This window comes from Photobacterium sp. Ph5 (assembly GCF_022129445.1).
In the GTDB taxonomy this organism is placed as follows: domain Bacteria; phylum Pseudomonadota; class Gammaproteobacteria; order Enterobacterales; family Vibrionaceae; genus Photobacterium.
Map to the genome: position 1 here is coordinate 1 of NZ_JADQAQ010000004.1, position 57,671 is coordinate 57,671.

A 57,671-nucleotide genomic window follows, 5' to 3' on the forward strand; every position below is an offset into this window, starting at 1 on the left:
GTAGACATATGGTTCACCTCTTTGAAAGCCTACCCTAAGCCTAACGGCTTAGGATAAGGCGGACCATATAATTAAGCCCAGTAACAATGTACTGGGCGATAAGAGGGTTTTGTAAAATTTTAGCCAGCGATCGTCAGTGCATCCGCACTATCATGACTGTTTTTGTCTGTGTTTTCTTTTTTATTATTTGCGAGAAATGTGCGCAATTGTTGCCATAAACTGCCTAGCTTTTCATGCCAATAACGTTCTGTTTGGTTTAAAAACTGTGAACTTGGCGCATAGCGTACCCAAGGCTGTTTGATCTTGTTTGTCGCTAAAAAGTTAGTTGGCGCTGGAATTGGCTCCAGTCCTGCTTGATGAAATTCATACAAGGCACGTGACATATGACTAGCAGATGTTACAAGCACTAAGTTTTTATCGCCCACAACGGAAGCTGCTTGATGGGCTTCTTCCCAAGTATCTTTAGCCGTTTCTAATAACAGAATGTCTGATTTACTCACACCTAATGCTAGGGCAACTTTAGCCATCATACGAGCATGACTGATATTGGTGCCGCCGCCGTAACCAGATAGGATCATTTTAGATCCTGGATACATCCGATAAATACGAATACCTTCAGTTAAACGCATTAACGCAGTTCGTGAAAGTTCAGAGGTCATTGGAAAAGTTTTGTCGATCACATGGCCATTTCCTAGCACCATAATAAAGTCGATAGGTTTAGATGAGCCGACAAAAGCAGGGTGTTGTTGCTCTAATGGGCGCAATAAACTCGTCGAAACTGGCTGGAAAGAGACAGCAAAAAGACCTAAAAAAGAGAACGCAATAATTCCCGAAGCCAGTTTTTTCTTACGTGTAAACCATAAAACCAATAATCCTATAACCCCGATGATTAGCAGTGCGGGGAGGGGCATTAGTAGTGTTGCGATTAATTTTTTTAATTCAAACATGAAATGTAGTCCGAAATTTCAGCAGTTGAGCTTGAAAAAGCATCACAAGCCTTTATTCCTTTACTGCTTGTGAGAAAATAAGTCACTTTTTAGATTCGCTATCATAACGTAAAGCAGCCGTGATCAAAGACCGAAATTTTGATGATTTAGCGCAAAAGTTCGCTGAAAACATATATGGCACTGCAAAAGGGCAAATTCGACAAACTGTCGTTTGGCAAGATATTGAACAAATTCTTACCGCGCTTAACAGTGTATCACCTCTTACTGTGTTAGATGCAGGGGGAGGTATTGGGCAATTGTCACAAAAAATTGCATCGCTTGGACATCAAGTAACGTTATGTGATCTTTCTAGCGAAATGTTGACACTAGCTCAACAAGAAATTGCTAAAAACGGTTTGCTTGAGCAATATCGTCTAGTGCATTGTCCAGTACAGGAAATTGGTGAGTTCATACCTGAACCTGTCGATTTAGTATTATTTCATGCAGTAATGGAATGGTTAGCTGAACCAATCGAGGTACTTACTGGTCTATTACAAAATGTGAAACCTGGCGGTGCAATATCCGTGATGTTTTATAACTATAACGGTTTACTATTTAAAAACTTAATTTGTGGCAATTTGACTCACATTGAGCAAGGCATGCCACATCGTAAGCGTTTTAAATTACAGCCGCAGCAAGGGATAAAACCAGAAGATGTTTATCAGTGCCTAACCGATGAAGGGTTTGAAATTATGGGAAAAACAGGGGTTCGTACCTTCCATGATTATATGCAAACTTTCCGTGTAGGTGACTACAGTTTTGAACAGGTTCTTGAGATGGAGCAGAAGCTTTGCCGTCAAGAGCCGTTTTTGTCGTTGGGGCGTTATATTCATGTGTATGCCCGTAAGCCTTTTGCTGAAGAAACGCACATCACAACGACAAACTCCAATAACAGCAATAAGGACAAGGGATGAGTGAAGTTACCCAGACGGTTCCTGAGTTGGTTAGCTGGGTAAAGCAAAACGACTTTGCTTTAAACCTACCAACGGAACGGCTGGCGTTCTTGTTAGCCATTGCCGTTTTAAGCGGTGATCGCTTTGATGAAGAATTAGGGGAAGGAGAACTGGTTGATGCATTTCGCATTGTAAGTGACATGTTCGGCCAGTCGAAAGAAACCCTAGCATTTCGCGCCAACAACGCCATAAATGAACTGGTGAGACAGCGATTAATTTCTCGTTTTACCAGTGAAGTAACCGATGGTGCTAGTATTTATCGTTTAAGTCCATTAGCGCTGGGCATAACGGATTATTATGTTCGTCAACGAGAATTCTCAACACTCAAGCTATCCATCCAGTTAGCGATGGTGGCTGACGAAATCAATAAGGCAGCAACGGCGGCACAAGAAGACGGTGATGAAAAACACTGGCGTCAAAATGTCCATGCCGTATTGAAATACTCAGTAGCTGAAATATTCGATCGAATCGATTTAAACCAGCGCACCATGGATGAGCAACAACAGCAAGTGAAAGTCGATATTGCTGAATTGCTAAACCAAGATTGGCGTGCAGCAATCAGTAGTTGTGAGCAGTTACTTGATGAAACTTCATCAACATTAAAAGAGTTGCAAGATACGCTACAAGCGGCTGGCGATCAGTTACAAACGCAGTTACTTACGATTCAAGAAACGACCCAAGGTCGTAACGATTTAGATTATGTTGATGGGATGGTTTATATCCTACAAGCAAAACTGGATCGTATTATCAGTTGGGGTCAGCAAGCGATTGATTTATGGATTGGCTACGATCGTCATGTACATAAGTTTATTCGTACCGCGATTGATATGGACAAAAACCGTGCATTTAGTCAGCGTTTACGCCAGTCGGTTACTGATTATTTTGATGCGCCATGGTTATTGACCTATGCCGATGCCGAACGTTTATTAGACATGCGTGATGAAGCATTAGTGCTTCGTGATGATGAAGTAACCGGCATTGTTCCTGCTGAGATGGAATTTGAAGAGCTCGACTTAGTCAATGATATATTGGCAGAAAAAGTTGCAGCAATGCTAAAAGCGCATAAAGCGACAGGCGCACCCATCAACTTAAGCGCACTGCTTAAAGATTATTTGGCTCAACACCCATTTGCCCAGCATTTTGATTTGGCAAGAATCGTGATTGATCAAGCAGTAAGAATGGGATACTCAGAGGCTGACTTCAATGCAATTCAGCCGGATTGGGAAGCGATTAACGAATACGGAGCCAAGGTACAAGCTCATGTCATTGACAAATATTGAAGAATTCATGCCGGAAAATTTAGCAAAAGCAATTGCTAATCCACTTTTCCCTGCACTGGATAACGCGCTCCGTTCAGGTCGCCATATTTCTAGTGAAGATTTAGATAACCATGCCTTTTTGATCGAATTTGAACAAGAACTCGGCATGTTTTACAAGCGTTATAATGCAGAATTAGTCCGTGCGCCAGAAGGCTTTTTATACCTTCGTCCACGTTCAACCTCATTTATTGGTCGTTCTGTATTATCAGAAATCGACATGCTGGTGGGTAAAGTGTTGTGTTTCCTTTATCTAAGCCCAGAGCGTTTAGCGCACGAAGGTATTTTTACCAACCAAGAGTTGTTTGACGAATTAGTGACATTAGCGGATGAACAAAAGCTAATGAAATTAGTGACTAACCGCGCAACAGGTTCAGATCTTGATCGTGAAAAACTGTTCGATAAAGTGAAAACATCATTGCGTCGTTTACGTCGTATAGGGATGTTAATTCCAATTGGTGATCACGGTAAATTTCGTATTAGTGAAGCGGTATTCCGTTTTGGTGCCGATGTACGAACGGGTGATGATATGCGTGAAGCGCAGCTACGCTTGATCCGTGACGGTGAAGCTGTCGTGCATCATCAAGAACCAAGCCAATCAAGTTTGCTCGACGATATCGAACAAGACAGTCAAGAATCACTTGAAAATGCAGATGCACAACAAGTGGAACAGGAGAGTAGTATTTAATGGAACGCGGTAAGTATCAATCGCTCACCATGGTCAACTGGAACGGCTTCTTTGCCCGTACATTTGATATTGATAATTTGGTGACAACGCTTTCAGGTGGTAACGGTGCGGGTAAGTCAACTACCATGGCTGCTTTCATTACCACGCTAATTCCTGACCAAAGCCTTCTTCATTTCCGAAATACAACGGAAGCGGGTAGCTCGAACGCTTCTCGCGATAAAGGTCTGCACGGTAAATTAAAGCCGGGTGCCTGTTATGCTGCGCTTGATGTAGTTAACTCAAAGAAACAACGTATTATTTTTGCAGTAAAACTACAGCAAGTTGCAGGTCGTGATAAGAAAGTCGACATTAAACCTTTCTTAATTCAAGGTTTGCCTTCACACATCAAACCAACCGATGTGTTAATTGAAACGCTATCTGAAAATCAAGCCCGTGTTCGCCAATTAAATGATGTGAAAGACATTGTTTCCGAACACGAAGGTGTACAATTTAAAGCATTTAACTCGGTTACTGATTACCACGTTCAAATGTTTGAAATGGGTGTGTTACCGAAGAAATTACGTAACAGCCAAGATCGTTCTAAGTTTTATCGCTTAATTGAAGCGTCGCTATACGGCGGTATCTCAAGTGCGATCACACGTTCATTACGTGATTACTTATTACCGCATAACACAGGTGTTAAAAAAGCCTTCCAAGATATGGAAGCGGCACTGCGTGAAAACCGTTCGACATTAGAAGCGATCAAACTAACTCAGCGTGACCGTGACTTATTTAAGCATTTGATCTCAGAAGCCACTAACTATGTTGCTGCCGATTACATGCGTCATGCTAACGAGCGTCAGAAGAAGCTAGAGCAAACATTAAGCTTACGTGGTGAGCTGATGGGTTCACGCCAAACCTTAATCGATCAGCAGTCTACGTTAAATAACATGACTGCTGAGCTGGGTGAGTTGACCGAACAAGAAGGCGCATTAGAGCAAGATCATCAAGCAGCATCGGATCACCTACAGCTAGTACAAACAGCAGTACGTCAAGCTGAGAAAATCGAGCGTTATAAAGAAGATCTTGAAGAGCTAACTGAGCGTCTTGAAGAGCAGGTCATGGTGGTTGAAGAAGCGGCAGAGCAACTTGCGATTGCCGAAGAACAATCACAGCTAACGGAAGAAGAAGTTGATAGCTTAAAAACTCAGTTAGCCGATTACCAACAAGCATTAGATATGCAGCAAACCCGTGCATTGCAGTACCAACAAGCGGTACAGGCATTAGAAAAAGCGCGTGATTTGTCTGGCGATCATCAAATGTTACCTGATCAAGCGCCACCGTATCTTGCACAGCTAAAACAACAGCAAGATACTCAAACAACAGCGTTATTAGCCCTTAAACACAAACTGGATATGTCGTCAGCGGCGGCGCAACAGTTTGATAAAGGCTTAGCAATCATTACCACCATTGCTGGTGCCGTTGATCGCGCAAACGCAAGTAATAAAGCCCGTGAATTGATTGATCACGGTCGTCAACTTCGTGCGATTTCAGATCGTGGTGAGCAGCTAAAATCGCAATACCGTGATTTAGAGCGTAGCGTTCGTAGCCAACGTCAAGCGCTTGAATTAGCTGAAACGTATACCAAGAAATTCGCTACCACATTAGATAGCGAATTAGCGTTAGTTGAAGAGCAAGCGCGCCATGAAGCAACGCTTGAAAGCCTAGAGCAAGATCAAGCAACGCTGGTTGAGCAACGTAACGACATGCGCCATGACGAGCAACGCTTAGTTTCTCGTATCGCAACATTAGAATCGCAAGCACCAACATGGATTGCAGCTTCTGATGCGCTTGAAAAATTAGCAGAGCAAGCCAATGCCGAGCTTTCAAGCAGCCAAGCGGTAATGGATGCAATGCAGCTAACGTTGGATAACGAGCGTGAAGCTTCTCGTCAACGTGATGAATTAGCTGCACGTAAGAAGCAGCTTGATGCTGATATTGAACGTTTAGCACAGCCTGGTGGTAGTGATGATTCACGTTTACGTGGGTTAGCCGATACCCTTGGCGGTACGCTATTATCTGAAGTTTATGACGATATCACTATTGATGATGCGCCATATTTCAGTGCGATGTATGGCCCTGCACGACATGCGATTATTGTCCCTGATCTTAACGGTATTAAAGAAAAATTAGTCTCGTTAGATGATTGCCCAGATGATCTTTATATCATCGAAGGTGATGCGGATTCATTCGATGACAGTGGCTTTGATGTTGATGAACTAGAAGATGCGGTTTGTGTTCATTTAAACGATCGCCAACTGCGTTATTCACGTTTCCCTGAAATGCCATTATTTGGTCGTGCAGCACGTGAACAGCGTTTAGAGTTCTTACGTGATGAGAAAGATCAAGTTGTAGAAGATCACGCGAAGGCATCGTTTGATTCACAAAAACTTCAGCGTTTGTACCAAAGCTTCAATAGTTTTGTAGCAACGCACATGTCTGTGGCATTTAACCCAGATCCAGAAGTAGAATTAAAGCAAGCTCGTGATCAGCGTAACCAAATTGCACGTCAGTTATCTGAATCACAAGCGCAAGAACAACAGCAGCGTAGCCAGTTAGCCGCCGCTCGTGAAGGTCTTGCATTACTGGGTAAATTAAACCCAGTGGTAACACTGCTTGAAGATGACACGCTAAGCGCACGTTTTGAAGAAGTTGAACAACAACTTTCACAAATGGATGAAGCACGTAACTACCTTGACCGCCATGGAAAAGCGTTAGCCGAGCTTGAAACGTTAGTGTCTGCACTGGATGCTGATCCAGAGCAATTCGATGCGCTACAAGCTGATTACGAAGCGGCGGATCAGAAGCTACAAGAGCTGAAGACGCTGATCTTCGCAGTCGCTGATTTAGCCGAACGTCGTCATTACTTTAGCTATGCCGATGCGGTAGAGCTACTGAGTAAGAGTTCAGAGCTAAACGAGCAGCTTAAAGCGAAACTGGCAACTGCAGAACAAGCTCGTGGTCGTAGTCGCGAAAGCTTAAAACAAGCGCGCGCACAAGCGAACCAGTACAACCAGTTAATGGCGTCACTGAAGAGCTCACACCAAGCGAAAATGGAAACGGTTCAAGAGTTTGAACGTGAACTGCAAGAGCTAGGTGTACGTGCAGATGTTGAAGCAGAAGAGCGTGCACGTATTCGTCGTGATGAACTCAATGAGCGTTTACACAGTTCACGTAGTCGCCGTAGCCAGTTAGAAAAGTCAACCACCTCTATCGAACTTGAAATGAAGTCGTTAGTGAAGCGTTTACGTAAAGTGGGTAAAGATTATCAAGACTTCCGTAAGTTAGTGGTTAACGCGAAAGCGGGTTGGTGCGCAGTATTACGTTTAGCACGTGAAAGCGATGTTGAACGTCGTTTACACCGTCGTGAAATGGCGTACATGTCGGCAGATGAACTACGTTCACTATCGGATAAAGCGCTAGGTTCACTGCGTCTTGCGGTTGCGGATAACGAAGATTTACGTGATGCGTTACGTGCGTCAGAAGATGTGACGCGTCCTGAACGTAAAGTTCTATTCTACATCGCAGTGTACCAGCATCTACGTGAGCGTATTCGTCACGATATTATTCGTACCGATGATCCGGTTGAAGCTATCGAAGAAATGGAAGCAGAGCTAGGTCGCTTAACTGAAGAGCTAACGGCTCGTGAACAACGTTTAGCGATCAGTTCAGATTCTGTTGCGAATATTATTCGTAAAACAATCCAGCGTGAGCAAAACCGTATTCGTATGCTAAACCAAGGCTTACAAAGTATTGGTTTTGGTCAGGTAAATGGTGTGCGTCTAAACGTTAAAGTGCGTGATACGCATGAATCACTACTTGCAGGACTGGTTGAGAATAAAGATCAGCATAGCGATCTATTCGGTAATAACCGTTTATCATTCTCTGAAGCGATTGCGAAGTTGTTTCAGCGTTTGAATCCACATATCGATATGGGTCAACGTTCACCGCAGATCTTGGGTGAAGAGCTGTTAGATTACCGTAATTACCTAGAATTAAGCATTGAAGTTAACCGTGGTACTGATGGTTGGCTACAAGCGGAATCAGGTGCGCTATCAACGGGTGAAGCGATTGGTACAGGTCAGGCAATTCTGTTAATGGTTGTTCAGAGCTGGGAAGAAGAATCTCGCCGCTTACGTGGTAAAGATATTATTCCTTGTCGACTATTGTTCTTGGATGAAGCGGCACGACTTGATGGTAAATCAATCGCAACATTGTTTGAGTTATGTGAACGCTTAGACATGCAGTTACTGATTGCGGCACCTGAAAATATCAGTCCTGAAAAGGGTACAACTTACAAACTGGTACGTAAGATTTTCAAAGATCGTGAACACGTACACGTGGTGGGTTTACGTGGCTTTGGAAATTCACCAAAGATTGCAGATCCAATCCAAACGGTATTAGATATCGACACGGTAGAATAATTCTCAGTTAAATATTGTAAAAAAGGCCAGCAGAGATGCTGGCCTTTTTTTATACCTAAAATAAGTGCTTAGATAAAAAATCAGGATTTATAAGGTAAGCGAAAATGTGATCCTAGTGGCTTTTTAATAACCTTATTAATGCAAGGTATAACTATTGTCTATAATTCATTTTAAGCACTGGAAAAAGCCTATTAAGAATAATAAGGCTTACTAATAAGTGAGAGAGCAATAATGTTAAGTGAAGAAATGGATGATAAAGAAAAAGGTCGTTATGAATGGCGAACATTTCTATTCATCATTGTTTTACTGTTTCCTATTTTATCTGTGATGTTTGTTAGCGGATATGGTTTTTTTATTTGGGCGCTGCAAGTGTTTTTCCTCGGCCCTCCGGGTCATGGTTAAGCACTCGTCAACATTAAATAAAAAACGGGTAGGTAAATAATGAAGTCGTCCTTAAAAAAAGTTTGGATAACGCTGTGGCGTCCAGCAACCAAAATAAGCCTTGGCGTCCTCGCGTTAGGTGGTTTTGTTGCTGGGGTTATATTTTGGGGGGGATTTAATACCGCTCTTGAAATGACCAACACAGAAAAATTTTGTATCAGTTGCCACTCCATGAGTGACACTGTGTATCCTGAGCTGCAAGAAACCGTTCACTGGTCAAATCACTCAGGTGTCCGTGCTACTTGTCCTGATTGTCATGTTCCCCATAATTGGACGGATAAAATTGCTCGAAAAATGCAGGCGAGTAAAGAAGTCTTTGGCGCGATTGCTGGCACCATTGATACGCCTGCAAAATTTGAGGCAAAAAGACTGGAATTAGCCCAGCATGAGTGGAAACGCTTTGCAGCGAATGGATCGTTGGAATGTAAAAGTTGCCACAATTATGACAGCATGAAATGGGATGAAATGTCACCACGTGCACAGGCACAAATGAAACAAGCAGCAGCGAAAGACCAAAGCTGTCTTGATTGCCACAAAGGTATTGCCCACCATTTACCTGCCAATATGGCCTCGTCAGGCGGGATTGTGTCTGAATTATCCGCCGCATCGCAAAGCACCGATTATTCAAAAGGTGACACATATTACAGCGTACAGTTTTTACCTCTTTATGAAGATGAAGCTAAAACCAAAGATGGTGGTTCTTTAGAGCCTGCATCTGCGGTGAAAGTGGTAGCGATTAAAAACGACATGCTGCAAATTGAACTAAGCGGTTGGCGTAAAGAGAAAGGCTTTGGTCGGGTTATTAATCAAGATTTCGGGATGAATATACCGACAGCCGCATTAAGTAAAAATGCCGCGCAAAGTGCTGATATTGTAAAAGGTTTCGAGCAAAAAGAAGATGACACCACAGGGCTAAAATGGCAACAAGTAACCGCAACATTATGGGTTGAGAAAAAGAACTTTGTTAGTGATATCAGTACTGTTTGGACTGCCGCTAAATCGGCATACAACACCAACTGTAGCGTATGTCATACCCAGCCAGCAGAAAACCATTTTGACGCAAATACTTGGCCTGGCATGTTTAACGGTATGCTTGCATTTGTGAATTTTGATACAGATAGCGAAGCTATTGTTTTGAAATATTTACAAAACCATTCGTCAGACTTTTCTAAAGCTGAACATTAATCAAACTAAAGGTTGCTAAACATACACATCATGTTCAGCAACCTTTTTACGTTTTAATCGTGAGGAATTTTTTATGTCACTGAGTAGACGTAAATTTTTGCAAGGCTTAGCAACTACGAGTGCAGCTTCTGTTATTGGTCCCGGATTGCTGATGCAAGCGGCTAGAGCTGCTGAAGAAGTAACAAAATCAACAGAGCCGCCGGGTATTTGGAAAGTTACAGGTTCACATTGGGGGGCATTCCGAGCGCGTATTTATAATGGCCAAGTCGCAGAAATTAAACCCTTTGAATTAGATAAGCACCCAACCGATATGCTAAACGGTATTAAAGGGATAATTTATAGTCCTTCAAGAATTCGTTATCCCATGGTTCGGTTAGATTGGCTTAAGAAAAACAAATACAGTGGTGAAACACGAGGTAACAATCGTTTTGTTCGAGTAACGTGGGATGAAGCGTTAGATCTCTTCTACCAAGAATTACAACGAATCCAAAAAGATTATGGTCCTTGGGCACTTCATGCGGGGCAAACAGGCTGGCGTGAAACAGGGCAGTTCCAAAGCTGTACCTCACACATGCAACGTGCGGTAGGTATGCATGGTAACTTTATTAAAAAAGTTGGGGATTATTCGACGGGGGCTGGGCAAACTATCTTACCTTATGTACTCGGTTCAACCGAGGTATATGCGCAAGCAACAACATGGACAACAATCCTAAAAGAGACCAAAACCTTAATATGGTGGTCTAACGATCCTATCAAAAATAGCCAAATTGGTTGGCAGTGTGAAACGCACGGCTCTTATGGTTATTATGCCCAATTAAAAGACAAAGTCGCAAAGGGCGAGATCACGATGATATCCGTCGATCCTGTGGTGTCGAAAAGCCAAAAATATTTCGGCTGTGAACACCAATATGTGAACCCCCAGACTGATGTTCCTTTCATGCTAGGAATTGCCCATACCTTGTACAAAGAGAACCTTTACGATAAACAATTTTTAGAAACTTATACTTTAGGGTTTGACGAATTTTTGCCGTATTTACTTGGTACAGGTAAAGATAAAATCGAGAAAACTCCTGAATGGGCAGAAAAAATTTGTGGCGTTAAAGCCGATGATATTCGTAAATTTGCTCGTCACTTAGTAAAAGATCGCACCATGATAATGTTTGGCTGGGCAGTACAGCGTCAGCAACATGGCGAACAGCCGTATTGGATGGGAGCTGTGTTGGCATCCATGCTTGGGCAAATTGGGTTACCCGGTGGTGGGGTTTCTTATTCTCATTTCTATAGTGGTGTTGGATTGCCATTTAGTACTGCAGCAGGGCCGGGTGGTTTTCCACGAAATGTCGATGAAGGGCAAGAGCCAGTTTGGAATAATAATGATTTCAAAGGTTATAGCGCCGTTATTCCTGTTGCTCGGTGGATTGATGCCATTATGGAGCCGGGGAAAAAGATCAAATATAACGGCGGTAATGTCGTATTACCTGATATTAAAATGATGGTATTTAGCGGTTGTAATCCATGGAATCACCATCAACAACGTAACCGAATGAAAGAAGCGTTCAGAAAATTACAAACCGTAGTGAATATTGATTATACATGGACGCCAACCTGTCGTTTCTCCGATATCGTATTGCCAGCATGTACGCAGTTTGAACGTAATGATCTTGACCAATACGGCACATATTCTACTTCTGGCGTGTTGGCGATGCATAAATTGGTTGATCCTTTATACCAATCAAAAACCGATTTTCAGATCTTTACTGAACTTACCGAGCGGTTTGGAAAAAGTAAGCAATATACTCGCGGCATGACAGAAATGCAGTGGATACAAGAGCTGTATAATAATTGTCGTGATGCAAACAAAGATAAAAACCCGATGCCAGAATTTAACGAGTTTTGGAAAAATGGCATCGTCGAATTTAAAACTGACCAAACCTACGTAAGTCACGAAGCGTTCCGAAATGATCCTGAAATCAACTCACTGGGTACACCGTCAGGATTTATAGAAATTTATAGCCGAAAAATAGCGCGCTATAATTATGAACACTGCCAAGGTCACCCAATGTGGTTTGAAAAAGAAGAGCGCTCTCATGGCGGACCGAAATCGAAGCAATTTCCATTTTGGTTGCAATCTTGTCACCCGAATAAACGCTTACACTCACAAATGTGTGATTCAGAAGAGTTCCGTAATACCTATGCGGTAAAAGATCATGAACCCGTTTATATCAATCCGGATGATGCTAAGAAAAAAGGCATTAAAGACGGTGATATTGTACGAGTGTTTAATGATCGCGGTCAGCTATTAGCAGGGGCGGTATTATCGGAAGATTACCCTACAGGCGTAATAAGAATTTATGAAGGGGCATGGTTTGGGCCGTTGAATAACGATATTGGTGCGATTGATACCTATGGCGATCCTAATACCGTCACCATTGATATTCCAACTTCACAGTTAGCGCAAGCAACCAGTGCCAATACTGTTGTTGTCGATATTGAAAAATTTACTGGCGAAGTGCCGCCTGTTACTTCATTCAGTGGACCTATTTATGTCAGTTAATTCAAAGCTGTTGTTGTGATAAATAAACAATTGCTGTGACATCAAGCAAACAATAAAGAGCCAGTAATCTGGCTCTTTATTTTTTTGGATATAATAAAATAAACAAAAGCAGTAAAAGACAGTGAGCCGAGATTGGATAGTTCAGAATACCCAGAGCAAGATGAATTTTCAGGTGTAAAGAAAGCGAAAGTGCCAGTATATGGAGTGGGAGATAGTACCTTACAAGCTGCTGGTGGCGAGCAAGGAGTAAAGCAATTAGTCGATGCCTTTTATTACTACATGGATACCTTGCCGGTTGCTGCCAAAGTACGTGCTATGCATAACCCTGATTTAACTGAATCTAAAGCCAAATTAACCACATTTTTAGTGGGCTGGATGGGTGGCCCTTCTCGTTACGCAGAAATGTATGGCTCAATTAATATACCGAGTGCGCACCGGCATTTAGAGATAGGTTTAGCAGAAAAAGATGCTTGGTTATTGTGTATGCAAAAAGCGTTAGACGATCAACCTTATGAAGAAACCTTCAAACGCTACGTCATGGTACAGCTTTCCTTTCCCGCAGAAATGTGCCGTAACAGAAGATAATCGCTGAGCAATCACGTATTATATTGACAACCTATTCCAACTTGGAATAGGTTGTCGTCTTGTTTTTCGCTATTGCATTTTTATTCATAACGTTAATATCACGTTATTAAATAATAACTTACAATGTGAGTTGCAATGGAATTAACGTTAGAGATCTTTGTACTACTGTTTTTTGTCGCAGGATTAGCCGGCTTTATTGATGCTATTGCTGGTGGAGGTGGGTTATTAACCGTTCCTGCATTATTGTCGGTGGGTATTCCGCCAGCACAAGTGCTTGCCACTAATAAATTACAAAGCTCATTTGGTAGTTTTTCGGCATCACTGTACTTTGTCCGTAATGGATTAGTGAAACTTAAAGACATGCGTTTAGCCATTGCCTGTACCTTTACAGGCTCAGCGATTGGCGCGTTGTTAGTTCAACATATTGATGCAGGTATATTAACCAGTCTTATTCCTCTCTTATTAATATTTGTATCACTGTATTTTCTTTTTAGTCCGAATATCGGTAAACCGCAGGGCGATCCAAAACTCTCAGAAGCGATGTTTGCTTTTTCTGTGGGGACATCCATTGGTTTTTATGATGGTTTCTTTGGCCCAGGAACGGGCTCATTATTTACTATCTGTTTTGTTGCGATTGCCAAGTTTGGTCTAGTTGAGGCAACGGCGAGAACCAAAATATTAAACTTCACTTCCAATATCGCTGCACTTACATTTTTTATTATCGCGGGGCTACCTATTTGGAAATTGGGTTTAATTATGGCTGTTGGTGGATTTATTGGTGCGCGGTTAGGTGCACACATTGTGATTAACAAAGGGCAAAAGTTTATTCGCCCAATGGTTATTATTATGTCGATGGTTATGGCGATAAAATTATTGTGGGATCAACATCCACAGTGGTTTCAATCTATTTTTTAACCTAATAGGTAAATGAATGCTACACGGTGTAAATATTTAGTGTGGTGTTAAAATAAAAGGAGAAAATAGAATGATAAAAGTAATGAATAGATGGGGTGTTCAATGTTAAAAGTGAATATTTAACCATCAGCATTCCAAATAGGTTTAAGCATTGTAAGAGAATGTTTCATTTCATGCGTATAGGATATTAATTTCATTTTAATTGAAGTATATTTATGCAACTAAGTCATTGATATTTTAACTCTAACGCTGGCAATAATTTATTTATGAATAACAAAATGAAAGTAAGAATAACGCACTCTAGTTTTGCTATATTACTCGCTTTATTTCTGCTCTTAATTGTTGTTGAATTGTTCTTTTTTAATAATGAAAATAAACATGACATATTAGTTAAAAAAGATAATATTGCTATTAGTCAAAACATCACAGCAACGATTAATGAACAAATTAATAGTATGGTTGCTAGTCTTAAAGCATTAAGTTATTCATTAAACATTCAAAATGGAGCTAATACGGAAGGATTTGACGTAATAGCTAAAAAAATCATTGCCGATAACGATATTATTTCTGAGCTTCAATATGCGCCTTTGGGTATTATTACAGATATTTATCCTAATCGGATTAAGCATACAGCGATAGGGCACGATCTTACCCATATTGATGAGCGTAAAAAAGGCGTATTACTGTCTATTGAAAATAGAAGTGTGGGCTTAATTGGCCCTGTAAAGCTAATTCAAAATGGTAAGCTGGCGTTTATTTTACGCTTGCCATTATTTAATGAAAAAAATGAGTTTACAGGCTTTGTTAACGCGATAAGTTATCTTGATCAATTTAGAGAAAAACTGGCATTAGATAATTGTCATTATAAAATTCTTGGCTTTAACCCTGACGGTCAGCGATTAACTATTTTTAATAACATAGAAAATGGTTGTGAAAAAACGACCAGCTCATTTACGGTGAAAGTCCCTAGTGGTGAGTGGTTGTTCGTTATTCAAAATCAACAAAAGAGTAATCAAGATGACAGCATCTATTTAAAATACCTGCTTTATTTTTTGTCTTTCTTGATTTGTATTTATGTCTATAAGCGTGAGAAGTACATCAAACAGAGCCAGAACTCTATTCTTGATATGAATATGATGCTGCAAAAAGCGTCATATACAGATGAATTAACACATCTGCCAAACAGACGGTTGTTAAATGAAAAACTGGATGCTATTTCAACGTTAACCAGCAACCAAACTTATAGTATTGCGATATTCGATATCGATAACTTTAAACAGGTTAATGATACTTATGGGCATGATGTTGGTGATGATGTTCTGGTTGCGTTTGCCAACATTTGTTTATCGAACTTACGTTCGACTGATATCATCGCGCGTTGGGGTGGTGAAGAGTTTGTGTTGTTAATGGAAAATACCGACAGTCACCATGGCCAAGAAATTTGTACGCGTATTCTTCACACCTTGTCACAGCATCGTATTTCATCTGGTGATACGCACTTTTCAGTGACATCATCGGTAGGGTTATGTGAATTTACTACCCCAGACTTTACGATACTCTGCGTGATGAAATGTATTGACGAAGCTTTATATGTATCTAAAAAAACGGGTAAAAATAAAGTTACGCTAGGGCATTTAACTGCGAATAAATAGCGTTTCTGCTCGGGGTAATGATCATTTATATTGTTTTAGGGATCACCACATCAGCGATAGTCTTAACCAGTTTTTTTATCCTAGGTAGTTTGTAACTATTTTGACGATAAATCAGATTAATAGGGCGAGTTAAATCAGATAATTCTTCAAAATCGAAACAGAACGTATCTTCAATCTGTAGTGTGTTCACAATCGACAAAGGCACAAGTGCTGGCGCCATACCTGCCAAGGCCAGCTGTGCTGAAGCAGTATAAGAGTCCATCTCCATTAGTGGTGTAATCCCTACTTTTTGCAAAATAGCGGCTTGAGAGTAATTAGATGGATTTTTTAAATCATTCACCACAAGCGCTTTCGGTAGTGCTGTCAGCGGTTGGTTAAACACCACCTTAAAAGGCTCATCCATTAAATGTTCGGCAATAAAACTATAGTTAGCAGGTAAATGCCCTGCGCAAAAGCCAATCGATGCCTTACCAGATTGCACGTTTTCGACAATTACTGGGGTATGGTGAGTGGTAATTGAAATGTATTTATCGTGCTGGAAATATTGCCCCATCGCTTGTGATAAATAACCCGCGACTAAGGTTTCAGAGCAATCAATCGTAATAATGCTTTGATCGTCTAAATTCTGATGCTCAAAAATTAGCCCTCGAATTTCATTAAAACTTGGCCCTACATTGTTAATCAACGCATGGGCGTCAGGGGTTAGCTTAATTAATCGCCCCGCAGGAATGATCAACTTAGTACCTAATGTCGCCTCTAGCTTGGCAATTCGTTTGCTCACTGCTGATTGGCTGATATACAAACGGCTACCCGTACGGCTCATGGTGCCTTCTTCCGCTAATACTAATAAGGTTTCAATACCTTCGAGTAACATAGGTGTATTCCATTGATGAATAGAGAGAAATTGATGATACGTGATCAGAGTAGGTGAGGCGAGATTGGTTTTTGCTTAGTCTTCACATTTTTACGCTGGGGCTGTAACTCACTTTTGCCCAATACTGTGCATTCCACTAATTTGGGTAATTATAAGAAAGTTGTATGACTATGCAGTTACATACGGAATAAGAGCCACCTGTTTTGGGCTGGTGACTCCTGTATCGCCAGTGGCTAGATCCCGTAGCGGAACGTTTTATGACCATATCGCGATGCACTGGAGCTAGTGCATTGGCGTAGGCAGCGAGCAGCTTCATGGTATATTTGCTTCGGGCATATAGGTACTGGTCGGTACATTCGTAACCGATTGCTTAAGAATTTGAGCAACAGGTTTCCACTGGTTCCATTCATCACTGTCTTGCCATACTCCCTCATTCCAAAACGGCAGATTCAGTTGGTATAAATCGAGAACTGTTGCCTTGTCAAAATGGGGTTCAGCCAGTGTTTGTAGGTAACTAGGCGACATTTAGGCTTTGAGAATGCGCTCTTTGACTTCCTGATACGATAGTAATGTTCATATTAATTCCTTATGACGGTCTGACGTTGTGGTTGGTGATCGGTTTGCGCAGATGAGCGAGGCGTAGCCAGCATAATTGAAAACAGAATGGCTAAGGCACCAAGTAATTGGGGCCAAGTCAGAGTTTGATTTAGGATTAGATATCCAAGAAAACAGGCAGAAACACTGCTAAGAAAACCGAGAAAAGAGACGGTCACCGGAGGAAGCTTTTCGATTCCGCGAAACCAGAGAAAATAACCCAAAATGGCACCAATCAGGCTCAAGTATCCATAGCCTAGGTAGTTGATTGACGTAAGTTGGGTTGGGACGCCTTCCTGCCAAAGTGAGACAGGTAACAAAATGATGCCGCCAAATAACAGCTGCCAACCTGTAAATCCAAGCATTGTCATGCCCGTTGGACGTCCCCATTTTTTTGTCAGCACCACGCCTAAAGCCATGCTCAGTGTTCCAAGTATTGCGGTCAACATACCTTCGATATTGAGTTTGGCTGAGCTGTTAAGTACCAGCAGACCTACACCGAGAATACCTAATCCACTGGCGATCAGTTGTTGTGAAGAGAAGCGGGTACTCAAAAGGTACCAACTCATGATCATTACAATCACCGGCTGGATAGACATCACCATCGATGCCGTGCCACCCGGTAGGTAGGTTGCCGCGAAAAATAGCCCGATGTTCAGAAAACCTAGCACTGCCATACGAAGCCACCACAACCCAGTTGGCCACGCTCGGCTAATAAGCACTAGTATTACACCAGCAGGCAGCGAACGGATTGTTGAAGCAATAAGTGGACTGTCTGGCGGCAGTGCTTCTGTTGTAACTATATAGGTACTGCCCCAGACAATAGGCGCAATTGCTGTTAATGCTATTGTTTTAATTTGCTGAACTTTGTTCATAACTCACCTTGACTGAATAGTTAATCATCTTCTAAAAAAGTATCTCCATGAAAAGATACTTCTTAGAAAGTAATTGAGTTGTGAATTTTAATCAAGTATCTTTTTTGAAAGATATTTATTTGAGAGGTAAAAATGTCATCAGACAAAGTCGATGAAATCCTTGCTCAATGGCTCGCTGTAAGGCCTGATCTGGATTGCTCTGCTATGGGGGTTGTCGGGCGATTAAATCGAACCAGCGCAGTATGGAAGAAGACGTTGGATCCGGTTTTTCGAGAGTACGGGCTGAGCAGTATAGAGTTTGATATTTTGGCCACCATGCGCCGCAGTGATACTGCAGTCACTCCTACTGAGTTGTATCATACTCTGATGCTTTCATCTGGTGCTGTCAGTACGCGTATAGAACAGTTGGTGAAAAGTGGTTTTGTCCAACGTATTGCTAGTGAAGAGGACAGACGCAGCTGTAAAGTTACCTTGACTAAAAAGGGGATTGAGTTGGTGGATACTGCATTGAATGCACATGTTGCTAATATGGATAACATGCTGAGCGTACTTAGTAACAAAGAACAAGAACAGTTGGCCAATTTGTTAAGAAAGATATTGTTGGCAGAGCAATAATGAACAGTTGCTTTTAAGATTTTCAATATTCCTTTACTCATTCACTGTTTGTTAATGCCAGTTTGTGATGCTAAAAATTACTTGAAACGCTATGAGTAGAGCTGAAGACCTAGCAAATTATTGTTCAAAAATAATTTGGCTCTAGTCTCTTGATATAAAAGGATCTTTTGATCGGTTACATATTACTGTTCGGGGTATGGATTTGGTCTATTTTCCGCGTGGTTAAAGGCTTAGCGAAACTGACTTCTAATAAAGGGTATAACGGCTAACGTTAATACTTCTTTGTGTGATGAATAAAAAAAACCGATCGGATGATCGGTTTTTTATTATCTCAATATTTGTGAACGTGTGTGGCGCTTATTCTTCTAATTCGCTTTTGGTTTTTTCTTGCTGAGTAATGCTACCCACTTCAAGCAGGGGAGCGACATCGAGGTGCTCGGCATTCATCATGGTTGAAATACGCTGTACTGATGACAGTAGCAGCGATTGTTCCCAATCGTCCAATTCTTGGTATTGAGATATAAAGCTATCTTGTAGCGGCAATGGCGCTTTTTCAAGTAGTGCTAAGCCATCTTCGGTAAGGTGAGCATGCACTTTACGTTTATCTAATTGGCTACGCTGACGTACCACTAAACCGCGTTTTTCTAGTCGATCAAGAATGGTGGTTGCCGTTGCTTGGCTCATATTAGTGTTATTAGAAAGCTGACGAATAGTCACTTCTTCGCCTGATGCTTTAATTGCTCGCATCAAAACTAATTGAGGCCCTGTCAATCCTGCGTTTTTATTCAATTTTCTTGAATGCAGATCGATAGCGCGAATAATTTGTCGAAGAGCAATCAGAACTTCTTCGTGCTTGTCCATGTAAATCTCCAAATCTTACAGCGGCAAATTACGTATTGCGATTTATCACTGCTGTAATAAATCTCAGGGGCGCAATATGTATGATTACGTTTGCTATGGCAAAGATTATACGTGAATTATGTCGAGATAATCGTTATATCTGTTCGAGTTATGGTTTTTTTTAAAATCAAATGCAAATTATTATCATTAAATGCTGTCGATGTGTTTCAAAATGTTACCAATCTGATATATTATCGAAATAATAACAATTATCACTTAGATTTCGATTCTGGGTTGTATTAAGACATGCTCTAACAAGGAAGACGCTTTAATGAATAAAACATTTACTCACACTTTGATTGCGGCAGCAGTATTCACCTTACCTGTTGTAGCACAAGCGGCAACCAAGCAAGAAGTGGTGACGCATTATGCTGATCTTGCCCATAGTGTTTATAGTGATGCATTAACGACCGCGAAAGATTTAGATAAGGCGATTGCTGCACTTGTTGCTAACCCTTCTGAAAAAACACTTTCAGCAGCACGTACCGCATGGAAAGCTTCTCGTGTTCCTTATCAACAATCTGAAGTATTCCGTTTTGGTAACGGCATTGTTGATGATTGGGAAGGACAATTAAATGCGTGGCCGTTAGATGAAGGTTTAATTGATTACGTAGCGAATGATTACCAACACGAGCTTGGTAACGAAGGTGCAAAAGCGAATATCGTAGCAAGTAAAACTCTAAATGTGGGTAATAAAGAGATTGATGTTACTAAGATCACGCCTGAACTGATTGCCGATTTGAATGAATTAGGCGGTTCTGAAGCAAACGTGGCTTCAGGTTATCACGCCATTGAGTTCCTACTATGGGGACAAGACCTTAACGGTACTAAAAGTGGTGCTGGCGATCGTAAATTTACAGATTTTGTGAAAGGCGAAGCGTGTACGAACGGTAATTGTGATCGTCGTGCGGATTATTTAACGGCCTCTTCTCAATTGTTGATTAATGACCTGCAATGGATGGAAAAGCAGTGGTCAGCAACCGAAGCGAAGAACTACCGTAGTGAACTACTAGCAGAATCAGCAGATAACGGTTTGCGTAAGATGTTATTTGGTATGGGCTCTCTTTCATTAGGTGAGCTTGCTGGTGAGCGTATGAAGGTGGCATTAGAAGCCAATTCAACGGAAGACGAGCACGATTGTTTTTCAGATAACACCCATAACTCGCATTACTACAATGAGCAAGGTATCTATAACGTTTACACCGGTACTTACACCCGTACTAATGGTGAAGTGTTAACAGGTCCAAGTATTAATGACCTAGTGGCAGCTAAAGATAAGAAAGCCGCTGCTGAAATTAAAGCTGAATTTGATAAAGCCCGCGCTCAACTACAAACGCTGGTTGATTCCGCTGAAAAAGATAATCAATACTTTGATCAGCTTATTGCGACTGGCAATAAAGCCGGTCATGCATTGGTAAATAAATCGATTATGGCGTTAGTGCAGCAAACCGCTGAAATTGAAAAAGCGGCAAGTATTATTGGTGTGAGTAACCTAAATCCTGATACAGCAGATCATCAGTTCTAAACGACTTACTGCTCTACAAAAATATAAAGAATAAGTCGCCAGCAGTTAGGGCGACTTTATTCGTATTTTAATAATAAGAATCTATGAGTGTGAGTATGAAGTATTTAGCAACGATGATTATGTCGTTAGGGTTACTGCCGTTTATCGCGTCGGCAGAATCTTCTAACTCGACAAAACAAAAACAAAAGTATACCCAAGAGCAACTGGCAAAAATTAAATCTGGCGGTGATACCACAACGCCAAAAACAGGTGCCAATGCTTTTTCTTTGCCTTCAAGTAACTTGCCAATGTCTAAGCGATTAGATTTCAGTGTGGGTAACAGTTTTTTTCGTAACCCTTGGGTACAAGCGCCTGCAACAACCGATGCCCGTGATGGTTTAGGGCCATTATTTAATACCAACGGCTGCCAGAATTGCCATATTAAAGATGGGCGTGGTCATCCACCTGAAAAAGGCGATACAAATTCTGTGTCTATGCTGGTGCGTTTAAGTATTCCTGCCTTAACAGATACTCAGAAAAAACAGTTGATTCAACGTGGCACAATTTCAGAGCCGACTTACGGCGGTCAATTACAAGATTTCTCATTGCCTGAAGCGAAACCTGAAGGGCAAATATCATTAACTTACAGTGATGTACCTGTGACGTTTGCTGACGGTGAGGTGATAACCCTGCGTAAGCCTAATTTAACTATCACGGATCTCAATTATGGCCCAATGGCGGAAGATGTAATGCTGTCTGCACGTATTGCGCCACCAATGATTGGATTAGGTTTGTTAGAGCATATTCCAGAACGAACCTTAAAAAGCTTTGTTGAAGAGCAAGCGGCAGAAAATAAAGGCGTAAGTGGAAAGTTAAACCAAGTGTGGGATGTACAAGCAAATAAAACTGTCATTGGACGTTTTGGTTGGAAAGCCGGACAACCAACTTTAATGCAACAAAATGCTGCTGCGTTTAATGGTGATTTGGGTTTAACCAGTGCGTTATTTGAGCAAGAAAACTGTAGTGATAAGCAAACTATTTGCCAAGTGTTACCGAATGGCGGAAAACATGAAGTCACAGACAAAGTGCTCAAGTTTGTTGAATTTTATTCGCAACATTTAGCGGTACCTGCACGTCGAAATATTACTGATCCTCAAGTCATGAAAGGTGAAAAGCTGTTTGCTGATATTGGCTGTGAAAGTTGTCACCGTACGAATATTAAAACGGCTAACGTACCTGATCTTCCTGCGTTATCTGAACAAACTATCAACCCTTATACCGATTTATTATTACACGATATGGGTGAAGGGTTAGCAGATAATCGCCCTGAGTTTTTAGCCAATGGGCAAGAATGGCGGACACCACCGTTATGGGGGTTAGGCTATACCGAAGAAGTGAACGGACATACTAACTTTTTACATGATGGGCGTGCACGAACGGTTATGGAAGCAGTGTTATGGCATGGCGGTGAAGCGCAAATAAGCCGCGATAAAGTGTTGCAACTGCCTTTATCTGATCGCCAAGCATTAGTCGCGTTTTTAAATTCACTGTAAAGGAACGGTGTTGTAATGAAGAAGTATGCAAGCCAATCTCAGATTATTCTTAGTGTTTGTACATTGGCGTTAAGTATTATGGCTACTGGTTGTAGTGACGAAAGTACTGACGTTTCACAATCAGAGCCTAAACCAACTTCATCGATTGAAAGTGTAAAAACTATAGAGGCGTTAGGTTTTAATCTTACGCCTGTGTACGAATTATCACTGGATGCCGCAACAAAGTATCAGCAATCGACCCGTTTACTGCATGATAGCGTTAATCATATTTGTACTCAGTATAGTGATGCGTCTGTAAAAGCGGCGCAAGATGCATGGCTATCAACAATGCAAAGTTGGATGGCATTACAAGGTCGTGATAAAGGCAGTGAAGAAGCATTAGCGTTAAGCTGGCAAGTGCAATTTTGGCCTGATAAAAAGAACACCACAGGTAGAAAGCTTAAACAGTTGTTACAGTCAGAGAAAACATTTACTAGCCAAGAGATTGCTGATCAAAGTGTAGTTGTGCAAGGTTTGGGTGCCGCCGAATGGTTTTTATTTCAAGAGCAAAAGCAGTTATCTCAGGCTAATTATTGTCAGTTAGCTGATGCAATAACAGGGAATTTGGTACAAACCGCCACAGATTTAGTCGCAGAATGGAAACATAATCCATGGCAAACATTACCGCCGCCATTAGCCTTGGGTGAATATTTAGGCGCGCTCAATAACCAGCTTGATTACACCCTTAAAAAGCTGACTCGTCCGATGGGGAAACCGGGTAAGCCAAAACCATATCAAGCGGAAGCGTGGCGTTCACAAACATCAATGGTGAGTTTAAAAGCGAGTGTGGAAGCATTACATCAGCTGTATTTAGCGAATGGCAATGGTTTGAATGCTTTATTGATTAAAGAAGGACATGAGATCACCGCGAACCGTATTAATCAGCGTTTTGAATTGTTGTTAGCTGATTGGCCTCAAGAAAAGAGTATGGGAACGTTACTAAAAACAAAAGCTGGATACCGTGAATTAATTAATGTATTCAATGGGTTGGAATATATCCAGTTAGCGTTACACGATGATGTAGCTGCAGAGCTAGGTATTGTGATGGGGTTTAATGCAACCGATGGCGATTAATTTAACGAGGCGTAAATTATTAGGTTATGCGCTTTCATCAGCCAGTACGTTACCGTTTATGTCGTTAATGGGCTGTGATGCTAACGCGCGGTATGGTGTTTCAGCACAATCACACAGTCAGCCAAAATTGATAGGTTGTAGTCGAACCGCTGCGGGTAAATTTGCAGCTGTTGTAGCTGATTTATCAGGAAATCCGCTGTTGAAAATTATGTTACCTGCACGGGGGCATGGTATTGCGTTGCAACGTAACGGCTCATTAACGGCGGTCTTTTCTCGCCGTCCTGGACAATATGTTCAAGTGTTTGATCATAAATCAGGTAAAGAGTGGGGGATACGAGGAGCAGATTCTAATCGTTATTTCTATGGTCACGGTGTTTTTTCTGATGATGGTCAGTATTTGTATACAACTGAAGGAGAGTCGGCAACCAGTCGCGGTATTATTGGGGTTTATGAAGTAAGGCAAGGATTACCCAAAGTGGCTGAGTTTAGCGATTTTGGTATTGGCCCTCATGAAGTGATTTGGGCTGATAATAACACCTTAGCGGTGGGGGTTGGTGGGGTACATACCCTAGGACGAACACCGTTAAATCTTGATTCAATGCAACCTGCATTAGTGTATTTAGATAAAAGCCGAGGTGAGATTGTTGATCAAGCCGAACTTGCTGATAAGCGACTTAGTATTCGCCATCTTAGCTTAATGGATAATGGCGCTATTGCTTGCGGTCAACAGTATCGCGGTGAGCCTGAACATGCCGCACCGCTGGTGGCTACGCATCAACGAGGGCAAGCATTACAATCACTTTTAGCTGAAGATGAAGAATGGCTAAGGTTTAATCATTATATAGCCAGTATTGGTACCATTGATGGTTATTTATTAGCTACGTCACCAAGAGGTAATTGCTACGGTATTTGGGATCAATCAACACGAGAGTTAGTGGAGGTTAAACCTTTAGTTGATGCTTCTGGTGTTGCGATGTTAGATAATCATTGGATAGTCGGCTCGGGAGCAGGGAAAATACTCAGTATTGATACCCATTTTAAAAAGACGTCAAAGCAAAGTGCGATTATGTGGGATAACCATTGGGCATTATCTGCTGTCTAATTACACTAATTTCTATTGTTGTTAAATGATAAACGCTGCTTCTTATTATTAAGAAACAGCGTTGTTTTTTGTAATTTGCGAACGTTAATGCTATTAACATGTTCCGTATGCTTTTTATTCCTATAGATATATTTCACTTTAAGCAAAATGCGTCTACATTTAATGCTCTAAATACTATTATTAGTAATAGCGGAGTAGTGCTTGGGGACTTCTATGACTATTTGTAAGTATTGGTATTTCACCTCTGTATTATGTTTATTTCCTATTAATCTTACAGCTTCTTCTGATTTACCAACTCATTCTGAAAATAAAACGATTGTAATAAAAGATAAGCAAATTATTACATCTGAATTAATGAATACATCGGATGAGGAAATATTTAGCAATAATCATACCGTTAGGCAGCAGTATCAAATAGCGAAAGGCTGGGTAAAAGATATTGCCAATAATGTACAAGGTATTCAGTATATTGATAAGTTGGCAGAATTATATTTGACGATTGGCTATGGTCAAGTTTGGCAAGATCAAATTGCTATGGCTGAATTTGAGGAGCAACTTTATTTATTGTCGTTAACAAGAGTTTCTCCTGATTTAACTCGCCGCTATCATAATTTAAAACGTTATAGAACGAGTAATGATTGGCGCGATTATGATGTGTTAGCAACTGATACATTATTTGCATATATGGGATTTATTGAAGGAATACAAAAAAAAGGTAATTTATGGTTATTTGGTGATATGCCTCCCACTATACTGCCATTACCTTCTGATGGCTTTATAGAAGAATTATTAACAAGCCATGAACAACAACGTTTACGTTACTTTATAGCTCGGTTAAAACCGCTAGATAATGAATATACCGAACTCGTTACTGCGTTAAATAAACTTAATGAGGTAAAAGAGACTCGATGGCCTGTCTTTTTATTTCAAGGCAATATTCGTCCAGGACAGTATGTTAAAAATATTGAGGGTGTTGTGACTGTGCTTGAAACATTAGGTGATATGACGGCATTAGAAGCAAAGAAAGTACGCACTCAAAAAAGAAAACATTTATCAGGCTCTGTTGTGATTGCAGTAAAGCGTTTTCAAGAGCGACATGGTTTAAAAAGTGATGGCGTAATAGGGCCGCAAACCCAGCAATGGCTGGCACTAAATATTAAAGAGCGAATTCGATTATTAGCGTTAAATGCACAACGTATGCGTTTATGGTCGGTGAAACCGAATACTGGTATTGTGGTTAATATCCCCAGTTATTATATGAATTTATGGTTAGAAGGTGAAAGGGTATTGGGGAGTAAGGTGATTGTTGGGCGTCCTTCAAGGCAAACGCCTATGATTGATTCTGATATTCAATCGGTAGTCTTTAACCCTTATTGGAATGTCCCTAATTCTATTATGAAAAAAGATATTATGCCAAAAGTGAGAAGAAACAGAAATTATTTGGCAAATCATAATTATGAAGTAATAAAAGGATGGGATAGCGCACAAAAAATAGCAATTAACTCTATTCCATATCATTTGTTATCACCGAATCGTTTTCCCTATCGTTTAAGACAAAAACCGGGTAAAAGAAATGCATTGGGATTATTTAAATTTAATTTTCCTAATAGCCAAGCCATTTATCTACATGACACCGCATCACGATCTTTATTTAAAAAACATGACCGTGCATTAAGTTCTGGTTGCATTCGGGTTGAACAAGCAAAAAGTTTAGCAAGAGTACTTTTAGAATATTCAGGAAGCAGTGAAAAGCGGTTTAACAATTTATCTAGAAGTAGAAAAACGCGAACAATAGTATTAGGTGATAGTAAAAATGTACCTGTAGATCTAATTTACCAGACAGCATGGGTAGATGATTTGGGGTTAGTGAATTATCGTAGTGATATATATAAGTATGACCGCGATCAAGAAAAAAATAGTTCGTTAATTTCTGCTTACAATTACTGAACTAGATAACTCCATGAAAATAAATAATAGTTTTTTCGTCATTAAAAATATGTGACATGGGTCTTTGACTACCTTATCAGTGATGGATATCGTGCTGAAAAAGCGGTGGTATACGCTTTGCATTATTACAATAAATAGCACTTTTTTATCATGAGTTGGTATGTCAGAAATTAATATTAATCGCCGTAATTTCCTTGCTCTCGGCGGAGCGGTTGTCGGTTCTTGTTTATTACCTAATATAGCAATTGCCAGCCCATTTAAAGCATCTGATCCTCGTAATATGTTGATTCGTAATCTTCATACTGGTGAAGAGTTAGAAACAAAGTATTTTAATGGTAAAACGTATGTTGGCTCTGCGGTAAGAAAAATTGATCATCTATGCCGTGATTTTAGACAAAATGAAGTCGCGCGTATTGATCGTCGTTTATATGATGCAATATCGCAAATTCAGACATATTTAGGCCATGAAGGCTATGCGCAAATTATTTCAGGTTATCGTTCACCAAAAACCAACAAGATGTTGGCAAAACGTAGCGGTGGGGTTGCGAAGAAGAGTTATCATATGAAGGCGCAAGCAATCGATTTTAATCTTGAAGGTGTGCCACTGTCGAAAATTCGCAAAGCGGCAATGGATTTGAAAATTGGTGGTGTAGGTTATTACCCTGGTAGCCAGTTTGTACATATCGATACCGGTCCTGTTCGTAACTGGCGCGGTTAATTAGATGCTATAAATCGTCGCTATATTTTTATAAATAATCATGGCATCCTTTCGGCTTATGTTTATGGCTAGGATGTTAAGCGAGTATGAGTCTTAAGTATCAAATTGTTCCTGTTACACCGTTTCAGCAAAACTGCTCAATTATTTGGTGTGATGAAACAAACCAAGCGGCGATTGTCGATCCTGGTGGTGACATTGAACAATTAACTAAAGTGGTTGAGGATTTAGGGCTAACCGTAACTCAACTTATTTTAACCCATGGTCACCTTGATCACGTTGGAGGTACTGCGCCTTTATCTAAGTCTTTAAATGTACCGGTAATTGGTCCACATAAAGATGATGAGTTTTGGCTGCAAGGGTTACCACGTCAGAGCGAAATGTTTGGTTTTCCGATGACGGAAGCATTTGAGCCAACTCAATGGCTAAACGATGGCGATGAAATTAATGTTGGTAATCAATCGTTGCAAGTACTCCATACACCAGGACATACACCTGGACATGTGATTTTGTTTAGTAACGATGCGAATGTTGCGTTTGTTGGCGATGTATTATTTAAAGGGGGAATTGGTCGAACTGATTTTCCTCGCGGTGATCATCCAACGTTGATCAACGCGATTAAAACTAAGCTATGGCCATTAGGTGATGATGTCACTTTTGTACCTGGTCATGGTCCGCTATCAACATTTGGTCATGAGCGTGCAACAAACCCATTTGTTGCCGATGAAATGCCATTATATTAATACGATTGTTTATTTTATAAAGTGAGGTTTCTACCTCACTTTATTCTATTTGTTGTCTATCTTCAGTTTGCGCTTCGTCACACTTTTACCCCAATCATGCTTAAATTAGGAATTATTCCTAGTTGTTTTAGGTCGACTTCTCATGCCCAAATCATTGGGTATCGATAAAATCCCCAGCAATGATCATCTATCCATTTTTATTGGTTTATCCAACTTTAATCACATGTTTTGAATGATGGTGATCTCTATATTGCACTGTGAATGTTAATGGTAATTACAGTATTTCGACATCGAGTATTGTTCATCAAAACATCCATAGCATCGATTTTTCAGTGACTATCTGAGGATTTCACATGTTAAAACTGCTTACACAGGTAAGAAAACCAACGCTTGATTTGCCTTTAGCTGTACGTAAGAAAATGTGGCTTGCGCCATTCTTACGTTCATACCTTGTTGTGTTTGTTAGCTACATGGTGATGTATTTCATTCGTAAGAATTTCAATATTGCGCAAAATGACCTGATCTCTGATTACGGTATGAGTATGACGCAGTTAGGTACTATTGGTCTTGGTTTTTCAATTACTTACGGTATCGGTAAAACGGCGTTAAACTACTGGTGTGATGGTAAGAACTCGAAGAATATTTTGCCGTTAGGTCTACTGTTGTCTGGCTTGTGTATGCTGGGCTTTGGTTTAGTCATGGGGCCATCAATGGGCTCGTTTTACATGATGATTGGCCTGTATGCACTATCGGGTTTATTCCAAAGTGTGGGTGGCTCTAACTCGTACTCTACTATTTCAAAGTGGACCAGTAAAAAGAACCGCGGTACGTTCCTTGGTATGTGGAATATTTCGCATAACATCGGTGGTGCGGGCGCCGCTGGTGTTGCTCTATTTGGTGCAAACTACTTCTTTGATGGCAATGTGGCGGGGATGTTTATCGTGCCGTCAATTATTGCAATTGTTGTTGCGCTAATTGGTTTTAGCATGGGTAACGATAGTCCTGAATCTTATGGTTTAGGTACCGCAGAAGAGCTATTTGAAGAGCCAATTTCAGAAGAAGATAAAGCAGTTAATGATAACCACATGAGCAAGCTTGAAATCTTCAAAACCTATGTACTGTACAATAAGGTTATTTGGCTACTATGCTTTGCTAACGTATTTCTTTACGTGGTACGTATTGGTATCGACCAATGGTCAACTGTATACGGTTACGAAATACTTGGTTTTGATAAAGAAACGGCTATTTCTGGTTTCACCATGTTCGAAACGGGTGCTTTGATCGGTACATGTTTATGGGGTTTCTTCTCTGACTTAATTAATGGTCGTCGTGGCTTAGTCGCGTGTATTGCGCTTATTGGTGTGATTGCAACATTAGGTTTCTACCAACATGCTGATACAATTTTTGCTTACAGAGCATCATTATTTGCACTTGGTTTCTTAGTCTTTGGCCCACAGCTTCTTATTGGTGTTGCGGCAGTTGGCTTTGTACCTAAACAAGGTATCGCGGTTGCCGATGGTATTAAAGGAACATTTGCTTATCTCATCGGTGATAGCTTTGCGAAATTAGGTTTAGGTATGATCGCTGATGGTACGCCTATTTTCGGTCAAACTGGTTGGGCGGGTACATTTGTCGCGCTTGATACGGCCGCAGTCATTTGTTGTGTGATTATGGCGATTGTTGCTGTTCTTGAAGAACGTAAGATTTACCGTGAAAAGAAAGAAAAACAACAATTAGCTGCTAACTAATTAGCCTGTAACGATTTGAGAAAGCGCTTTGGGTAACCTAAGCGCTTTTTTTATATCTATGCTAAAAGAGAATAAAACGTTAGCAAAGCGCTTGCTCGCTTTAACCCTAAGAGGTAGTTTATGCAGGCTTTTTCGCAATAGATTTTCAGGTTAATAGTAGGTATTCAGGTAATGATTAAAGTAGCTCTAGTTGATGATCACATTATTGTGCGTTCTGGCTTTGCTCAGTTATTAGCATTAGAGCCTGATATGGAGGTTGTTGGACAGTTCAGCTCTGCAGCAGAAGCAAGAGCCGGTTTACCTGGTTTAGATGCTAACGTGTGTATTTTAGATATTTCCATGCCCAATGAGAGTGGTTTATCGTTACTTGAAGATCTGCCATCAGGTATTGCAAGCATTATGCTGAGTGTTCATGACACTGCCACGGTAGTAGAAAAAGCGTTGAGCTTAGGTGCAAAAGGTTTTTTAAGTAAACGTTGTAGTCCTGATGAATTAGTTCAAGCAGTAAGAACAGCAGCGCAAGGTGGTTGCTACCTAACCCCAGATATTGCGATTAATTTAGTATCACCGAATTGTAATAAACAAGCGTTAGATAAATTGACTAAGCGTGAGCATCAGATTAGTGAGTTATTGGCAACGGGTCTTGATGTTAAAGCAGTCGCGGTAAAATTGGGTTTGAGCCATAAAACGGTACATGTTCATCGTGCTAATGCGATGGATAAACTGGGTGTAAAAAATAACGTTGAGCTTGCTAAGTTTTTTAGTGGGGAAGTTATCTAGTGCGTAGCTTTGGCCTAACATCAATTTGTGTTTGGTTATTTGTTTGCTGTAGTTGGTTTTGTTTATGGGGGATTTCGTACTACTTCATAATGGATCCTATTCTCGCGACAGTGTTTTTTCCTTTTGCACTTAGGCTTGGTTTAGCTCTTCATAGCGCGAAGAAATATTGGCTTGCGATTTATAGCGCAGAATGGGGCGGGTTACTGCTATTAGCTTTATCTTTGCCGCAATATAGTTGGCTGGCTTTATTTATTGCCAGTGTGTTATCTATACCTGTTATCCTGCTTGCTCGACGTTATTATAAAGGGGTGCAGTGGCGCTTACTGACTGTTATGGCGATTGCGATAACCACGTTAGCATTGATCAATATGTTGGTCTTGAGTGGGTTACACCTCTTTGATCTTTTTAATACTCGTCGCCTTGGTTTTATTTTTCTTATTAGTATGACTAGCGGTTTAATGTTAGTGCCGAGTTGCTATTTGATTTGGAATTATTTGTTTCAAAAGGCTTGGATACCATTAACCGTTGATGTGGTTTCTCGTCCCGTTGAATTTCGTAGCCAGCATCTGTTTTTTTTCTGCCTATTATTCATAGCCAATATTTTATTGCAGGTGCATTTACCTGAGCAATTGAGCTTGTTTGCGCCGTTTTGTTTGGCTATTCCGATTATTGTATTGGCGTTTCGTTATGGCTGGGAAGGGGCGTTACTCGGTACCTTGCTTAACAGTATTGCTTTAATAGCGGTTCGTAGTGAAGTGAGTTCGATTGAAACAGTAGATTTGTTGTTATCGCTATCAGCACAAAGTATTACGGGGATCTTACTGGGTATTGGGATCCAACATCAGAGAGATTTAAATAAAAAACTGTCGAAACAATTAAAACGTAATTATTCATTATCACGTCAGTTAGTTACGGCTGAAGAGTCGGTAAGACAAAATATCGCCCGAGAATTACATGATGAAATTGGTCAAAATATTACTGCAATACGCACTCAAGCCAGTATTTTAAAACGTGTCGAAACATCACAGGTCGGCGAGTCATGTGCTTCTTCGATAGAGCAATTATCGCTTAATATCTATGACACAACAAAAGGATTATTATCGCAATTACGGCCAAAGACACTGGATGATTTAGGTTTAAAAGCAGCGATTGAACAAGTGATCAGAGATTTAAACTTTGAAGAACAAGATATTGATGTTGCAATGTTTTATCCGAAAGATATTGATGATGTAATATCAGATATGCTGCAAATCACGCTGTTTCGTGTCGTACAAGAAGCGCTAAACAATATCGCAAAATATGCCAAAGCAACAGAAGTGCTGATTACATTGTCAGTTGATAACAATATCACAATGGAAATAGAAGATAACGGCGTAGGTTTTAAAACTAGCGATACATTAAAAGGTTTTGGTTTACGCGGGATGAAAGAGCGAATAGAAGCATTAGGCGGTCAGTGTGTTATTACTAGTCGTACCCAGCCTAAAGCTGAATTACAGATGTACCATGACCATGTATCTTTAGTGGGAACTTACATTCGTGTTGTTTTACCGCTGCTTTCTTCTCACTCATAGATTTATAGCTTTTAGACGATAATAGAAAATATGAATACAGACGTTACTCAAGAAACTGCTCAACGTTATCGTTACTGGCGTATTCACATTATGGTGAGTATGTATATTGGTTACGCGGCTTTTTATTTAACTCGTAAAAACTTCAGCTATGCCATGCCTGCAATCATTACTGATTTGGGTTGGGATAAAGCGGATGTTGGCTTAATGGGCACGTTATTTTATCTTACTTACGGCTGTTCAAAATTTATCTCTGGTATTGTCAGTGATCGTTCTAATCCTCGTTACTTTATGGGAATTGGGCTGATTGCGACGGGGATCATTAATATTCTATTTGGCTTATCTAGTTCCGTTGTCGCGCTAAGCATATTATGGATTTTAAATGCATGGTTTCAGGGTTGGGGGTGGCCTGCCTGCTCTAAGTTATTAACGACATGGTACTCACGTTCAGAGCGTGGTAGATGGTGGTCGATTTGGAATACTGCTCATAATCTGGGTGGGGCAATGATCCCTATTATTGTCGGTTTCACTGTTCTCCATTTTGGTTGGCGATACAGTTTTTATATTCCAGGCATTATAGCGGTGGTTATTGGCTTTTTCCTTTGTTGGCGGTTACGCGATAAACCGGCCTCGATGGGGTTACCGAGTATTGGACACTGGCGTAAAGATTACTTAGAAATCGCTCATGAAAATACTGGTAAAGGATTATCACAAAAGCAGATCTTGTTTCGTTATGTACTGAATAATAAATATATTTGGCTATTAAGTCTTAGCTATATTCTGGTGTATATCGTTCGGACAGCGATTAATGATTGGGGTAACTTATATCTTACCGAACAATACGGTTATAGCTTGATCACAGCGAATAGCGCCTTGTCATTGTTTGAAATTGGCGGATTTTTAGGTTCGCTGGTGGCTGGATGGGGATCAGATAAAATATTTTCAGGTAATCGTGGGCCAATGATCCTATTGTTTTCCATCGGTATCTTTTTATCTGTTGCGGCGTTGTGGTTAATACCCATTGCGAGTTTTGTTCTACAAGCGGTGTGTTTATTTACTATTGGTTTTTTTGTGTTTGGTCCTCAAATGCTAATCGGTATGGCTGCAGCAGAGTGCTCACATAAAGATGCTGTGGGGGCAGCTACTGGATTTGTGGGGCTATTTGCCTATATGGGCGCAGCGCTTGCAGGTTACCCATTAGCACTAATTATGCAGTATTACCATTGGATGGGATTCTTTGTTGTTATCTCTGTAGCGGCTGCTGCAATAGGGTTATTGTTATTACCATTTTTAAAAGCGCAACACGGCGACGCTATTGGTGTATAGCGGCTGCTTTATAACGCCTTAGTAGGCCAATAAAATCATTAATTGGCCGATCTAACGTATCTTCTGATATGAAAAAATCAAAGCCTAGAAATTTACGATTATATTCCATGCGGTGTGCAAGCATTGCTCTTAAGCCTTTAAATATATTGCCATTAGGTGTTTGGTAAGGTTCATCGTCAAATAACACATCTTCTATCGTATGATTTTCAACATTGCTATTTTTAATTGCCATGACTAATAGAATTCGTTGTTCGATGATCATACGAGCGGCTAATCGTGGGCTAATATTTTGAATGAAATCGTCATAATTGTTGAGCTTAATACCAATCCAAGGAAGAGGTTGTTGCCAACCGTGGTGGTTTATTTCAGCTTTACCTAATTGAGAAATGTTATACCAAGGCGTTGACCATCCGCCATAACGACTATGGTATTGGCAATGCATGAAGGTGAGTGTGAACAGGTATTTTGAGTCACAGATCAGACGGATAACAATAACGGCAATGATCCCTACAATGCTTGCTGTAATAAGTGTTGTGGTAAGTGTCAGACTAGGAATGAAAAAAGAGAAAAAACAACCACTGATTGACGCGGTAAAACAAAAAACAAACAGCATAACGTAAGGGGTGATAGGGGCTGACTTTACATGGTAGGTTTCCATTGCTCACTCCAAATTAAATTATCTAGTCATCATACGATATGGAAATGCACAGCGATCGTATTACCTACTAAATGTATTGTACATCAACGGTATGTTCATGATAGATGCCTACATCTTTGGTACTTATTAAGTATATATGAAGAATATCAAAGGAATTTTTTGCTTAAAATCATATTTATCGGTTGATATGTCGCCGTTTGCTGGCATTTCTCTGACATACTTGATATAAAACGCGCTTACTTTTTCCCGCTGGCATAGTGGTGACTGAAAGTAGTGCAACGGAGTAGGAAATTTAATGAGAATCTCTCACAAACGTAAAGTACAGCTAAAACTTCAAAAACAGACGCCTGTTTTTGCTGAATTAGCGACCAAAGCAGCGCCTAAAAAAGCGGCTAAAAAAGCATCAAATGTTGAAACAGTGAAAGTTGCACCCGTAGCAAAAACTGTAGAAGCAAAAAAAGAAGTTAAAGCGACACCAGCTAAGGCTACATCAGCTGTGTCATTAACTCCTAAGCAGCAACAAGTGTTAGATATTGTTGTGAAAAATGCTGAAGGTTTAAACCCTAAAGGCATTGGCTTAGAAGCTGGTCAAGAAGATGCGAAAGCGGCTTCTTGGGCTACAGGTGCGTTAAAAAAACTAACTGAAGAAGGGTTAGTTGAACGCATCCAATTGGCTGGCAACAAAGTTTTATATAAAGCACTTTAATCAGCCAATCCCGCTTCTTTTTGAGAAGCGGGGGTTTTTATTCTCATTTCTATTCCTTCAAAGTTATTTTCTTCTGCTAATATTAAGTTCTACTTTATTATTTATGCATCGTTCCGATTATTTTTAATAATAACTATTTTAATGCTATAAATATAATAATGAATTGATATCCATAATTTTATTAAACTAAATTGAACATTTATTAGGTTACGCTTTTTATAGCAATTATTTGGATGTTAATTTCAAGGAGCTCGAAGCATTTGGAGTTAATGATCTATGACAATGATAAGTGCGAGAGAATTTTCAGACTGGCTAATTGACCGTTTTGCTGAAGATAACCAAGGCGTTTCTTTAACGCGGGAAGATATAAATATATTGACGGGTAGGCAAAGTTTTTCGTTAGGATTTGTTCATGATATTCATTATGAAGTGATGCGCCATGATATGGCTTTTGTGACTGATACTACACGTGAAATGTTCTATCTTGTTCCTATTGCGAAAAGGCCTTGGAAAGATCAACTAAAAAGAAATTACGAGCGCGATTTATATTGTAATGTATTGCCATTGAATAAATCAGGTTAATTTATGTTGTATTAATTTAGTTAAATTCGCAAAAAAAAGACATTTAACCTTATAGTCGAAAGTAAAAAGAGGACGTTATGTCCTCTTTTTTTAAACATCGTATATATTATAAGACGGCAGCAATACCTTTACATAACGGCATCATATTGTCTTTTGTCATACCCGCAACACTAATACGGCCTGAACCAACAATATAAATAGCAAAGTCATTTTTAAGTTGCGTTACTTGATCTTTGGATAAGCCAGAGAACGAGAACATACCATTTTGACGTTCAATAAAGCTAAAGTCGTTAGTTACACCTAACTCTTTTAATGTTGTTACAAATAGCGTACGCATTTCTTGGATGCGATCACGCATATCAGCAACTTCTTGTTCCCATTCTGCACGAAGCTCAGCGTTATTGAGGATTGTTGTTACAATCGCAGCACCATGAGCTGGTGGGTTAGAATAAATAACACGTGCAATCGATTTTACTTGGCTAAATGCTGTTGCTGCTTGCTCTGCTGTTTTACCAACAAGTGTAAATGCACCTACACGCTCATTGTATAAACCAAAGTTCTTAGAGAATGAACTCGCTACCAGTAATTCTGGTAGTTGATCTGCAAAGATGCGTAAACCTTGAGCATCTTCTTCTACACCGCGCGCAAAGCCTTGGTAAGCAAAATCGAACATTGGTAGTAGTTTTTTCTCAATGCAGAGTTTTGCTAGTACTTGCCATTGCTCTGTTGTTGGGTCAATACCGGTTGGGTTATGGCAGCAACCATGAAGAAGAACAATATCTCCTTCGCTAGCTTGGCTTAAATCCGCAATCGCTGCGTCAAAGTCAATATCACTTGTTTCTGCGTTATAGTAAGAGTATTGCTGTGTTTCAAGACCAGCAGCACCAAAGACGCCATGGTGGTTAGCCCAAGTAGGATTACTTATCCATACTTTTACATCGCCCAATTGACGCTTAATAAATTCAGCAGCAACACGTAATGCACCAGTACCACCAGGAGCTTGAGCTGTTTGTGCGCGTTTTTCAGTGATGATTGTTGCATCGTTACCAAAAAGTAGCTCTTGAACGGCTAGGCCGTATTCAGGTGTACCTGGAATGCTTAAGTATGATTTTGTTTTTTCTTTTTCAAGTAAAATCGCTTCTGCTTTTTTTACTGTAGCAAGAACAGGCGTATTACCTGTCTCATCTTTATAAATACCAACGCCTAGATTAATCTTTGTTGCGCGTGTATCTGCTTTAAATTCTTCTGTTAAACCTAAAATTGGATCAGCAGGAGCTGCCGTAATTTTCTCAAACATATTTGGTCATCCGTGGCGTTAATAAATAGTAATGTCTATTTATACCCTTTGTCGTAGAACGTTTACAAGATAATGCAACAAATTAGTCATAAATTTTATTGATGAATTAAGTATGACTTTTTTTTACTCTAAATCGAGATAATGCATTGGTTGCGGCTGGAGATTTAATTAGCCTAAAAATAAGGTCATTTTCTTTGTAGATACAATCAATAAGTTGTTGACGAGTAGTCGCAGATAATAGTGCTTTAGAGCGCTGTAATGCATCTTTAGGTAAAGCTGCAAGCGTGTTAGCACAGTGTGCTGCACGTTGTTCTGGTTGAATGGTTATTTGATTGATAAAACCAAGAGATAACGCTTCTTCTACTGTCATTTCTTCACCAAGTAGTAACATAGCTTTGGCTTTTCTTGTTCCGATCAATTGTGGTAACAATAAACTTGAACCAAATTCTGGGCATAATCCAAGTTTAACAAAGGGAAGAATAAAAGTAGTGTTAGGGCTGGCAAAGATAAAATCACAGTGCTGTAGCAGTGTCATCCCTATCCCAATCGCTGCGCCAGAGACCGCGGCAACAATAGGGACTGGACAGTCAATCATTGCGATCATAAAGCGTTCGATTATTTCTCGGTTCTGCTGTGACTGCGTATTATCAGCCTGTGCTAACTGAATAAAATCTTCAATATCATTTCCACTGCAAAAAATGTCAGCATGACCAGTGATGATGACAACATATATATCATCATTTTTGGCTCGTTCTAGCTGTTGAGCTAAATCTTGATACATTTTGAGGTTAAGTGCGTTTTTAGCTGTGGGGCGATCAATAGTGAGCGTAAGGATATGATTTGATAAAGATGAAGTGATCATGTTGCCATCCTTGAACGATGAATAATCTATCAAGGATGGCATATAACAGTAATTATTTGCTAATTTAGTATCAAAAGTAAGTTGCCATCAGCAATAACATCATTAAACAATCGTCGATTGATTGCGACCATTATGTTTTGATTGATATAACGCATCATCACTGACTTTATATGCTTCACTAAATGATAACGTGTCCGACACCGTACCCCCAATTGAAATGGTGACGGTAATCTCCTGAATAGGGTATACCTGAATAAGATGTCGTATTTCTTCTGCTTTTAACCGTAATTGTTCTTTCGTCATTGGTGGAAAACTTAGGATAAATTCTTCACCCCCCCAACGGATAGCTATATCACTCTGGCGTATGCATTGACTCACTCTTTCTGCTACTTTGCGTATTACTTCATCACCTACTTCATGGCCATAGGTATCATTAATTGACTTAAAGTTATCAATATCAATAATCAGTAAGCAGAAACTTTTTTGAGCATGTAGCTTTTTCTCATAGTAATCACGTCGATAGAAGTGAGTCATGAGATCACGTTGTAATGAGAATTTTCTTGTCTTTAACTTTGCAGTTAATAAGTAAATAAATAAAGTTAATAATAATGCAGGTGCTAATGAGTATTTTAAAATAGAAAATAAATTAACTCCGACATAAAAAGGGTCTTGTGTCGCGCAAGGTAAGAGTTTTTTAATGTAAAAATCATGCTTTGACGGGTTCGCATAAAGTACCGTTTTAAACTCATCATTATAACTTTCAAGTGCGTCTTTTAGTAAATTATTTTTAATATCAATAACTAATAACGCATCTAATTTACGATTATTGTAAACTGGATAGTATAATGTTCTGATTGTTTGGTTAGTTCCTTCTTCTACATATCGTTCTGTTAGCTTCATATTACAGCCATAGAAATAGCGATAGGTCTCACCCAGACCTTCTTTATCTATAATCCTTTTTACGACAGAATTCTTTTCATAGTTCTTATAGGATTCCAAATAGAGTGTGCGTGCGGGATCAAAATGCGCATAAGTGGCCGGGTTTTCAAAAACCGCGATAGTCCAAATATTGTTATCTGTTAGTTGCTCTAGTTGAGAGCGAAGACGCTTTATCCCTTTAGATAACACTTTAACTTTAGATGTGTGGTTTACAACCACGGAAACGCCATTGTAATCGTGTTGGCCTTTTGGGATAAGCGTGGTACCTGTATTGTTGTAATATGAACTAAAACGACGGCTTACAGAATATACTGCATTTATCTTTTCGAAGTATTGCTCATAAAATTCGTCTAAATGATAGGCATTATAAGCAAAATATCCACTTGATATTACCGTAAATAATAGCGAGAAAAGCTTAAGGCTAGCAATTAAGCTTTTGTTTTTATTTGTTAATGTCTCTAACATTGCAATATCAATAGAGGTATATGGAGGGTGGATTTTATAATCTAAAGATATAAATTCAATCTTATTTGTCATATCTTTGATGAAGATATTTTATGAATACGATGTATTAAATTTATCGAATTGTTTTTATTTGTTTTACGTATAATTATATTAAAATTTGAATCGGCTCTGAATAAGGTATTGCGGTGACTTTGAATCCTATTGTAAAAATAGCAAGGCTATTCACTGCTATTCTCATTCTTATTTTCCTAAGTTATGGCATCGCAAAGATGACAGCTTCTTGGTTATCTTATGTCATTGCATACTCAACTATTTCGTCAGATATAAAGGAGCATGGGAAAAAATTAGAGACAAATTATTGGCTAGAAGCACAGCAAATCGATAAGCTAAAAAAAATTAATAATTGTAGTCAATCCGCTCAGGAAAAATTAAGAAAATTAGAATATGATAATCATGACATTCGTTTTATTGGTGTGCAACTTGAGACTAAAAAGCTGTGTACCTCTTATGGGCTTATTGATTTTCCAGTAATAGAAACGCAACAACCACCCTATATTCGTTATTTATCACCAATTAGTAAGCAAAATGAAACTGCGGTATTAATGAATGTTAATCAGCAAACGTTTCTTGTTGATGTGAGAGTTTCGGATTTTTCAGAGTTCTTTGTCTACTTTTGTAATAAATGCTTATCTTTTCACTATGAGTACGATTTAGATGATTATAATAATAAATTAAAACCAACAACTTGGTTTGTTTTACGTTCTGATTTAGGAAAGATAAAAGGGGTAGTGATTGTTGATAAATATTTACAAAAGAAATTAAATGAAAGAAATATTTATTACTATTGGTTAATTTATTTCTTATTATTATGCTTAATCTCAGCTGGTATTTATTACTATTATCATTCTCAGCATGATTTACAAAAACTATTAGTGACAGGGTGTAAAAAGGATGAATTTATTCCCTATTATCAGCCTATCATGTCACTCGATGATCAATTGCAGGGAGTCGAAGTTTTAGTTCGCTGGAAATTAAGTGATGGTAGTTTATTACTTCCGGCATATTTCATTGATGTCGCTGAAAAAATGGAAGTGATTAATGAAATTACGCTAACTTTAGTGAAAAAAGTACAAGACGATTTTTCACAATATAGTTATCGACATAAAAGGAAAGTATTTTGTGCCTTTAACTTAACCGCACAACAGATAGAGACGAAAGCATTTATTGATCAACTTATTGATATGCTTAAATTTGAAACAAACTTTATTGCCTCATTTGAGATCACCGAACGCCAACATTTTAAAAACTTAGCGATGGCAAAAGCTAATATTCGTTGCCTACAAGAGCAGGGGTATCAAATTAAACTCGATGATGCAGGGACGGGCTATGGTGGTTTTAGTTACTTTATGGACTTCAACTTAGATGGTGTGAAGATCGATAAAATGTTTATTGATGTTATTGGTGTTGACGATGTGAAAGTCGAAGTACTCAACTCTATTATTATGATGGCGAAGCGCTTAGGGATTGATATTGTGGCAGAAGGGGTCGAGACTCAGCAGCAAGTTGATTTTCTACGAGAGCATGATATTGACTACATTCAAGGTTACTATTATTCCAAACCGTTGCCGTTTTCTGAACTAATATTTGACGATTAAAAGAAAGGCTGCCATAAGACAGCCTTTGTAATATTGATATAAGCAAGACTTAGAAGCTTGCAGAGCGTGGCGTACGTGGGAATGGGATTACGTCACGTACGTTACCCATACCTGTTACGTAAGAGACTAGACGCTCGAAACCTAGACCGAAACCTGCATGAGGAACGCTACCGTAACGACGTAAATCGCGGTACCAACCCATGTGTTCAGGATCTAGACCCATCTCAATCATACGTGCATCTAGAATGTCTAGGCGCTCTTCACGTTGAGAACCACCGATGATTTCACCAATGCCTGGTGCTAGTACGTCCATAGCAGCAACTGTTTTACCGTCATCGTTCATACGCATGTAGAATGCTTTGATGTCTTTCGGGTAGTTTTTAACAATTACAGGTGCTTTAAAGTGCTCTTCTGCAAGGAAGCGCTCGTGTTCAGAAGACATATCAATGCCCCACTCAACATCAAACTCAAACTTACGACCAGAATCTTGTAGGATCTTAATTGCATCAGTGTAATCAACTTGTGCAAAATCAGACGTTACAAATTGCTCTAGACGAGTGATTGCTTCTTTGTCGATGCGAGATGCAAAGAACTCAAGATCGTCACGGCGCTCTTCAAGTACAGCTTTGAACACGTACTTAAGCATGTCTTCAGCAAGTTTTGCGACATCATCAAGTTCAGCGAAAGCAACTTCAGGCTCAACCATCCAGAATTCAGCTAGGTGACGACTAGTGTTTGAGTTTTCAGCACGGAACGTTGGGCCGAAAGTGTAAACTTTGCTTAATGCACACGCGTATGCTTCTGCGTTTAGCTGACCAGATACCGTTAGGAATGTTTCTTTACCAAAGAAATCTTTGTCAAAGTCTACATTGCCTTCATCTGTCATTGGGATGTTAGCAAGATCTAACGTTGACACGCGGAACATTTCCCCCGCACCTTCACAGTCAGAAGCTGTGATAAGTGGTGCAGACATCCAAATGAAGCCTTGTTCGTGGTAGAAACGGTGAATCGCTTGAGATAGGCAGTTACGAACACGTGCAACTGCACCAATTACGTTAGTACGTGGACGAAGGTGTGCCACTTCACGTAAGTATTCAATTGAGTGACGTGTTTTAGCCATTGGGTAAGAATCTGCATCTTCAACCCAACCAACAACCTTAACGTTAGTTGCTGCTAGCTCAAAATCTTGACCTTTAGCAGGAGATGCGACGATTGTACCGGTAACCTCAACAGAGCAACCAGTTGTAAGCTTAAGGACTTCATCCTGGTAATTATTTAACTCATTAGGGACCACGGCCTGAATCGGGTCGAAACAAGAGCCGTCATAAATGGCAAGGAAAGAGATCCCAGCTTTGGAATCACGACGCGAGCGAATCCAACCGCGAACAGTCACTTCACTGTCTACCGCTAGTTTACCGCTTAATACGTCTGTTACAGGCGCGTAAGTCATGTTTAAATCATTCTCCGTTTAGGCACTGACTTTGGAATTAAAGTATCTCGTGCTTAAAGATATTTATGTATTAGCAATATTACCTTTCTTACGACAAGCATCAAGTATTGATATCAATCAAATGACAAATTGATGAAGGAAATAGGCAATTTGAGGTGATAGTTGGTTAATTATCGGTCATTTGCAAGAAACCACTTCGGTTTAGCGTTGTAAACATTAAAGCAAAGCGGTTTTTTTGATAAGTGTTTTATAAATCAAGCAAAGTATAGAGTGATTAAGCGATGGCTAGATATTTGTGTGTTTGGATCGATAAACGCCAGTTACGTTGAATACAAGTTTCAATACATAACTCTGTTGCACGTGGTTTTTGACTGATAGGTTGAAGCGCAATCGTGACATCAGGTTTTAGCGTAACGCCATCAATGAGTGCATCAAGTTGTTCAATGTCTTTGCTGGTGCCGACAGGGTGCTTAATCTCGTTAGCACGAGCGAGGGAAGAAGCTAAAACGGGCAATTTTGCTTTCATGTTTATTTTTGGCGATACCGTTACCCAAGTGTTATCACTGGTTTGGATGTCAGACGTACCACTGGTTTCAATTTGACAGTTAAAGCCAGCATCTTCTAGTGCTTGAGTTAAAGGTCGAAGATCGTAAATACAAGGTTCACCACCTGTAATAACAACGTGCTTAGCTGTATATTTTTGATCTTGTAATAATTGCACTACACCATTAGCGTCAAGATTAGTCCAAAGTGGTGAGTCCCCAGTTTTAGCCATGATCTTGTCTAAGCTAACGAGATCTTGTGGCTCTGCAGTCCAAGTTTGTTTGGTATCACACCATGAGCAGCCAACAGGGCAGACTTGTAATCGAACAAAAATTGCAGGTACGCCAGTAAATACACCTTCACCCTGAATTGTTTCGAATACTTCGTTAATTTTGTACACGTTGAACCTCTTATTCTCACGACTATAACCATTTTATTATTAATGAAGCATGGTCATTATTAGAAAAGTTACTGCGTGAAATAAATCCGCTAATTAAAAAAAATTGTAGGCAAAAAAGCCTTTTTTCATTATCGCAGAAGCGAAACTCAATGTCTTTAGTCATTCATAGTGATACTTGTCACGTACTGACGATAAGAGGCTTCACAATTACTTCGCAAAGTAAAAAAATTAACTTCCGAAGGTTTTTAAGCTGATTTTTCTCAGGAGTATCGACATGTACGTCGCTCAGCCAGGCCATATCGATCATATAAAAAGAAATAATGCCGGCAGCGTTTATAAACTAATTGATTTGTATGGGCCGATCTCGCGCATTGAATTGTCTAAACGCAGCCAACTTGCCCCCGCAAGTATAACTAAGATCACCCGTGAATTAATTGATGCGCATTTAATTAAAGAAACGCAATTTCAGGAACCGAGCAGTCGTGGTCGACCTGCGATTGGGTTAGTTCCAGCTAATGAAGGTTGGCAATTTTTATCTATTCGTTTAGGTCGTGGTTATCTTACTATTGCCTTACATGAACTTGGCGGTGAAATTTTAGTCGAAGAACGTCAAGATATTGAACAACTTCATCAAGAAGATGTGGTTAAAAAGTTATTAGCTGAAATAAACATTTTCTTTGCCAATCATGTTAGTGAATTAGATCGAATGACAGCGATTGCTGTGTCATTACCGGGATTAGTGAATTCCAGTGAAGGCATGGTGTTGCAGATGCCACATTATGATGTATCTAATTTACCTCTTGGTGAAATTATTCACAAAGAAACGGGGCTGCCTGTTTTTATCGGTAACGATACGCGTTCATGGGCATTAGCTGAAAAGCTGTTTGGCAATTCTCGTGGTATTGCAAATTCCATTTTGATTTCTATTCATCATGGTGTTGGGGCAGGTATCGTACTTGATGATAATGTGCTGCAAGGAAAAACCGGTAACGTGGGTGAACTGGGGCATATTCAAATTAAGCCATATGGGAAACGCTGTTTTTGTGGTAATCACGGCTGTTTAGAAACGGTAGCGAGCCTACAGGCTATTTTAGAACAGGTGGATACACAGCTTAAAGCAGGGCATCAATCCATGCTCAGTCATATGCCTTTAACCATTGAATCTATTTGTGATGCGGCGGTAGAAGGTGACAGTTTAGCGCGACAAATTATTGTGGAGTTAGGCCATAATTTAGGGCAAGCCATTGCGATAATGGTTAACCTGTTTAACCCTCAACGCATTTTGATTGGAGGGGAGTTTAACCGCGCCAAAGCGGTGCTTTACCCTGCGATTATGGAGTGTATTCGTTCGCAAACGCTACCTGTTTATTTCGATGGATTAGAAATAGAAGAAAGCTGTTTTTATACTCAAGCGACGATGCCAGGTGCGGCTCTGGTTAAACAAGCGTTATACGATGGACACCTATTGATGAAACTCGTAGATGGTTAAGTAAATTCAACATAACGGATTGATCTTACATGGAGGTTAGAACTTTTCTTTAATTTCCATGTAGCTCTCTCTAATATGTTCAATCAATGCTTGAATTCGTTTAGCTGGCTTTCTGGTATACGGATATACAGCATAAATTCCCACCACTTTACCTGCATGTGTTGAGAGTAATTCAACTAACTCACCGCGTTCTAATTCATCATAGATTAAACAATTAGGCAGATAGGCGATCCCATTCCCTGCAAGTGCACTTTTCTTTAGAGCCACCGCATTGTCTGATGAAAAATTACCACTGACTTTATGAGTATAAATTTTATTTTGTTTAATAAATTGCCAGTCGAATGGACCCGTACTTTGAGGATTATAGCCAAGGCAGTTATGGCTATTGAGATCTTTAGGTTTTTCAGGTTTACCGTAATGTTCAATGTAGGTCGGTGAAGCACAAATTACCCAGCGAGAGTTGAATATATGACGAGCGATTAAGCTTGAATCTTCAAGATAACCCGTACGGATCACCAGATCGTAGTTATCAGCTACGAGATCGACAAAGTGATTATTTAATGACATATCAACCGAGAGACCTGGGTGTTTTTGACAAAAATCAGCTACAGCTTTTGCCAATACTAATTCACCTGAAATAGTCGGTACAGACATGCGAATTTTACCAGAGAGCGCTTCGCTATAGCCCGTAACAGAGTCAAAAGCGGCTTGAGCAACATGGTTGATACTTTTTGCGCGATGGTAAAGGACTTCACCCGGTTCGGTGAGGGTTAATTTGCGGGTGGTACGGTAAATGAGCTGTAAGCCTAATTCGGTTTCCAGTTTACTAATGCGTTTACTAACAACGGATTTCGTCACGTTATTGAGTTCAGCCACTTTGCTGAATGAACCATGCTCAATAACTTGAGTGAATAAAACGAGATCATCGATAGCTGGCATTATTTATCCCACAAAAAGCCTAATAGGCGAAGGATTATATACCTAAAAAGATTAAATTCTAGTTAAAAAAACGCAGTCCGAAGACTGCGTTATTCATATTCCCGTAATGTGCTTAACCACTAGTATCCTACTAGTTTGCTATCACTATTGGTGATAAGTAGCCTTACATATCATCAATAATGATGTAGGTGGCAAAGACGGGCCCATGCACACCAACAACTTTGATCAGTTCGATATCTGCTGTCGAACTAGGACCTGAAATAAAGTTTACGCATGAAGGTACACGTTCACCATTCATGGCTTTTTGATGCAGAATTTCAGTTGCTTGGGTTAAACGAGCAACGATTGAGCTTTTAGGTACAATGAAGACAGAAGCTTCTGGTAATAGACTTACTGCGCGCCCCTGTGCTGGGTTGCTGTAAAGTACCATTGTGCCTGATTCTGCTAACGCTTGTTCAGCGAATACAACGCCGACTTTTGCACGCTCTGCTACTGTGATGTTCGCTTCGTAACCCGCTGAGTGATCCCAAATGTAAACACCATGCTTATCGGCGCTTAAATCTTTTGGATCAATAACGTTAAGTAGACGAGTATCTGCAGTAAAAATGGTTTCACCAACAGGATCAATGTTTGTTTCGTCTTCGCTGCAGTATTTGAAACAAACGTCACGAAGTGCTTCAGTTAACTGCGCTTTGGTTGTCACAACGGCTTGCGCGCCTAAAGAAGACTGAGTGTATTCTACCAAGATATCTTTTAATTCATCTTGTGATTTATCAGCAAATACTTCTTTGTGACAGTTATATTTTAGGTTTGGACGCTCTACTGGGGTAGTAATGCGATCACGACCAAGTTGTTTAGCGATGTTGTTAAGGAAACTATCGCGATTATAAATGCGTTGCTCATTTTGAGATGACATACGGAAAGCTCCTTAATTATTTATTTTTGTTTTTAAACCAACTGCGGAATGACTCACCAGATGGATTTGGTAAATCGCGCGTCTGAGTCCATGCGTTTAGTAGACCAACTTTAAATGGCAATTGACCATTTTTAATTAGTTTACCTGCAACAATAGCGCCGATCTTAACGGTTTTATCCCATAGCGCAGGGTGAGCATTAATAAAGCTAAAACCACTAACTGAAGCTCGCTCCATAGAATCAGTGATCTTTTCTTCGCCCATGATTTGGCGGTGCTTCAGCAGCAAATCAGACAGCGGGATCTTCACTGGACAAACATCATGACAAGCACGACATAAGCTACATGCATTTGGCAAGTCTTTGAAATCTTCGTAACCACCTAGTAATGGCGATAATACTGCACCAATAGGACCAGAGTAGATTGAACCGTAAGATTGGCCACCAATGTGACGATAAGCTGGACATGTGTTTACACAAGCAGCACAACGAACACAACGTAGAATTGAACGGAATTGAGAGCCAAGAATTTTAGAACGACCGTTATCAACAATCACTAAGTGGAACTCTTCAGGGCCATCACAGTTATCGTCTTCACGAGGACCTGTAAGTGCTGTTACATAACCTGTTAGAGGTAGACCAACAGCACTACGACATAGTAAACTTGCTAGGATATCGAATTCTTCAAAAGTAGGAGCGATACGCTCCATACCCATTACAGCAATATGTGTTTTAGGTAGGCTTGTTGCAAGACGTGCGTTACCTTCATTTGTCACAAGGGTTACGGTGCCTGACTCTGCGATAGCAAAGTTACAGCCAGTGATACCGATCTCTGCTTCAAGGAAGTCATGACGAATATGTTTACGAACAAAACGTGTCATTTCTTCTGGATCAGAAGAACCTTCGTAACCGAGTTTCTTGTTGAAAACATCACGAATTTGAGTACGGTTTTTGTGTAGTGCTGGCACAACGATATGTGATGGCGCATCACAATCATCAACTTGAAGAATGTATTCACCAAGGTCGGTTTCAATCACTTCACAGTTATTACGCTGAATCACTTGGTTCATACCGATTTCTTCGGTCACCATGGATTTAGACTTAACAACTTTTTTCGCATTCTTTTGCTGAATAATCTTTTCGATGTAGTTGGTTGCATCTTCAGCTGTTGCTGCGAAGAATACATGACCACCGTTCTTTTCAACGTTGTCGCTAAGTTGTTGTAGGTAGTAATCTAGATTTTCAAGCACATGGTTACGGATATCCATACCCATTTCGCGCCATTCTTCCCAGTTACCGAGTTTTTCCGCAGCAACTGCGCGGTTTTTGAACATACGTTCTTGTGCATTAGCAACAGCGGCACGCATAGACTCGTCTTTCATTTTTACATGAATACGATCTTTAAATTTTTGGTTGCTTGTTTTCATTGACATAATAATGACCTCTTAACGACTCATCAGCACATCAACAATGTGCATCACTTTGATTGGTTGACCTTCACGGCTAATACGACCACCAATATTTAATAAGCAGCTAATATCAGCGCCGATTAAGAAATCAGGCTCTGCTGCTTTAATGTGACGCACTTTTTCTGTCACCATCTCACCTGAGATTTCAGACATTTTCACAGAGAATGTACCGCCAAAACCACAACATGTTTCTTGGTTTTCGATAGGTAAAAGCTCAAGGCCTTCAACGTTGCTAAGAAGAAGTAGAGGTTCTTCACGTACGCCAAGTTTACGGATCAAGCTACAAGAAGGGTGGTAAACACCTTTACCTTCAAGACGAGCACCGACGTTTTCAACACCTAGCTGGCGTACAACAAATTGTGTTAGTTCGAATAAACGATCAGCGACTTTTTTCGCACGCTCTGCCCATTCTGGCTCATCTGCTAAATACTCAGGGTACTTTTTAACAGCCGCTGCACATGAACCTGCTGGTGTTACGATAGGAAAATCATTGATCTCAAAAGCTTGGATCATACTTTTCATTGCAGGCTTACTTTTTTCAATGTAGCCACTATTTAATGCAGGCTGACCACAACAACCTTGACGTTCTGGGAAGATCACTTCACAGCCAAGTTGTTCTAGTAAACCTACTGTTTTTTTGGCAACTTCAGCTTTAACTGTATCGCCTAGGCAGGTGACAAAAAAGTTTACCTTCATTTTATTGCTCCAGTGGCGGGTTACCGCCTGATTGTTCATATTTAAGATTGGCCTACTCGAAAGTAAGCCAATCATTTATCTAATGTTATGTAGGGACAATTAGATAAAAATGCTGACACATGCTGCAATCACACCGTACAAAATCATAGGGATCACCGTACGTTTTATGATGTAGCCTTCTTTATTTGCGATACCAAGGATAGTTGACACCGCAATAATATTGTTAATACACACCATGTTACCCATAGCACCACCAACAGATTGCATGGCTAAAATAGTGGTTTCAGGTAACCCAACGTTGTGCGCGATACTCTGCTGGATTGCGCCAAAGGTTAGGTTTGAAACAGTGGCTGAACCTGAGAAAAAAGCACCAAGTGCACCTAAATAGGCGGCACAGTATTGCCAGTTTTTACCCATTAGATCAGCAAACGCATTACCTGTAGTCATAATTGGCGAGTGTTCGCCTCCGATCATCATGAACTTCACCATAATTAGAGCGCCAACAAGGGCAATAAATGGTGTTTTAATGCGTGATGCAGTGTCGCTAAACACTTGTTTTGCTTGTTGCTTATTCATTTTTAGAAAAGGAATTGAAATAAGCACAACTACAAAAAACGGAATTAATGCAGGGACATAGAGTGTTTTATATGCCCAAGATGTATCCGTACCTAAAATGTTACTTAACTTAATGATTAACGCTTGGCTTAGATGTAAATCAGCAAAACCTAAATTAAGGTGTAGCAGAGGTGTTGCATCATTTAACAAGCCTTTTAGACCAAGTTGTTTGATACGCGTTACGATTAAAATAACTATCAGTAATAGCGTTGGTGCCATCGCTTTAAAAACGACACCAAATGGTAAAGTCTCTTGTTGCTGTTTTTGTTCTTTCTCAGTTTGCTTTTCTAAACCAATATTGTAACGGGCAAAAATAATCGACAACGTTAAGCCAAATGCGCCACCGATCAGTGCTGGGAACTCATAGTTCCATTGCGCCAGCCATACATAAGGTATAGTACATGACCAAATGCTTAGTTGGATAAACACAAAGTTGTGTTTTATTTGCTGCCAGTTAACAACAAATTTAAGCGCAATTACGGGAATAACCACGGCTGCCGCTGTATGCATAATTGCTGATAGGCGACCTACATCAAGCAATTCTGCATCGGGAAGTCCTAAGTTGCCTAAACCAAACCATGTAGGTGTACCCACTGCACCAAAAGAGACTGGAACAGAATTCATAACCAGTGCTAGCATGGCTACACGTAATGGATTAAAACCAAGACCGACTAATATAGGCGCTGCAATCGCAGCTGGCGTACCAAACCCCGATGCGCCTTCAATCATAAAAGCAAATGCCCAGCCAATGATCATCAACTGACCTACTTGGTTTTTACTGATGCCTTCTAACCATTGGCGAATCACATTTTCAGCACCAGATACGTTCAAGGTTCGGTTTAATAAAATAGCGCCAGCAATAATTGATATTGGCGTTATGGCGGACAATGCACCAGAAATGACGTTTGCAGCTAAAAGTTGGCTGTCGGTACCAAAATAGATCAGTTGTAAAAAACCAACGATGAGTGCTGTTACTGGTAATGCTATATGTGATGGTAAAGCATTCTTTTTTGTCATCATCCAAATTAAAAGCAAAATAGGGATAACCGATATTGCAAGATTTAACATATTTCCCACCTAGGTTATTTCGTTGTTTCACGAAATTGTTTTGTTGTTATTTTTAATTATTTACTGAGTGATACGTAATAACGTAACGCATAACCGCAGTGGGAAGAGTATTTTAGGTTGGAAATAGATGATGACTATCTATTTTTTAACGCTAATGATGATGGTAAATAAAAGAAATGTGATGTTAGATAACATGCGTGAACTAATGATTCCTTTTGTTTTCATTATTAATCAAGTAGTTGTTGTCTTTTGTTGTAGGTGGGTAATTCAGGATTAGGTGATTATTGGAAACAAACATTTTGCGAATTTAAGCCAATAAAAATGCTGGTTTTTTGAATAAGAGGTGAGTTTGCTAAAATGTAAAATAAGACTTGTTTTTAAATAAGACTGTAATTGTAGTAATTAAACTACAAATGCAATTTTATATTTAAATTAAGATCGAAAATAGAAATGTTTTTTATTTTATGCAAATTATAAATATGATTGAACTTATATTAAAGGTTACAAATATAATGATGATTTAAATATTAGTTGTTTTATAAAGTTAATGATTGTGAATGCATTAAATTAATAAGTGAAAAAGCCTCTTAACTGTAATTTTAGCCATAAAGCATGTAGTTAAGAGGCGAATAATAAAAATTAGTATATAACTTTACCAATACTATTAAACAGTTGGCTCATACCTTGAGTAAAGTGAAGTGGGGCATTTGAGACTGTGTAGCAAAGGCAACCTTCACTAGTTTTTGGGCTATGTCCAGAATGAGATTCGTCAAGTAATATAAAATCACCAGCGGTATAATGCCCGTTTTCATCTTCAAAATTCCCTGCTAGTAGAAGCGTCAGCTCATAGCCTTTATGAGTATGAGTCGGGATCGTACCGCCTTTGCTTATATGTAATAAACTCGATCTTACTTCACCTTCTTCAAAGGGTAACCTGGCACGTCTAATTTTTCCTAAATTGTGCCAGTTTAACTGATTAAACTTAGTGAATGCTCTTGGTAGAGTATATGTCATTCCTTTACATTCAATGGTTAGAGACTTTGGCTCATGGTATGACATGTTATCGTCACCGCTTTCAATAATGTCACTGAGCATGGCGGAAAAGCATGCGTCAATGTGAAGATCTTGCTGCAAATTACTTTGTGCCGTTTTTGATTGCGACCAAGAAGCATTAGCAATTTTAGGTGTAAGTTGTGATTCTAACTGTTGGCAATGAGGGCAAAGTTCAATATGTGCAGATACAGCAAGTGACATAGAAAGTGGTAACTTACCTTCTATATGTTGCCCTAGTAATTGTTTACTGGGATGATGTTTAATAAACGAGATATTAGTAGGCATCGTCATTCTCCAAATGCAAACGCAGCTTTTGCAAGCCTAAGCGTAACCTTGATTTTACGGTACCCACAGGGAGTCCTAACTGATCGGCAAGCTCTTGATGAGATCGCTGATTAAGGTATATTTCTTTCACTACAACTTGCTGATTTTTTGGTAGTGTTGCTATCAATGTAATGAGTTCATCACTGAGTTGTTCATTACTTGGATCATCAGATGATGAGACGAGTTTCTGCTCAAAAATAGGCCAAATATCATCACTGTAATTATCTTCTTTTGTTGCTTGACGTTTTCGCAGAATATCAAAGCATTGATTACGCATTATTGTGTAAACCCATGTAGATACCGCACCTTTCTCGGGATGAAAAAGATGTGCTTTTCGCCAAACAGTTAGCATTGTTTCTTGAACAAGTTCCATTGCATTGGCTTCTTGCTTTAGATGTTTTAAGCCATAAGAACGAATTTTTGGCGCAAAATGTGAAAAGATAGTGGCAAAAGCTGTTTTATCACGATCAGTTGCTACACTAACGAGTAATTTTTTTTGTTGCTCAATACTGATCTCATTCATTGTGGGTGTACCCAACCTATAATGATGACTAGATTGAGAATTAGGGTATGTAATAATAGACATAATCTCAATGTGTATTGATAAATAGTGAATAGTTACATAGTGATACGCCCTTAATTCAGTTATGGATCATTTTTTTGCAAATTATCATCAATTACAGTGTGTAAAAAAGATAAGGCGGCAGTATGATCGTTTCTACTCATAAACCACTGCTTTTGATTGACTTCTAAGGGTAAGATTTCGAGCCATCGCTGACATACCCAAGTCATGTCTTCAAAATTAGGGGTAGGGTAATAACTAGCGTGATCGGGATGTTCTTTAAAAAGTACTTTAAGGCTATTGGCTATTTCAACATCGGTATAGTTAATATCAGTACTTTGCCAGTTGGGAACGGAAGATATCTTGCCAAAGAAAAGATCGTCTTCATCACGCCAGTGATCATCAATAAGAAATAACTCAACGGCCTGAATCGTAATACTCAGAACACCGTCTGGTAAGGAATCAAAATCAGTGATAACTACGCGTGTGCCAAAATGGCAAATCGTATTATCGATTGACATGCACAAACCGAATCCATCTTTGTTTGTAACTGCAATTTTTACCAGTTTGATATAACGAGGTTCAAAGATCCTTAACTTGCTGACCCCGCCTGGTAATAGATAAATATCTAGTGGAAACAGAGGTATTTGCATAATCTTAGCCCTAGCTGACGTATTATCGTCGATGGTGTACTTACTTTATTATTATTGTTAGTACTAGCATCATGATTCAAAGTATAAGCAGACATAAATAAGATTATTGTCTGCTTTTTGATAAAGTTAACGATATTTTTCCCTGTCGATTATCACTGTTATATAGAACTTACAACCTGTTTAATTGCCATGGTTAATTGTGTCAATTGCTGATCACTAATAATGAATGGTGGCATAATATAAATGAGTTTACCAAAAGGGCGAACCCAAACACCTTGCTTTACAAATTCTGCTTGAATACTTTCCATTTCAACGGCTTGATACAGCTCAACAACACCAATAGCACCTAACCAACGGACTGATTTTACATTTTCAAGTTCTGCAATAGACGGAAGTTCCTGCGCTAATTGTTGCTCTATATTTGTGACTTGTTGTTGCCATTTATTTTCTGCCAATAAATCCAAACTGGCGTTTGCGACGGCACACGCAAGGGGATTTCCCATAAATGTTGGTCCATGCATAAAACATTGTGCTTCACCACTGCAAACCGTATCAGCAACATGCTTGGTTGTTAGAGTGGCTGATAACGTCATATACCCACCCGTTAATGCTTTACCTAAGCACATAATATCAGGGCTTATTTCTGCGTGTTCACAGGCGAATAATTTACCCGTTCGACCAAATCCAACAGCAATCTCATCAGCAATAAGTAAAACGTTATATTGATCGCAGAGCTCACGAATACGTTTTAAATACGTTGGATGATAAAAACGCATGCCACCTGCACCTTGAACAATGGGCTCAATAATCACAGCAGCAAGATCTTGATGATGAGTACGAATTTTTTTTTCAAAGTCATTAACGTCTGTTTCATCCCAATCATCCCAAAATCCACATTCTGGTGACTTGGCAAAAATATGCTCAGGTAAAAAGCCTTTATAAATACGATGCATTGAGTTAGTGGGATCAGTGACAGACATTGCAGCAAAAGTATCACCGTGATAGCCATGGCTAACGGTTAAAAATTTTGCACGAGACTCATTTTTCGCATGCCAATATTGCAATGCCATTTTAAGGGCAACTTCAACAGCAACAGAGCCAGAATCGGCAAGAAATACTTTTTCTAAAGCATGTGGGGTGATGGAGACGAGTTTTTTACACAAATCAACAGCAGGCTGATGGGTGATGCCACCAAACATCACATGTGACATTTTATCAAGCTGCGCTTTTGCCGCTTCAGTCAAAACGGGATGGTTGTAACCATGAATGGTCGACCACCATGATGACATACCATCAATTAACTGCGTGCCATCTTCAAGCGTGAGATAAACGCCTTGGGCTGATGTAACAGGGTAGCAAGGTAGGGGAGTTACAGTTGATGTATAGGGATGCCAAACGTGTTTTTTATCAAAATCAATATCCACATTGTTCGTTTTTTGCACAGATGTAAACCTCTGTTGTTATCCATAGTTGACAGTCTACGCACTGTTAGTAGACTAGCCAAGTAGTAATAGTTCATAGAGTTATCATTTAATAGCTTTTTACTCAGTAAAAGTGAAACAAGACGTTAACAAGTAGAGCTGTGAAACATAGGATAAACATGAAGGATCGAGCAAGTCCTTGTGAGTCGTAAGATAACTATAATTGAGGTCAGACTGTGGAAGTACGTAATAATTGGACAGTAGAGGAAGTCCAAGCTTTATTCGATAAACCATTTATGGATTTAGTGTTTGAAGCACAGCAAGTACATCGTCAATATCATCAGCCTAATCAAGTACAGGTCAGTACTTTGCTTTCGATTAAAACAGGTGCATGCCCTGAAGATTGTAAGTATTGCCCACAAAGTGCTCATTACCGTACCGATGTAGACAAGGAACGCTTGTTGGAAGTTGAGCGTGTCCTAGACGCTGCAACTAAAGCAAAGCAATCAGGCGCAACCCGTTTCTGTATGGGAGCGGCTTGGAAGAACCCGAAAGAGCGTGACATGCCGTATCTACTCGATATGGTTAAAGGCGTAAAAGAAATGGGTTTAGAGACGTGTATGACGCTGGGTATGATAACCAGTGATCAAGCCGATACGCTTGCCGATGCTGGTTTAGATTATTACAACCATAACCTTGATACATCCCCTGAATATTACGGCAATATTATCACCACGCGTACTTACCAAGATCGACTTGATACGTTATCACATGTTCGTGATGCAGGGATGAAAATTTGCTCTGGTGGGATCATTGGAATGGGTGAAAGCTCACGTGATCGCGCTGGATTATTAGTTGAGTTAGCGAATCTGCCTGTTCACCCTGAAAGTGTACCGATTAATATGTTGGTAAAAGTGAAAGGGACACCGTTAGAAAGTGTTGATGATGTCGATCCTTTTGACTTTATTCGTATTATTGCGGTTGCCCGTATTATTATGCCAATGTCAGCAGTACGTCTATCTGCCGGTCGTGAAGACATGAATGAGCAGATGCAAGCGCTTTGTTTCATGGCGGGTGCTAATTCTGTGTTCTATGGTTGTAAATTACTGACAACACCAAACCCAGGTGAAGATAAAGACATGCAGTTGTTTGCTAAGTTAGGGATTAACAGTGAGCAACAAGCCGCGAAACCTGATGAAGTTCAAGAGCATGAATTATTAGGCAAAGTGGCACAACGTGTGGCATCTCGCCCGACTAAAGATGACATCTTTTACGATGCCTCTGTTTAGTCAACGCTTTCGCCATGCGTTAGCGGAACGAGATAAACAAAGGCTTTATCGTAGCCGTACTTGTTTATCTCGTAAGCAGGGTAATGATTCAGGGCACATATCTGCGGATCAACAATCATTTGTTAACTTTTCAAGTAATGATTATTTGGGATTAGCACAATCACCTGAAATCATCGAAGCATGGCAGCTGGGGTTGAGCCTATATGGTGCTGGCAGTGGCGCATCACCATTAGTGACAGGTTATCACTCTCCCCATGCAAATTTAGAAGCGCAATTATCTGAATGGCTCGGTTATGACAGGGCGTTACTTTTCAGTAGCGGATTTAGCGCAAATCAAGCTTTGCTTTTTACGCTATTACAAAAGCACGACAGTGTTTACCAAGATAAGTTGAATCATGCTTCATTGATGGAAGCGGGAATGTTATCACCAGCAATGATGAAGCGTTTTCCACACAATGATATTGATGCTCTAGATAGATTACTCGATAAACAAGTCTTCGAACCTAACCAAGCACGAATGGTGATTACAGAAGGCGTATTTAGCATGGATGGTGATTGCTCACCGCTTAAAGCATTACGTCGTGTTTGTGATAAACAAAAAAGTTGGTTAGTAGTTGATGATGCACATGGGTGTGGTGTGCTTGGTGATGAAGGAAGAGGGAGTTGTGCAGCGAGCGGAATAAAAGCAGATATTTTAGTGATCACTTTCGGCAAAGCGTTTGGGCTTCAAGGCGCTGCAATATTATGTGATAACGATACTGCTGAATATTTAATTCAGTTTGCACGACACTTTATTTACTCAACAGCGATACCGCCAGCTCAAGCCTATGCATTAAGTAAAGCATGTGAAGTGATACAGCAACAACCTTGGCGACGAGAAAAATTAACAGCGTTAAGTGATTTATTCACCCAGCAACTCGATTCTGCTATACCGTTGCAGCAAACCATTACCCCAATAAAACCGATAGTTATTGGTAGTAGTGAACAAACTATTGCGATATCTGAGCAGTTAAAACAGCGTGGATTATGGGTAGGTGCTATTCGTCCTCCGACGGTTCCTCAAAATACAGCTCGTCTTCGCGTCACATTAACAGCGACACATAACGATAAAGATATTCGCCTGCTTGCTGCATCATTAAATGAGGTGATTAATGATCAATATAATGGATAAATTTAATACGGCGTTAAATACCGAGCCAGCGATGCCAATAGATAAACAAGCGGTTGCATCGGCTTTTGGTAAAGCGGCGAAAAATTACGATAACGCAGCGGCATTTCAACGTAAAGTTGGGCATTTATTATTAGAGGAATTACCTCACCTTCATGCCGTAGAAAACCATAAAAAAGCGATCGATGTAGGTTGTGGTACGGGCTATTTTAGTGAGGAATTGGTAAAGCTTGGCTTTAATGTGACGGCTGCTGATCTGTCTTTAGAAATGTTAGCGCAAGCCAAACAACGCTGTAATAGCGATTGTGATTATCTATTGGCTGATGCTGAAAATTTGCCATTGGCAGACAATAGCTATGATGTTGCTTTTAGTAGCTTGGCGTTACAGTGGTGTGATGACTTAGCTGTACCACTTAAAGAATTAAAACGTATTGTTCGACCGGGCGGTATGATCTTTTTCACAACGCTGGTTGATGGCTCGTTAAATGAGTTAAAAGAAGCGTGGGCACAGGTTGATCAATATCAACATGTTAATGATTTTAAAACAGAAAATGAAATAAAAGTTGCGCTGGCGCAAACAGGAACACAGGTTGATAAATTAGTATTCTCACCCATAGTTGTTCATTACCCATCAGCACTGGGGTTAATGAAAGATCTAAAAGGTATTGGCGCTACACATTTGCAACAAAAAAGGAAAAATGTGTTACTAGGTCGTCAAACATTAAACGCGTTAGAGCATGCCTATGATGCCTATCGTGATG

Annotated in this window: 48 protein-coding genes and 1 pseudogene (1 of these 49 running past the window's edge); 29 read left to right on the forward strand and 20 right to left on the reverse strand. The window is 39.8% G+C overall.

The window, feature by feature from the left end:
- Positions 1-119 precede the first annotated feature (119 nt).
- Positions 120-947: an envelope biogenesis factor ElyC gene (gene elyC, locus I3259_RS02415; RefSeq protein WP_238028165.1), complete on the reverse strand. Its 828-nt coding sequence runs from the start codon at positions 945-947 to the stop codon at positions 120-122.
- Between the two features lie 119 nt (positions 948-1,066).
- Here elyC and cmoM point away from each other — a divergent pair, with 119 nt between their 5' ends.
- From cmoM to I3259_RS02465, 10 genes are all read left to right on the forward strand, one after another.
- Positions 1,067-1,900, forward strand: coding sequence for a tRNA uridine 5-oxyacetic acid(34) methyltransferase CmoM (cmoM, locus tag I3259_RS02420; protein ID WP_238028166.1), 834 nt, complete (start codon positions 1,067-1,069; stop codon positions 1,898-1,900).
- Entirely contained in the window at positions 1,897-3,219 is a 1,323-nt protein-coding gene (gene mukF / locus I3259_RS02425) for a chromosome partition protein MukF (protein ID WP_238028167.1), read from the forward strand. The genes cmoM and mukF overlap by 4 nt, the downstream gene beginning before the upstream one ends.
- Positions 3,200-3,943, forward strand: coding sequence for a chromosome partition protein MukE (gene mukE / locus I3259_RS02430; protein ID WP_238028168.1), 744 nt, complete (start codon positions 3,200-3,202; stop codon positions 3,941-3,943). Before mukF ends, mukE begins: the two co-directional genes overlap by 20 nt.
- Positions 3,943-8,406: a chromosome partition protein MukB gene (mukB, locus tag I3259_RS02435; protein ID WP_238028169.1), complete on the forward strand. Its 4,464-nt coding sequence runs from the start codon at positions 3,943-3,945 to the stop codon at positions 8,404-8,406. The genes mukE and mukB overlap by 1 nt, the downstream gene beginning before the upstream one ends.
- A gap of 231 nt (positions 8,407-8,637) precedes the next feature.
- Positions 8,638-8,808, forward strand: coding sequence for a periplasmic nitrate reductase, NapE protein (locus tag I3259_RS02440; RefSeq protein WP_105060459.1), 171 nt, complete (start codon positions 8,638-8,640; stop codon positions 8,806-8,808).
- A gap of 39 nt (positions 8,809-8,847) precedes the next feature.
- Positions 8,848-10,032 (forward strand): pentaheme c-type cytochrome TorC, encoded by a 1,185-nt coding sequence (gene torC / locus I3259_RS02445; protein ID WP_238028170.1) that lies wholly within the window; start codon positions 8,848-8,850, stop codon positions 10,030-10,032.
- 73 nt (positions 10,033-10,105) lie between these two features.
- Entirely contained in the window at positions 10,106-12,586 is a 2,481-nt protein-coding gene (torA, locus tag I3259_RS02450; RefSeq protein ID WP_238028171.1) for a trimethylamine-N-oxide reductase TorA, read from the forward strand.
- A gap of 132 nt (positions 12,587-12,718) precedes the next feature.
- Positions 12,719-13,171 (forward strand): group II truncated hemoglobin, encoded by a 453-nt coding sequence (locus I3259_RS02455; protein ID WP_238028172.1) that lies wholly within the window; start codon positions 12,719-12,721, stop codon positions 13,169-13,171.
- 135 nt (positions 13,172-13,306) lie between these two features.
- Positions 13,307-14,086, forward strand: a complete 780-nt coding sequence (locus tag I3259_RS02460) for a TSUP family transporter (RefSeq protein WP_238028173.1) — start codon at positions 13,307-13,309, stop codon at positions 14,084-14,086.
- 278 nt (positions 14,087-14,364) lie between these two features.
- Positions 14,365-15,738: a sensor domain-containing diguanylate cyclase gene (locus I3259_RS02465; RefSeq protein ID WP_238028174.1), complete on the forward strand. Its 1,374-nt coding sequence runs from the start codon at positions 14,365-14,367 to the stop codon at positions 15,736-15,738.
- A gap of 25 nt (positions 15,739-15,763) precedes the next feature.
- Here I3259_RS02465 and I3259_RS02470 read toward each other — a convergent pair whose 3' ends face one another.
- The 3 genes and pseudogenes from I3259_RS02470 to I3259_RS02480 form a co-directional block, all read right to left on the reverse strand.
- A complete protein-coding gene (locus I3259_RS02470; protein WP_238028175.1) occupies positions 15,764-16,612 on the reverse strand; it encodes a LysR family transcriptional regulator in 849 nt (282 codons plus the stop codon).
- 233 nt (positions 16,613-16,845) lie between these two features.
- Positions 16,846-17,189 (reverse strand): annotated as a pseudogene (locus I3259_RS02475) (hypothetical protein).
- Position 17,190: 1 nt separating this feature from the next.
- On the reverse strand, positions 17,191-18,081 hold the full coding sequence (locus tag I3259_RS02480; RefSeq protein ID WP_238028176.1) for an EamA family transporter: 891 nt from the start codon (positions 18,079-18,081) through the stop codon (positions 17,191-17,193).
- Positions 18,082-18,213: 132 nt separating this feature from the next.
- Here I3259_RS02480 and I3259_RS02485 point away from each other — a divergent pair, with 132 nt between their 5' ends.
- Positions 18,214-18,696 (forward strand): MarR family transcriptional regulator, encoded by a 483-nt coding sequence (locus I3259_RS02485; protein WP_238028177.1) that lies wholly within the window; start codon positions 18,214-18,216, stop codon positions 18,694-18,696.
- 357 nt (positions 18,697-19,053) lie between these two features.
- Here the strand turns inward: I3259_RS02485 and I3259_RS02490 are convergent, their stop codons facing one another.
- On the reverse strand, positions 19,054-19,557 hold the full coding sequence (locus I3259_RS02490; RefSeq protein ID WP_005367205.1) for a MarR family transcriptional regulator: 504 nt from the start codon (positions 19,555-19,557) through the stop codon (positions 19,054-19,056).
- Positions 19,558-19,867: 310 nt separating this feature from the next.
- Here I3259_RS02490 and I3259_RS02495 point away from each other — a divergent pair, with 310 nt between their 5' ends.
- The 11 genes from I3259_RS02495 (at position 19,868) to I3259_RS02545 (ending at position 33,695) form a co-directional block, all read left to right on the forward strand.
- On the forward strand, positions 19,868-21,121 hold the full coding sequence (locus I3259_RS02495; protein WP_238028178.1) for an imelysin family protein: 1,254 nt from the start codon (positions 19,868-19,870) through the stop codon (positions 21,119-21,121).
- A 95-nt stretch (positions 21,122-21,216) separates the two neighbouring features.
- On the forward strand, positions 21,217-22,653 hold the full coding sequence (locus I3259_RS02500) for a di-heme oxidoredictase family protein (protein ID WP_238028179.1): 1,437 nt from the start codon (positions 21,217-21,219) through the stop codon (positions 22,651-22,653).
- A gap of 15 nt (positions 22,654-22,668) precedes the next feature.
- Positions 22,669-23,766: an imelysin family protein gene (locus I3259_RS02505; RefSeq protein ID WP_238028180.1), complete on the forward strand. Its 1,098-nt coding sequence runs from the start codon at positions 22,669-22,671 to the stop codon at positions 23,764-23,766.
- Entirely contained in the window at positions 23,747-24,868 is a 1,122-nt protein-coding gene (locus tag I3259_RS02510; protein ID WP_238028181.1) for a DUF1513 domain-containing protein, read from the forward strand. The genes I3259_RS02505 and I3259_RS02510 overlap by 20 nt, the downstream gene beginning before the upstream one ends.
- 213 nt (positions 24,869-25,081) lie before the next feature.
- Entirely contained in the window at positions 25,082-26,815 is a 1,734-nt protein-coding gene (locus tag I3259_RS02515) for a L,D-transpeptidase family protein (RefSeq protein WP_238028182.1), read from the forward strand.
- 169 nt (positions 26,816-26,984) lie between these two features.
- A complete protein-coding gene (locus I3259_RS02520; protein WP_238028282.1) occupies positions 26,985-27,533 on the forward strand; it encodes a YcbK family protein in 549 nt (182 codons plus the stop codon).
- Between the two features lie 86 nt (positions 27,534-27,619).
- Entirely contained in the window at positions 27,620-28,273 is a 654-nt protein-coding gene (locus I3259_RS02525) for an MBL fold metallo-hydrolase (RefSeq protein WP_238028183.1), read from the forward strand.
- Positions 28,274-28,626: 353 nt separating this feature from the next.
- Entirely contained in the window at positions 28,627-30,021 is a 1,395-nt protein-coding gene (gene uhpT, locus I3259_RS02530; RefSeq protein WP_238028184.1) for a hexose-6-phosphate:phosphate antiporter, read from the forward strand.
- 171 nt (positions 30,022-30,192) lie between these two features.
- On the forward strand, positions 30,193-30,801 hold the full coding sequence (uhpA, locus tag I3259_RS02535) for a transcriptional regulator UhpA (protein ID WP_238028185.1): 609 nt from the start codon (positions 30,193-30,195) through the stop codon (positions 30,799-30,801).
- The gene (uhpB, locus tag I3259_RS02540; RefSeq protein WP_238028186.1) at positions 30,801-32,372 is read left to right on the forward strand and encodes a signal transduction histidine-protein kinase/phosphatase UhpB; all 1,572 of its coding nucleotides are present in this window, start codon (positions 30,801-30,803) and stop codon (positions 32,370-32,372) included. Before uhpA ends, uhpB begins: the two co-directional genes overlap by 1 nt.
- 30 nt (positions 32,373-32,402) lie before the next feature.
- On the forward strand, positions 32,403-33,695 hold the full coding sequence (locus I3259_RS02545) for an MFS transporter (protein WP_238028187.1): 1,293 nt from the start codon (positions 32,403-32,405) through the stop codon (positions 33,693-33,695).
- Here the strand turns inward: I3259_RS02545 and I3259_RS02550 are convergent.
- Positions 33,682-34,353 (reverse strand): DUF2982 domain-containing protein, encoded by a 672-nt coding sequence (locus I3259_RS02550; RefSeq protein WP_238028188.1) that lies wholly within the window; start codon positions 34,351-34,353, stop codon positions 33,682-33,684. The genes I3259_RS02545 and I3259_RS02550 overlap by 14 nt on opposite strands.
- A 295-nt stretch (positions 34,354-34,648) precedes the next feature.
- Here I3259_RS02550 and I3259_RS02555 point away from each other — a divergent pair, with 295 nt between their 5' ends.
- Positions 34,649-35,059 (forward strand): MarR family transcriptional regulator, encoded by a 411-nt coding sequence (locus I3259_RS02555; protein ID WP_238028189.1) that lies wholly within the window; start codon positions 34,649-34,651, stop codon positions 35,057-35,059.
- A 276-nt stretch (positions 35,060-35,335) separates the two neighbouring features.
- A complete protein-coding gene (locus I3259_RS02560) occupies positions 35,336-35,641 on the forward strand; it encodes a hypothetical protein (protein WP_238028190.1) in 306 nt (101 codons plus the stop codon).
- Between the two features lie 106 nt (positions 35,642-35,747).
- On the opposite strand, the gene I3259_RS02565 is transcribed toward I3259_RS02560, so the two are convergent.
- The 3 genes from I3259_RS02565 to I3259_RS02575 all read right to left on the reverse strand — a co-directional run bounded on the left by I3259_RS02565 (position 35,748) and on the right by I3259_RS02575 (position 39,276).
- Positions 35,748-36,938, reverse strand: coding sequence for an amino acid aminotransferase (locus I3259_RS02565; RefSeq protein ID WP_238028191.1), 1,191 nt, complete (start codon positions 36,936-36,938; stop codon positions 35,748-35,750).
- A 106-nt stretch (positions 36,939-37,044) separates the two neighbouring features.
- Positions 37,045-37,800, reverse strand: coding sequence for an enoyl-CoA hydratase-related protein (locus I3259_RS02570; RefSeq protein ID WP_238028192.1), 756 nt, complete (start codon positions 37,798-37,800; stop codon positions 37,045-37,047).
- Between the two features lie 102 nt (positions 37,801-37,902).
- Positions 37,903-39,276, reverse strand: a complete 1,374-nt coding sequence (locus I3259_RS02575; RefSeq protein ID WP_238028193.1) for a GGDEF domain-containing protein — start codon at positions 39,274-39,276, stop codon at positions 37,903-37,905.
- A 119-nt stretch (positions 39,277-39,395) separates the two neighbouring features.
- Here I3259_RS02575 and I3259_RS02580 point away from each other — a divergent pair, with 119 nt between their 5' ends.
- Positions 39,396-40,859 (forward strand): EAL domain-containing protein, encoded by a 1,464-nt coding sequence (locus tag I3259_RS02580; RefSeq protein WP_238028194.1) that lies wholly within the window; start codon positions 39,396-39,398, stop codon positions 40,857-40,859.
- Between the two features lie 49 nt (positions 40,860-40,908).
- Here I3259_RS02580 and asnS read toward each other — a convergent pair whose 3' ends face one another.
- Entirely contained in the window at positions 40,909-42,309 is a 1,401-nt protein-coding gene (gene asnS / locus I3259_RS02585) for an asparagine--tRNA ligase (RefSeq protein WP_238028195.1), read from the reverse strand.
- Between the two features lie 274 nt (positions 42,310-42,583).
- Complete coding sequence (gene queE, locus I3259_RS02590; protein WP_238028196.1) at positions 42,584-43,252, reverse strand: 7-carboxy-7-deazaguanine synthase QueE; 669 nt, start codon at positions 43,250-43,252, stop codon at positions 42,584-42,586.
- Between the two features lie 274 nt (positions 43,253-43,526).
- On the opposite strand from queE, the gene I3259_RS02595 reads away from it, so the two are divergent.
- Positions 43,527-44,741 (forward strand): ROK family protein, encoded by a 1,215-nt coding sequence (locus tag I3259_RS02595; protein WP_238028197.1) that lies wholly within the window; start codon positions 43,527-43,529, stop codon positions 44,739-44,741.
- 36 nt (positions 44,742-44,777) lie between these two features.
- Here the strand turns inward: I3259_RS02595 and I3259_RS02600 are convergent, their stop codons facing one another.
- From I3259_RS02600 to bioA, 9 genes are all read right to left on the reverse strand, one after another.
- Positions 44,778-45,680 (reverse strand): LysR family transcriptional regulator, encoded by a 903-nt coding sequence (locus I3259_RS02600; protein ID WP_238028198.1) that lies wholly within the window; start codon positions 45,678-45,680, stop codon positions 44,778-44,780.
- A 163-nt stretch (positions 45,681-45,843) separates the two neighbouring features.
- Entirely contained in the window at positions 45,844-46,596 is a 753-nt protein-coding gene (locus I3259_RS02605) for a lactate utilization protein C (RefSeq protein WP_238028199.1), read from the reverse strand.
- A 16-nt stretch (positions 46,597-46,612) separates the two neighbouring features.
- A complete protein-coding gene (locus I3259_RS02610) occupies positions 46,613-48,025 on the reverse strand; it encodes a LutB/LldF family L-lactate oxidation iron-sulfur protein (RefSeq protein WP_238028200.1) in 1,413 nt (470 codons plus the stop codon).
- Between the two features lie 12 nt (positions 48,026-48,037).
- The gene (locus tag I3259_RS02615; RefSeq protein ID WP_045083050.1) at positions 48,038-48,757 is read right to left on the reverse strand and encodes a (Fe-S)-binding protein; all 720 of its coding nucleotides are present in this window, start codon (positions 48,755-48,757) and stop codon (positions 48,038-48,040) included.
- A 99-nt stretch (positions 48,758-48,856) separates the two neighbouring features.
- Positions 48,857-50,440: an L-lactate permease gene (locus I3259_RS02620; protein ID WP_238028201.1), complete on the reverse strand. Its 1,584-nt coding sequence runs from the start codon at positions 50,438-50,440 to the stop codon at positions 48,857-48,859.
- A gap of 639 nt (positions 50,441-51,079) precedes the next feature.
- Positions 51,080-51,778 (reverse strand): ChrR family anti-sigma-E factor, encoded by a 699-nt coding sequence (locus I3259_RS02625; protein ID WP_238028202.1) that lies wholly within the window; start codon positions 51,776-51,778, stop codon positions 51,080-51,082.
- Positions 51,768-52,340 carry a sigma-70 family RNA polymerase sigma factor gene (locus I3259_RS02630; RefSeq protein ID WP_238028203.1) on the reverse strand — a complete coding sequence of 191 codons (573 nt, stop codon included), beginning with the start codon at positions 52,338-52,340 and terminating at the stop codon, positions 51,768-51,770. The genes I3259_RS02625 and I3259_RS02630 overlap by 11 nt, the downstream gene beginning before the upstream one ends.
- Positions 52,341-52,462: 122 nt before the next feature.
- Complete coding sequence (locus I3259_RS02635; protein WP_238028204.1) at positions 52,463-53,032, reverse strand: LON peptidase substrate-binding domain-containing protein; 570 nt, start codon at positions 53,030-53,032, stop codon at positions 52,463-52,465.
- Positions 53,033-53,190: 158 nt separating this feature from the next.
- A complete protein-coding gene (gene bioA, locus I3259_RS02640) occupies positions 53,191-54,474 on the reverse strand; it encodes an adenosylmethionine--8-amino-7-oxononanoate transaminase (RefSeq protein WP_238028205.1) in 1,284 nt (427 codons plus the stop codon).
- 215 nt (positions 54,475-54,689) lie between these two features.
- Here bioA and bioB point away from each other — a divergent pair, with 215 nt between their 5' ends.
- The 3 genes in view from bioB to bioC are tightly spaced (each overlapping or abutting the next) and all read left to right on the forward strand, a layout consistent with a single transcriptional unit that may run on beyond the window.
- Positions 54,690-55,742 (forward strand): biotin synthase BioB, encoded by a 1,053-nt coding sequence (gene bioB, locus I3259_RS02645; protein WP_238028206.1) that lies wholly within the window; start codon positions 54,690-54,692, stop codon positions 55,740-55,742.
- Positions 55,729-56,913, forward strand: a complete 1,185-nt coding sequence (gene bioF, locus I3259_RS02650) for an 8-amino-7-oxononanoate synthase (protein WP_238028283.1) — start codon at positions 55,729-55,731, stop codon at positions 56,911-56,913. Before bioB ends, bioF begins: the two co-directional genes overlap by 14 nt.
- Positions 56,906-57,671: the 5' portion of a malonyl-ACP O-methyltransferase BioC gene (gene bioC, locus I3259_RS02655; RefSeq protein ID WP_238028207.1), read on the forward strand. 59 nt of this gene lie beyond the right edge of the window; only the first 766 of its 825 coding nucleotides appear in the window; it begins with the start codon at positions 56,906-56,908; the stop codon falls past the right edge of the window. Before bioF ends, bioC begins: the two co-directional genes overlap by 8 nt.

Coding starts and splice junctions, on each gene's coding strand:
- elyC (WP_238028165.1), bottom strand. CDS start 947: ATGTTTGAATTAAAAAAATTAATCGCAACACTACTAATGCCCCTCCCC.
- mukF (WP_238028167.1), top strand. CDS start 1,897: ATGAGTGAAGTTACCCAGACGGTTCCTGAGTTGGTTAGCTGGGTAAAG.
- mukE (WP_238028168.1), top strand. CDS start 3,200: ATGTCATTGACAAATATTGAAGAATTCATGCCGGAAAATTTAGCAAAA.
- mukB (WP_238028169.1), top strand. CDS start 3,943: ATGGAACGCGGTAAGTATCAATCGCTCACCATGGTCAACTGGAACGGC.
- I3259_RS02440 (WP_105060459.1), top strand. CDS start 8,638: ATGTTAAGTGAAGAAATGGATGATAAAGAAAAAGGTCGTTATGAATGG.
- torC (WP_238028170.1), top strand. CDS start 8,848: ATGAAGTCGTCCTTAAAAAAAGTTTGGATAACGCTGTGGCGTCCAGCA.
- torA (WP_238028171.1), top strand. CDS start 10,106: ATGTCACTGAGTAGACGTAAATTTTTGCAAGGCTTAGCAACTACGAGT.
- I3259_RS02460 (WP_238028173.1), top strand. CDS start 13,307: ATGGAATTAACGTTAGAGATCTTTGTACTACTGTTTTTTGTCGCAGGA.
- I3259_RS02465 (WP_238028174.1), top strand. CDS start 14,365: ATGAAAGTAAGAATAACGCACTCTAGTTTTGCTATATTACTCGCTTTA.
- I3259_RS02470 (WP_238028175.1), bottom strand. CDS start 16,612: ATGTTACTCGAAGGTATTGAAACCTTATTAGTATTAGCGGAAGAAGGC.
- I3259_RS02480 (WP_238028176.1), bottom strand. CDS start 18,081: ATGAACAAAGTTCAGCAAATTAAAACAATAGCATTAACAGCAATTGCG.
- I3259_RS02485 (WP_238028177.1), top strand. CDS start 18,214: ATGTCATCAGACAAAGTCGATGAAATCCTTGCTCAATGGCTCGCTGTA.
- I3259_RS02490 (WP_005367205.1), bottom strand. CDS start 19,557: ATGGACAAGCACGAAGAAGTTCTGATTGCTCTTCGACAAATTATTCGC.
- I3259_RS02495 (WP_238028178.1), top strand. CDS start 19,868: ATGAATAAAACATTTACTCACACTTTGATTGCGGCAGCAGTATTCACC.
- I3259_RS02500 (WP_238028179.1), top strand. CDS start 21,217: ATGAAGTATTTAGCAACGATGATTATGTCGTTAGGGTTACTGCCGTTT.
- I3259_RS02505 (WP_238028180.1), top strand. CDS start 22,669: ATGAAGAAGTATGCAAGCCAATCTCAGATTATTCTTAGTGTTTGTACA.
- I3259_RS02510 (WP_238028181.1), top strand. CDS start 23,747: ATGCAACCGATGGCGATTAATTTAACGAGGCGTAAATTATTAGGTTAT.
- I3259_RS02515 (WP_238028182.1), top strand. CDS start 25,082: ATGACTATTTGTAAGTATTGGTATTTCACCTCTGTATTATGTTTATTT.
- I3259_RS02525 (WP_238028183.1), top strand. CDS start 27,620: ATGAGTCTTAAGTATCAAATTGTTCCTGTTACACCGTTTCAGCAAAAC.
- uhpT (WP_238028184.1), top strand. CDS start 28,627: ATGTTAAAACTGCTTACACAGGTAAGAAAACCAACGCTTGATTTGCCT.
- uhpA (WP_238028185.1), top strand. CDS start 30,193: ATGATTAAAGTAGCTCTAGTTGATGATCACATTATTGTGCGTTCTGGC.
- I3259_RS02545 (WP_238028187.1), top strand. CDS start 32,403: ATGAATACAGACGTTACTCAAGAAACTGCTCAACGTTATCGTTACTGG.
- I3259_RS02550 (WP_238028188.1), bottom strand. CDS start 34,353: ATGGAAACCTACCATGTAAAGTCAGCCCCTATCACCCCTTACGTTATG.
- I3259_RS02555 (WP_238028189.1), top strand. CDS start 34,649: ATGAGAATCTCTCACAAACGTAAAGTACAGCTAAAACTTCAAAAACAG.
- I3259_RS02560 (WP_238028190.1), top strand. CDS start 35,336: ATGACAATGATAAGTGCGAGAGAATTTTCAGACTGGCTAATTGACCGT.
- I3259_RS02565 (WP_238028191.1), bottom strand. CDS start 36,938: ATGTTTGAGAAAATTACGGCAGCTCCTGCTGATCCAATTTTAGGTTTA.
- I3259_RS02570 (WP_238028192.1), bottom strand. CDS start 37,800: ATGATCACTTCATCTTTATCAAATCATATCCTTACGCTCACTATTGAT.
- I3259_RS02575 (WP_238028193.1), bottom strand. CDS start 39,276: ATGACAAATAAGATTGAATTTATATCTTTAGATTATAAAATCCACCCT.
- asnS (WP_238028195.1), bottom strand. CDS start 42,309: ATGACTTACGCGCCTGTAACAGACGTATTAAGCGGTAAACTAGCGGTA.
- I3259_RS02595 (WP_238028197.1), top strand. CDS start 43,527: ATGTACGTCGCTCAGCCAGGCCATATCGATCATATAAAAAGAAATAAT.
- I3259_RS02600 (WP_238028198.1), bottom strand. CDS start 45,680: ATGCCAGCTATCGATGATCTCGTTTTATTCACTCAAGTTATTGAGCAT.
- I3259_RS02605 (WP_238028199.1), bottom strand. CDS start 46,596: ATGTCATCTCAAAATGAGCAACGCATTTATAATCGCGATAGTTTCCTT.
- I3259_RS02610 (WP_238028200.1), bottom strand. CDS start 48,025: ATGTCAATGAAAACAAGCAACCAAAAATTTAAAGATCGTATTCATGTA.
- I3259_RS02615 (WP_045083050.1), bottom strand. CDS start 48,757: ATGAAGGTAAACTTTTTTGTCACCTGCCTAGGCGATACAGTTAAAGCT.
- I3259_RS02620 (WP_238028201.1), bottom strand. CDS start 50,440: ATGTTAAATCTTGCAATATCGGTTATCCCTATTTTGCTTTTAATTTGG.
- I3259_RS02625 (WP_238028202.1), bottom strand. CDS start 51,778: ATGCCTACTAATATCTCGTTTATTAAACATCATCCCAGTAAACAATTA.
- I3259_RS02630 (WP_238028203.1), bottom strand. CDS start 52,340: ATGAATGAGATCAGTATTGAGCAACAAAAAAAATTACTCGTTAGTGTA.
- I3259_RS02635 (WP_238028204.1), bottom strand. CDS start 53,032: ATGCAAATACCTCTGTTTCCACTAGATATTTATCTATTACCAGGCGGG.
- bioF (WP_238028283.1), top strand. CDS start 55,729: ATGCCTCTGTTTAGTCAACGCTTTCGCCATGCGTTAGCGGAACGAGAT.